The 53,110-nt window shown below is 71.5% G+C and carries 52 protein-coding genes (1 of these 52 cut by a window edge); 27 read left to right on the top strand and 25 right to left on the bottom strand.

What is annotated here, in order from left to right; all coding sequences use genetic code 11:
- Window positions 1-8: 8 nt before the first annotated feature.
- Complete coding sequence (locus tag AC1Q49_RS04330; protein WP_198553666.1) at window positions 9-1,040, bottom strand: ATP-binding cassette domain-containing protein; 1,032 nt, start codon at window positions 1,038-1,040, stop codon at window positions 9-11.
- A 102-nt stretch (window positions 1,041-1,142) separates the two neighbouring features.
- Here AC1Q49_RS04330 and AC1Q49_RS04325 point away from each other — a divergent pair, with 102 nt between their 5' ends.
- Entirely contained in the window at window positions 1,143-1,709 is a 567-nt protein-coding gene (locus tag AC1Q49_RS04325; protein WP_492491053.1) for an HhH-GPD-type base excision DNA repair protein, read from the top strand.
- Window positions 1,710-1,849: 140 nt separating this feature from the next.
- Here AC1Q49_RS04325 and AC1Q49_RS04320 read toward each other — a convergent pair whose 3' ends face one another.
- The 4 genes from AC1Q49_RS04320 to AC1Q49_RS04305 all read right to left on the bottom strand — a co-directional run bounded on the left by AC1Q49_RS04320 (window position 1,850) and on the right by AC1Q49_RS04305 (window position 6,116).
- On the bottom strand, window positions 1,850-2,575 hold the full coding sequence (locus AC1Q49_RS04320) for a GNAT family N-acetyltransferase (RefSeq protein WP_492491052.1): 726 nt from the start codon (window positions 2,573-2,575) through the stop codon (window positions 1,850-1,852).
- A 59-nt stretch (window positions 2,576-2,634) separates the two neighbouring features.
- A complete protein-coding gene (locus AC1Q49_RS04315; RefSeq protein ID WP_101305402.1) occupies window positions 2,635-4,023 on the bottom strand; it encodes a glycine--tRNA ligase in 1,389 nt (462 codons plus the stop codon).
- Window positions 4,024-4,247: 224 nt separating this feature from the next.
- Window positions 4,248-5,657, bottom strand: coding sequence for a sugar porter family MFS transporter (locus AC1Q49_RS04310; protein WP_375140958.1), 1,410 nt, complete (start codon window positions 5,655-5,657; stop codon window positions 4,248-4,250).
- 96 nt (window positions 5,658-5,753) lie between these two features.
- Window positions 5,754-6,116 (bottom strand): DUF4870 domain-containing protein, encoded by a 363-nt coding sequence (locus AC1Q49_RS04305; RefSeq protein ID WP_232783977.1) that lies wholly within the window; start codon window positions 6,114-6,116, stop codon window positions 5,754-5,756.
- 164 nt (window positions 6,117-6,280) lie between these two features.
- Between AC1Q49_RS04305 and AC1Q49_RS04300 the strand changes: the two genes are divergently transcribed.
- The gene (locus tag AC1Q49_RS04300; RefSeq protein ID WP_492491059.1) at window positions 6,281-7,645 is read left to right on the top strand and encodes an SPFH domain-containing protein; all 1,365 of its coding nucleotides are present in this window, start codon (window positions 6,281-6,283) and stop codon (window positions 7,643-7,645) included.
- A gap of 34 nt (window positions 7,646-7,679) precedes the next feature.
- On the opposite strand, the gene AC1Q49_RS04295 is transcribed toward AC1Q49_RS04300, so the two are convergent.
- The 6 genes from AC1Q49_RS04295 to AC1Q49_RS04270 all read right to left on the bottom strand — a co-directional run bounded on the left by AC1Q49_RS04295 (window position 7,680) and on the right by AC1Q49_RS04270 (window position 12,033).
- Entirely contained in the window at window positions 7,680-8,564 is an 885-nt protein-coding gene (locus tag AC1Q49_RS04295) for a hypothetical protein (RefSeq protein WP_492491051.1), read from the bottom strand.
- Window positions 8,561-9,709, bottom strand: coding sequence for an o-succinylbenzoate synthase (menC, locus tag AC1Q49_RS04290; RefSeq protein WP_492491050.1), 1,149 nt, complete (start codon window positions 9,707-9,709; stop codon window positions 8,561-8,563). Before menC ends, AC1Q49_RS04295 begins: the two co-directional genes overlap by 4 nt.
- Before the next feature lie 217 nt (window positions 9,710-9,926).
- Window positions 9,927-10,349 carry an organic hydroperoxide resistance protein gene (locus AC1Q49_RS04285; RefSeq protein WP_060959673.1) on the bottom strand — a complete coding sequence of 141 codons (423 nt, stop codon included), beginning with the start codon at window positions 10,347-10,349 and terminating at the stop codon, window positions 9,927-9,929.
- A gap of 36 nt (window positions 10,350-10,385) precedes the next feature.
- Complete coding sequence (locus AC1Q49_RS04280; RefSeq protein ID WP_061782214.1) at window positions 10,386-10,838, bottom strand: MarR family winged helix-turn-helix transcriptional regulator; 453 nt, start codon at window positions 10,836-10,838, stop codon at window positions 10,386-10,388.
- A gap of 53 nt (window positions 10,839-10,891) precedes the next feature.
- Complete coding sequence (locus tag AC1Q49_RS04275) at window positions 10,892-11,287, bottom strand: hypothetical protein (protein WP_060959675.1); 396 nt, start codon at window positions 11,285-11,287, stop codon at window positions 10,892-10,894.
- The gene (locus AC1Q49_RS04270) at window positions 11,284-12,033 is read right to left on the bottom strand and encodes a GNAT family N-acetyltransferase (RefSeq protein ID WP_492491049.1); all 750 of its coding nucleotides are present in this window, start codon (window positions 12,031-12,033) and stop codon (window positions 11,284-11,286) included. Before AC1Q49_RS04270 ends, AC1Q49_RS04275 begins: the two co-directional genes overlap by 4 nt.
- A gap of 101 nt (window positions 12,034-12,134) precedes the next feature.
- On the opposite strand from AC1Q49_RS04270, the gene AC1Q49_RS04265 reads away from it, so the two are divergent.
- The 5 genes from AC1Q49_RS04265 (at window position 12,135) to purU (ending at window position 17,826) form a co-directional block, all read left to right on the top strand.
- The gene (locus tag AC1Q49_RS04265) at window positions 12,135-13,535 is read left to right on the top strand and encodes an MFS transporter (protein ID WP_492491058.1); all 1,401 of its coding nucleotides are present in this window, start codon (window positions 12,135-12,137) and stop codon (window positions 13,533-13,535) included.
- Window positions 13,536-13,544: 9 nt separating this feature from the next.
- Window positions 13,545-15,026, top strand: a complete 1,482-nt coding sequence (locus AC1Q49_RS04260) for a peptide MFS transporter (RefSeq protein ID WP_191009441.1) — start codon at window positions 13,545-13,547, stop codon at window positions 15,024-15,026.
- A gap of 190 nt (window positions 15,027-15,216) precedes the next feature.
- Window positions 15,217-16,395 carry a cobalamin-independent methionine synthase II family protein gene (locus AC1Q49_RS04255; RefSeq protein WP_492491048.1) on the top strand — a complete coding sequence of 393 codons (1,179 nt, stop codon included), beginning with the start codon at window positions 15,217-15,219 and terminating at the stop codon, window positions 16,393-16,395.
- Window positions 16,314-16,760, top strand: coding sequence for a GntR family transcriptional regulator (locus AC1Q49_RS04250; protein WP_492491057.1), 447 nt, complete (start codon window positions 16,314-16,316; stop codon window positions 16,758-16,760). Before AC1Q49_RS04255 ends, AC1Q49_RS04250 begins: the two co-directional genes overlap by 82 nt.
- Window positions 16,761-16,944: 184 nt before the next feature.
- Window positions 16,945-17,826 (top strand): formyltetrahydrofolate deformylase, encoded by an 882-nt coding sequence (gene purU / locus AC1Q49_RS04245; RefSeq protein ID WP_101305393.1) that lies wholly within the window; start codon window positions 16,945-16,947, stop codon window positions 17,824-17,826.
- Between the two features lie 23 nt (window positions 17,827-17,849).
- On the opposite strand, the gene AC1Q49_RS04240 is transcribed toward purU, so the two are convergent.
- Genes AC1Q49_RS04240 through AC1Q49_RS04230 form a run of 3 tightly spaced genes read right to left on the bottom strand, consistent with a single transcriptional unit; the run spans window position 17,850 to window position 22,600 of the window.
- Window positions 17,850-18,749, bottom strand: coding sequence for a serine hydrolase (locus AC1Q49_RS04240; protein ID WP_223848803.1), 900 nt, complete (start codon window positions 18,747-18,749; stop codon window positions 17,850-17,852).
- Window positions 18,746-20,755 (bottom strand): M13 family metallopeptidase, encoded by a 2,010-nt coding sequence (locus AC1Q49_RS04235; RefSeq protein WP_492491047.1) that lies wholly within the window; start codon window positions 20,753-20,755, stop codon window positions 18,746-18,748. The genes AC1Q49_RS04240 and AC1Q49_RS04235 overlap by 4 nt, the downstream gene beginning before the upstream one ends.
- A 42-nt stretch (window positions 20,756-20,797) precedes the next feature.
- Complete coding sequence (locus AC1Q49_RS04230; RefSeq protein WP_101305391.1) at window positions 20,798-22,600, bottom strand: lipase family protein; 1,803 nt, start codon at window positions 22,598-22,600, stop codon at window positions 20,798-20,800.
- A gap of 67 nt (window positions 22,601-22,667) precedes the next feature.
- Here AC1Q49_RS04230 and AC1Q49_RS04225 point away from each other — a divergent pair, with 67 nt between their 5' ends.
- A complete protein-coding gene (locus tag AC1Q49_RS04225) occupies window positions 22,668-23,987 on the top strand; it encodes an MATE family efflux transporter (protein WP_101305390.1) in 1,320 nt (439 codons plus the stop codon).
- 13 nt (window positions 23,988-24,000) lie between these two features.
- Here AC1Q49_RS04225 and AC1Q49_RS04220 read toward each other — a convergent pair whose 3' ends face one another.
- Window positions 24,001-24,660 (bottom strand): TrmH family RNA methyltransferase, encoded by a 660-nt coding sequence (locus tag AC1Q49_RS04220; RefSeq protein ID WP_492491046.1) that lies wholly within the window; start codon window positions 24,658-24,660, stop codon window positions 24,001-24,003.
- Window positions 24,661-24,834: 174 nt separating this feature from the next.
- On the opposite strand from AC1Q49_RS04220, the gene AC1Q49_RS04215 reads away from it, so the two are divergent.
- A complete protein-coding gene (locus tag AC1Q49_RS04215) occupies window positions 24,835-26,139 on the top strand; it encodes an Nramp family divalent metal transporter (RefSeq protein WP_492491045.1) in 1,305 nt (434 codons plus the stop codon).
- 23 nt (window positions 26,140-26,162) lie between these two features.
- A complete protein-coding gene (locus AC1Q49_RS04210; RefSeq protein ID WP_060959696.1) occupies window positions 26,163-26,807 on the top strand; it encodes a metal-dependent transcriptional regulator in 645 nt (214 codons plus the stop codon).
- A gap of 176 nt (window positions 26,808-26,983) precedes the next feature.
- On the opposite strand, the gene AC1Q49_RS04205 is transcribed toward AC1Q49_RS04210, so the two are convergent.
- On the bottom strand, window positions 26,984-27,946 hold the full coding sequence (locus AC1Q49_RS04205; RefSeq protein WP_492491044.1) for an SDR family NAD(P)-dependent oxidoreductase: 963 nt from the start codon (window positions 27,944-27,946) through the stop codon (window positions 26,984-26,986).
- Window positions 27,947-27,987: 41 nt separating this feature from the next.
- On the opposite strand from AC1Q49_RS04205, the gene AC1Q49_RS04200 reads away from it, so the two are divergent.
- The 7 genes from AC1Q49_RS04200 (at window position 27,988) to AC1Q49_RS04170 (ending at window position 33,912) form a co-directional block, all read left to right on the top strand.
- Window positions 27,988-28,797, top strand: a complete 810-nt coding sequence (locus AC1Q49_RS04200; RefSeq protein ID WP_060959698.1) for an HAD-IIA family hydrolase — start codon at window positions 27,988-27,990, stop codon at window positions 28,795-28,797.
- Entirely contained in the window at window positions 28,794-29,855 is a 1,062-nt protein-coding gene (locus AC1Q49_RS04195; protein ID WP_061782204.1) for a LacI family DNA-binding transcriptional regulator, read from the top strand. Before AC1Q49_RS04200 ends, AC1Q49_RS04195 begins: the two co-directional genes overlap by 4 nt.
- Before the next feature lie 313 nt (window positions 29,856-30,168).
- Window positions 30,169-31,482, top strand: a complete 1,314-nt coding sequence (locus AC1Q49_RS04190; RefSeq protein ID WP_492491043.1) for an MFS transporter — start codon at window positions 30,169-30,171, stop codon at window positions 31,480-31,482.
- Between the two features lie 19 nt (window positions 31,483-31,501).
- A complete protein-coding gene (locus AC1Q49_RS04185) occupies window positions 31,502-32,305 on the top strand; it encodes an alpha/beta hydrolase (RefSeq protein WP_492491042.1) in 804 nt (267 codons plus the stop codon).
- A complete protein-coding gene (locus AC1Q49_RS04180; protein WP_492491041.1) occupies window positions 32,302-33,570 on the top strand; it encodes a GDSL-type esterase/lipase family protein in 1,269 nt (422 codons plus the stop codon). The genes AC1Q49_RS04185 and AC1Q49_RS04180 overlap by 4 nt, the downstream gene beginning before the upstream one ends.
- A gap of 34 nt (window positions 33,571-33,604) precedes the next feature.
- Entirely contained in the window at window positions 33,605-33,733 is a 129-nt protein-coding gene (locus AC1Q49_RS04175) for a hypothetical protein (protein WP_255266080.1), read from the top strand.
- Window positions 33,733-33,912, top strand: coding sequence for a hypothetical protein (locus tag AC1Q49_RS04170; protein WP_492491040.1), 180 nt, complete (start codon window positions 33,733-33,735; stop codon window positions 33,910-33,912). Before AC1Q49_RS04175 ends, AC1Q49_RS04170 begins: the two co-directional genes overlap by 1 nt.
- 120 nt (window positions 33,913-34,032) lie before the next feature.
- On the opposite strand, the gene pyrE is transcribed toward AC1Q49_RS04170, so the two are convergent.
- Complete coding sequence (gene pyrE, locus AC1Q49_RS04165; protein WP_060959703.1) at window positions 34,033-34,608, bottom strand: orotate phosphoribosyltransferase; 576 nt, start codon at window positions 34,606-34,608, stop codon at window positions 34,033-34,035.
- Window positions 34,609-34,758: 150 nt separating this feature from the next.
- Here pyrE and AC1Q49_RS04160 point away from each other — a divergent pair, with 150 nt between their 5' ends.
- The 3 genes from AC1Q49_RS04160 (at window position 34,759) to AC1Q49_RS04150 (ending at window position 38,703) form a co-directional block, all read left to right on the top strand.
- Window positions 34,759-36,315 carry a Re/Si-specific NAD(P)(+) transhydrogenase subunit alpha gene (locus AC1Q49_RS04160; RefSeq protein ID WP_492491039.1) on the top strand — a complete coding sequence of 519 codons (1,557 nt, stop codon included), beginning with the start codon at window positions 34,759-34,761 and terminating at the stop codon, window positions 36,313-36,315.
- Window positions 36,312-37,727, top strand: a complete 1,416-nt coding sequence (pntB, locus tag AC1Q49_RS04155) for a Re/Si-specific NAD(P)(+) transhydrogenase subunit beta (RefSeq protein WP_492491038.1) — start codon at window positions 36,312-36,314, stop codon at window positions 37,725-37,727. The genes AC1Q49_RS04160 and pntB overlap by 4 nt, the downstream gene beginning before the upstream one ends.
- A 136-nt stretch (window positions 37,728-37,863) precedes the next feature.
- Window positions 37,864-38,703 carry an exodeoxyribonuclease III gene (locus tag AC1Q49_RS04150; protein WP_060959706.1) on the top strand — a complete coding sequence of 280 codons (840 nt, stop codon included), beginning with the start codon at window positions 37,864-37,866 and terminating at the stop codon, window positions 38,701-38,703.
- Between the two features lie 7 nt (window positions 38,704-38,710).
- On the opposite strand, the gene AC1Q49_RS04145 is transcribed toward AC1Q49_RS04150, so the two are convergent.
- Window positions 38,711-39,337 carry a dihydrofolate reductase family protein gene (locus AC1Q49_RS04145; RefSeq protein ID WP_060959707.1) on the bottom strand — a complete coding sequence of 209 codons (627 nt, stop codon included), beginning with the start codon at window positions 39,335-39,337 and terminating at the stop codon, window positions 38,711-38,713.
- Window positions 39,337-39,786, bottom strand: a complete 450-nt coding sequence (locus AC1Q49_RS04140) for a VOC family protein (protein ID WP_492491037.1) — start codon at window positions 39,784-39,786, stop codon at window positions 39,337-39,339. Before AC1Q49_RS04140 ends, AC1Q49_RS04145 begins: the two co-directional genes overlap by 1 nt.
- 92 nt (window positions 39,787-39,878) lie before the next feature.
- Here AC1Q49_RS04140 and AC1Q49_RS04135 point away from each other — a divergent pair, with 92 nt between their 5' ends.
- Together AC1Q49_RS04135 and AC1Q49_RS04130 are read left to right on the top strand one after the other, a co-directional pair.
- Complete coding sequence (locus AC1Q49_RS04135; RefSeq protein ID WP_061782203.1) at window positions 39,879-41,132, top strand: sensor histidine kinase; 1,254 nt, start codon at window positions 39,879-39,881, stop codon at window positions 41,130-41,132.
- Entirely contained in the window at window positions 41,129-41,812 is a 684-nt protein-coding gene (locus tag AC1Q49_RS04130; RefSeq protein ID WP_492491036.1) for a response regulator, read from the top strand. The genes AC1Q49_RS04135 and AC1Q49_RS04130 overlap by 4 nt, the downstream gene beginning before the upstream one ends.
- A gap of 15 nt (window positions 41,813-41,827) precedes the next feature.
- On the opposite strand, the gene AC1Q49_RS04125 is transcribed toward AC1Q49_RS04130, so the two are convergent.
- Complete coding sequence (locus AC1Q49_RS04125; RefSeq protein ID WP_492491035.1) at window positions 41,828-43,198, bottom strand: hypothetical protein; 1,371 nt, start codon at window positions 43,196-43,198, stop codon at window positions 41,828-41,830.
- 259 nt (window positions 43,199-43,457) lie between these two features.
- Between AC1Q49_RS04125 and AC1Q49_RS04120 the strand changes: the two genes are divergently transcribed.
- Both AC1Q49_RS04120 and AC1Q49_RS04115 read left to right on the top strand, forming a co-directional pair.
- Window positions 43,458-44,342 (top strand): ABC transporter ATP-binding protein, encoded by an 885-nt coding sequence (locus AC1Q49_RS04120; RefSeq protein WP_060959711.1) that lies wholly within the window; start codon window positions 43,458-43,460, stop codon window positions 44,340-44,342.
- Window positions 44,339-45,427, top strand: a complete 1,089-nt coding sequence (locus tag AC1Q49_RS04115; protein WP_492491034.1) for an ABC transporter permease — start codon at window positions 44,339-44,341, stop codon at window positions 45,425-45,427. The genes AC1Q49_RS04120 and AC1Q49_RS04115 overlap by 4 nt, the downstream gene beginning before the upstream one ends.
- Before the next feature lie 10 nt (window positions 45,428-45,437).
- On the opposite strand, the gene AC1Q49_RS04110 is transcribed toward AC1Q49_RS04115, so the two are convergent.
- The 3 genes from AC1Q49_RS04110 to rraA form a co-directional block, all read right to left on the bottom strand.
- A complete protein-coding gene (locus tag AC1Q49_RS04110) occupies window positions 45,438-46,751 on the bottom strand; it encodes a cation:proton antiporter domain-containing protein (RefSeq protein ID WP_492491033.1) in 1,314 nt (437 codons plus the stop codon).
- Between the two features lie 66 nt (window positions 46,752-46,817).
- Window positions 46,818-47,198 carry a VOC family protein gene (locus AC1Q49_RS04105; RefSeq protein WP_205282065.1) on the bottom strand — a complete coding sequence of 127 codons (381 nt, stop codon included), beginning with the start codon at window positions 47,196-47,198 and terminating at the stop codon, window positions 46,818-46,820.
- A 68-nt stretch (window positions 47,199-47,266) separates the two neighbouring features.
- A complete protein-coding gene (gene rraA, locus AC1Q49_RS04100; protein WP_492491032.1) occupies window positions 47,267-47,734 on the bottom strand; it encodes a ribonuclease E activity regulator RraA in 468 nt (155 codons plus the stop codon).
- Window positions 47,735-47,923: 189 nt separating this feature from the next.
- Here rraA and AC1Q49_RS04095 point away from each other — a divergent pair, with 189 nt between their 5' ends.
- Window positions 47,924-48,505 carry a nitroreductase family protein gene (locus AC1Q49_RS04095; protein ID WP_061782202.1) on the top strand — a complete coding sequence of 194 codons (582 nt, stop codon included), beginning with the start codon at window positions 47,924-47,926 and terminating at the stop codon, window positions 48,503-48,505.
- Between the two features lie 114 nt (window positions 48,506-48,619).
- Here the strand turns inward: AC1Q49_RS04095 and AC1Q49_RS04090 are convergent, their stop codons facing one another.
- Window positions 48,620-49,117, bottom strand: coding sequence for an ArsR/SmtB family transcription factor (locus tag AC1Q49_RS04090; protein ID WP_223849544.1), 498 nt, complete (start codon window positions 49,115-49,117; stop codon window positions 48,620-48,622).
- A 56-nt stretch (window positions 49,118-49,173) separates the two neighbouring features.
- Between AC1Q49_RS04090 and AC1Q49_RS04085 the strand changes: the two genes are divergently transcribed.
- A complete protein-coding gene (locus AC1Q49_RS04085) occupies window positions 49,174-50,472 on the top strand; it encodes an MFS transporter (protein ID WP_492491030.1) in 1,299 nt (432 codons plus the stop codon).
- 20 nt (window positions 50,473-50,492) lie between these two features.
- Here the strand turns inward: AC1Q49_RS04085 and AC1Q49_RS04080 are convergent, their stop codons facing one another.
- Window positions 50,493-52,715 carry an ATP-dependent Clp protease ATP-binding subunit gene (locus AC1Q49_RS04080; RefSeq protein ID WP_082808061.1) on the bottom strand — a complete coding sequence of 741 codons (2,223 nt, stop codon included), beginning with the start codon at window positions 52,713-52,715 and terminating at the stop codon, window positions 50,493-50,495.
- A 153-nt stretch (window positions 52,716-52,868) separates the two neighbouring features.
- Here AC1Q49_RS04080 and AC1Q49_RS04075 point away from each other — a divergent pair, with 153 nt between their 5' ends.
- A protein-coding gene (locus AC1Q49_RS04075) for a hypothetical protein (RefSeq protein ID WP_191009419.1) crosses the window boundary here: on the top strand, window positions 52,869-53,110 show its 5' portion. The gene runs 52 nt beyond the window's last position; only the first 242 of its 294 coding nucleotides appear in the window; it begins with the start codon at window positions 52,869-52,871; the stop codon falls past the right edge of the window.

Genomic DNA, 53,110 nt, shown 5'->3' with positions numbered 1-53,110 from the left:
GATGGTGGTCATGCGCGGACCTCCGTGGTGGCGGCGTTGGCGGTGGGGGCGTCGGCGGACGCGGGGTCGGTGGCCGCGGCATCCGCCGGTCGGCCGGTGATGGTGAGGAACACCTCGTCGAGCGTCGGCTTCTGCACGCTCATCTCGGTGAGGTGGATGCCGGCCTCGCGCAGGGTGATGAGCAGGTCGGCGACCCGGTCGGGGTCGGCCATCGGCGCCGTGATGCGCGCGGCCTCCGGCGACAGCGCGCCGCGCACGCCGAGCACCTGCGCGATCGCGCGGAGGGCGTCGTCGGTGTCGGCGGCGTCGGCGAGCCGCAGGATCAGCGAGGAGGTGCCGACCGACGCCTTGAGGTCGTCGGCGGTGCCCTCGGCGACGACCCGGCCGTGATCGATCACGGCGATCCGGTCGGCCAGCTGGTCGGCCTCGTCGAGGTACTGCGTCGTGAGCACGACGGTGGAGCCCGTCGCGACCAGCTCGCGGATGGTGTCCCACATCTGTCCGCGCGTGCGCGGGTCGAGGCCCGTCGTCGGCTCGTCGAGGAAGATGAGCGGCGGCTGCGCGAGAAGGGATGCCGCGAGGTCGAGCCGGCGCCGCATGCCGCCGGAGAACTTCTTGAGCGGCCGGCGTGCGGCATCCGTCAGGGCGAAGCGCTCGAGCAGGTCGGCCGCCTTGCTCTTCGCCTCGGCGCGGGACAGGCCCAGCAGCCGACCGAAGATCATGAGGTTCTCGGTCGCCGACAGGGTCTCGTCGACCGAGGCGAACTGGCCGGTGACGCCGATGAGCTGGCGCACGACGTTCGGCTCGCGCATCACGTCGTGGCCGAAGATCTCGGCGCGGCCGCCGTCGGGACGCAGGAGCGTGGCGAGCATGTTGATGGTGGTGGTCTTGCCGGCGCCGTTGGGGCCGAGCACACCGTAGACCGTGCCGGCCTCGACCGTCAGGTCGACGCCGTCCACGGCCCGGTTGTCGCCGAAGACCTTCACGAGGCCTTCGGCGCGCACCGCGAGGGTGGGTGTGGAAGTGGAGGAAGTGGTCATGTCATCCACTGTGCGCCGGAGGCGCTGCCGCCCCGCTGTCACGAGCAGGATGCCGCTGTCACGGCGCTGTCACGGTGCGTCTGCGGGTGACACACTCGATGTATGAGCCTGCACATCACCGACGACCCGGCCGCCGACACCCTGCTCACCGACAACCCGCTCGCGCTGCTGATCGGCATGCTGCTCGACCAGCAGGTGGCGATGGAGACGGCGTTCAGCGGCCCGTTGAAGATCGAGGAGCGCATCGGCGCCGTGGATGCCGCCACCATCGCCGGCTACGACCCCGACGCGCTCGTCGCCGCCTTCCAGCAGTCGCCGGCGGTGCACCGCTACCCCGGGTCGATGGCGGGTCGGGTGCAGACCCTCTGCCGCACCCTCGAGCAGGACTGGGGCGGGGATGCCGCGGCGCTGTGGACCGAGGGCGACCCCGACGGCCCCACCGTGCTGAAGCGGCTGAAGGCGCTGCCGGGCTTCGGCGAGCAGAAGGCCAAGATCTTCCTCGCCCTGCTCGGCAAGCAGTACGGCTTCACGGGCGCCGGATGGCGCGAGGCGGCCGGAGCCTACGGCGAGGAGGGGTCGTACCGGTCGGTCGCGGACATCGTCTCGCCCGACTCGCTCGCCAAGGTCCGCGAGTTCAAGAAGGCGGCGAAGGCCGCGGCGAAGGGCTGAGGCGTCGCGGCCGGGAGGACGGACCCCCGGCCGTTGAGCGAGCGCAGCGAGTCGAAACGCCCCGACTCCCGACGTCAGCCCTGAAGGACCCCCGGCCGTTGAGCGAGCGCAGCGAGTCGAAACGCCCCCAGCGCGCCGGCTCAGCCCTGCACGAACAGGTATCCGCGGTCGTCGTCGAAACCGCCGATGACCAGGCCGCGGCTGTAGTGGCCGAGCATCTCGTCGCGCACGCGCAGTCGCCACGCGGCCGCCTCGGTCGGGTCGGTACGCCGCAGCGCCTCGATGTCATCGGGGATCTGCACCGTCGCCACGACGTCCGCGGCATCCGGCTCGCGCACCGGAGCGGAGGCGAGCGCCCACGCCACCAGCAGGCGGTCGCTGTCGACGCCCTGGCCGCGCTGGTCGAGCTCGGCGCCGTCGTAGGCCGAGCCGTACTGGTCGACGAGGTACTGCACGAACCGCACGCCGATCGTCTTGGCGTTGAAGTGGGCGTTGCGGCGCACGAGCGGGTCGAACGTCCAAGTGACGGTGCCGATGTCGCGGGCGATGGCCCACTGGCGCTGCTGCTGCTTGAGGAGGCGTCCGAACCCGCGGCGCTGGTACTCCGGCAGCACGCCGGTCACGTGCGAGTGCATCGCGTGCTGCTCGGGCGGCGAGAAGAACGCGACGGATGCCCCGACGATGCGATCACCGTCGTAGAGACCCACCACGTAGTTGCCCGAGTACTGCAGCGCCCGCATGAGCGGCGCCGGCAGCGGATCGCGCCCACCCCAGATCTCGACGAGGATGCGATGCGCGGCGAAGATCTCGTCGAGCGTGTCGAGATCGCGGATGCTGAGCGTGGACTCGGATGCGCCGGATGCCATGCCTCCACGGTAGCCGTTCGACGGCGACCGTCGCGGCGTCGATCGGTGGATGCCGCGACTCAGGCGCCGCGCAGGCGCTCGCCGAGGTAGCCCACGAGCGCGTCGAGGGCGATGCGCTCCTGCGCCATGGTGTCGCGATCGCGCACGGTGACGGCCTGGTCGTCGAGCGAGTCGAAGTCGACCGTCACGCAGAACGGCGTGCCGATCTCGTCCTGCCGGCGGTAGCGCCGACCGATGGCCCCGGCGTCGTCGAAGTCGACGTTCCAGCCCTGCGCGCGCAGGTCGTCGGCCACCTGGCGCGCCAGCGGCGAGAGACGCTCGTTGCGCGAGAGGGGCAGCACGGCGACCTTCACGGGAGCCAGGCGCGGGTCGAGCGCGAGCACCGTGCGGGTGTCGGTGCCGCCCTTGGCGTTGGGCACCTCCTCCTCGCGGTACGCGTCGACCAGGAACGCCATCATCGCGCGGGTGAGACCGAACGAGGGCTCGATGACGTAGGGCGTGTACTTCTCACCCGAGGCCTGGTCGAAGAAGGTGAGCGACTGGCCGGACGCCTCGGAGTGGCTCTTGAGGTCGTAGTCGGTGCGGTTGGCGACACCCATGAGCTCGCCCCACTCCTTGCCCGGGAAGCCGAAGCGGTACTCGACGTCGATGGTGCCGGCGGAGTAGTGCGCGCGGTCCTCCTCGGGCACGTCGAACCGCTTCATGTTGGCGGGGTCGACACCGAGGTCGACGAACCAGTTCCAGCACGCCTCCACCCAGTGCTCGAACCACTGGTGCGCCTCGGCGGGCGGCGTGAAGTACTCGATCTCCATCTGCTCGAACTCGCGCGTGCGGAAGATGAAGTTGCCGGGGGTGATCTCGTTGCGGAAGGCCTTACCGACCTGGCCCACGCCGAACGGCGGCTTGCGACGCGACGCCGTCAGCACGTTCGAGAAGTTGACGAAGATGCCCTGCGCCGTCTCGGGGCGCAGGAAGTACAGGCCCGACTCGTCGTCGACGACACCCAGGTAGGTCTTGACGAGGCCGGAGAACGCCTTCGGCTCGGTGTACTGGCCCTTGGTGCCGCAGTTGGGGCAGGGGATGTCGGCGAGACCGTTCTCGGCGGGGCGGCCCTTGCGCGCCTCGAAGTCCTCGATGAGGTTGTCGGCGCGGAAGCGCTTGTGGCAGTGGAGGCACTCGACCAGCGGGTCGGTGAACGTGGCGACGTGGCCGGAAGCCTCCCAGACGCGCTTGGGGAGGATGATGCTCGAGTCGAGCCCGACCATGTCGGCGCGGCCGCGCACGAACGTCTGCCACCACTGACGGCGGATGTTCTCCTTGAGCTCCGTGCCGAGCGGGCCGTAGTCCCACGCCGACCGCGATCCGCCGTAGATCTCGCCGGCCTGGAAGACGAAACCGCGATGACGGGCGAGGGCGATGACTTTGTCGAGGCGGGACTGCTCGGCCACAGGTGGCTCCAAATGGTCGTGTCGCGAATGCGAAAAGGGTGTGGATGCCGAGAGCTCCGGCATCCGTCGAGTCTAGTCTTCCGCCGCAGCGGCTTCCCGGCCCACCCGTCCAGACGGCTGCGGGCGCGGCACCGTCATGGATTCGGATCTCGCCGACGGATGCGGATGCCGCGCGCGGCGGCATCCGCATCCGTTCACAACTTCCGATTCTGTTGGTTCGGTCGCTACCGCTTCGGCTTGCGGACGAAGAGCGTCTCGCTCTGCTCGAGGGCCATGCCCTTCGTCTCCGGGATCTTCCAGAGGACGAAGACGAAGGACAGCGCCGCGAAGACCGCGTACATGCCGTACGTGAACGGGAGCGAGAACGCCGCGAGCTGCGGGAACGTCCACGAGACGAGGAAGTTGGCGATCCACTGCGCCCCGGCCGCGACGCCGAGCGCCTTCCCGCGGATGCGGCTGGGGAAGATCTCGCCGAGCAGCACCCACACGATCGGGCCCCAGGAGGCGCCGAATCCGACGACGAACAGGTTCGCCGCCACCAGGGCGATCGGCCCCCACGCCCCGGGCAGCGTGACCTCGCCGTCCACCGTCTGGGCGAACGCGAAGGCGAGCGCCATCGTGCCCAGGGAGAGCGCCATCAGGAGCGAGCCGGTCATCAGGATGGGCTTGCGGCCGATGCGGTCGACCAGGAAGATCGCGATCAGCGTGACGAGCACATTGGTCACGGACGTGAACACGCTGATTAGCAGCGAGTTGCTCTCATCGAAGCCGACGGCCCGCCAGAGCGTCGTCGAGTAGTAGAAGATCACGTTGATGCCGACCAGCTGCTGGAACGCCGACAGGATGATGCCGATCCACACGACGGGCTGAAGGCCGAGTGCCGAACCCCGGAGGGAGGCGGTCCGGTTCTTGCGATCGTCCTCGATGCCGCTGATCAGCTCGTTCATCGTCTTGTCGAGGTCGGCCGCCGGGACGAGACGCTCGAAGATCGCCCGTGCCTCGTCGTTGCGCCCCTTGGCGAGCAGGAAACGCGGAGACTCCGGCATCGTCAGGGAGAGGATGCCGTAGACCGCGGCCGGGATGACGCCGATGAGGAACATCCAGCGCCAGGCCTCCAGCCCCCACCAGAGCACGTTGTCGGCGCTGCCGGCGGCGCCGGCCAGCACCGCGTTGCTCAGCAGGGCGGTGAAGATTCCGAGCGTGATCGCGAGCTGCTGCAGCGAGGCGAGGCTGCCGCGCACCTGGCGCGGCGCGACCTCCGCGATGTAGGCGGGGGCGACGACCGAGGCGATGCCGATCCCGATGCCGCCGAGCACGCGCCAGACGATGAGATCGGGGACGCTGAAGGTCAAGGCCGACCCGATCGAGCTGGCGAGGAACATCGCCGAGCCGAGCAGCATGACCCGAAGGCGCCCCCAGCGGTCGGACAGCGCGCCGGCGATGACCGCTCCCAGCGCACAGCCGAGAAGGGCGACGGCGACGACGAATCCGGTGAGGAGCGCGTCCTTCGTGTACGTGGACTCGATGGAGGAGACGGCGCCGTTGATGACGGAGGAGTCGAAGCCGAAGAGGAACCCGCCGACCGCGGCGGCGACCGACAGCGCGGCGGCCCGTCGCCCGTAGGGGCTCCTCATCGAGAACGTTCCGGCGGGGAGGGAGTCGGTCGTGGTCACTCGGAAAACGATAGCTCCGCGCCGAGGGGTGCGGGCGGTCCTCCGCTCCGTCGGCGATCAGCTGAGGAAGGAGATGGCCACCGGGTAGGTGTACCACTCGCCCTTGTTCGCCTTCACGGCGGCGATGATCGAGAAGACGATGCGCACGACGTAGACGAGGGGGACGACGAGGAAGCCGATCAGCACGATCATCAGCACGTAGCCGACGACCTCGGCGATGAGCAGGGTGAGCTGGAAGTTGAGCGCCGTCGCGGTGTGCGCGCGCACGAACGGGCCGCGGTCTTTCAGCACGAGGTAGCCGATGAGCGCCGGAAGGAATCCGAAGAGGGCCCCGCCGACGTGTACGAGGGTCGCCCACATCTTCTCGTCGGACGGGTTCATCGGCTGCGGGCCGGGCTGCGGATACGGCGGAGTGGTCATGCGACCAGCGTAGAGGTCTGGACACGCCGGGCCCGAGGGGGTTATCCCGAGATCTGGGCGTTCCTCGGCATCCGGGGGCATCGTTCGATACGGTCGAAGGACATCGGCAACGCAAAGGAAAGTGGGTTCGTAACGTGGAGATTCTTGCCGCTGGGGGAACGCTCGTGATCGTCGGCATCGCCGTGGTCGCCGCGATCGTCCTCCTCATCTTCTTGCTCATCATGGTCCGCGCCTGGTACAAGGTCGCCAAGGCCGACCAGGCCCTGGTCATCGTCGGCAAGAACCAGAAGAACGCCAGCGGCGAGTCGTCGCGCATCTCGGTGATCACCGGGGGCGGCGCCCTCGTCAACCCGCTGACGCAGCGCGCCGAGATGATCTCGCTGCGCGCACGTCAGATCAAGATGGAGCCGACGGCGCAGGCCTCCAACGGTGTGACCGTCAACGTCTCGGGCGTCGCGCTGGTGAAGATCGGTTCGGATCCCGAGTTCGTCCGCCGTGCGGCCGAACGCTTCCTCTCGCAGGACGGCGCGATCGAGCAGTTCACCACCGAGCAGTTGGAGGGCGCGCTGCGCGGCGTCGTCGCGACCCTCACCGTCGAGCAGCTCATGAAGGACCGCCAGAAGCTCTCCGACCAGATCGCCGAGGGCATCAAGAGCGACCTGCTCGCCCAGGGGCTCATCCTCGACTCGTTCCAGATCCAGGGCGTCACCGACAAGAACGGCTACATCGACGCCCTCGGTGCCACCGAGGTCGAGCGCGTCCGCCGCGAGGCCGAGGTCGCCCGCATCAACGCCGCGCGGGAGGTGCGCGCCCGCCAGATCGCGACCGACGAGGCCAACCTCGTCGAGCAGACCGCGTTCGACAAGAACTCCGCCGCGGCGGCCGCCGAGGTCGGTCGGGCTCGCGCCGAGGCCGAGCAGGCCGAGGCCCTCGCCCGGGCCGAGCGCGAGCAGGCGGTGCTGCTGCAGGGTGCCGAGAACAAGCAGGCGCAGCTCGACGCCGACATCAAGAAGGTCGCCGATGCAGACCTCTACCAGCGCCAGCGCGCCGCGGATGCCGCGGCGTACGGCGAGGTGAAGGCCGCCGAGGCGCGTGCGCAGATCGCGGCGCAGGAGGCGGAGGCCACGCGCCTGCGCGCTCAGGCCGAGGCCGACGCGGTGCGCCTCGTCGGCGAGGCGCGGGCGTCCGCGATCGAGGCGGAGGCCGAGGCCCTCTCGAAGAACCAGGAGGCGTTGCTCGCACAGCGCGCCCTCGAGGCGCTCGTGCCGATGATGACGGAGTTCGCGCGCGGCTTCGACAAGGTCGGCTCGATCACGGTGCTCGGCGGCGAGGGCGCCTCCAGCCACATGGCGGCGGAGTCGGCCTCGAGCATGCGGGCGAGCTTCGACGCGATCCAGGCGGCCACCGGCATCGACCTGCGTCAGGTGATCCAGGGGCAGGCGACGGGTCGGGGGATGGCCCAGGGCCTGCGCGAGGAGCAGGCATCGCGCACGGATGCCGCGGCATCCGCCGAGATCCCCACCCCCTGATCGGAGATGCAGGCGTCGGCGCGGCGCCGGTCGTTCAGTGACCGGCGCCGTCGCCCTCGCCGCACCAGGCGGTGACCCACGCCAGCAGCTCCCCCTTGAGGGCAGGGCCGGCGGCGAGGGCGAACTGGCCGGGTTCGTCGTCGACCACGACGTCGACGACGAAGACGGTGCCGCGCTTGTCCTCCTGCACGGCGTGGGGGTCGCAGCGCGCCGGCACGAGCGGCAGCGCGATGGTCGTCGGGTCAGGATGGCCGTCGGCGAGATCGATGTCCAGCGCGTACACGCCTCCCGTGGCGGCGGGAAACGTCAGCAGGTTCGTCTCGCGGATGCCGGTGAGCTCGACGTGGGCGGTGCCGCCGCGCGGGACGATCGACACCGACAGCGTCGCGGGCGCTCCCGGGGTCGACGGGGCGAACGCGGTGAGGTCGACGTCGGCGACCTGGCGCACGTGCTGCTCGACGCAGTCGCGCCGGTGGAGCGCGGCGAGGAACGGGAACAGCTCCGGCGCCGGCGCGCTCGCCCGGCCCGCCCGTCCGTCGATCACGTAGTCGAACGTCACGGTGCTCGCGGCATCCTGCGGGGCGTCGCACACCGCGCCCGGCAACTGCACGCGGACGTCGACCGTCGACCCCGGACCCAACGGAGAGACCCTGTCGACGATGCGCGTGGCGGGCGCCGCGAACCGGGGATCGTCGAGTCGGACCGCACCCACCTCGATCGCGACGTCGCCGTGGTTCTCGATCCGCACCTCGGCCTGCCGGTCGGCGACATCGGACCGCTGCTGGGTGACGACCACCGCGACCCCCGCCGGTGGCGGCCCCGGGCTGACGGCCGGCTCCGCGTCGGCGGCGCACCCCGTGAGCAGCGCCGTCGCGATCACCGCCGCAGCGACGGCCGACCGGTGCCGCACGCGGCTCACCGCCGCAGCTCCACCCGCGCGACCGTCGCATCGTCGAGGGCGACGGGATCGATCTCCACGCCGATGCCCGGCGCGGTCGGCACGCGCACGTACCCGTCTTCCAGCACGATCGGGTCGCGCACGATGTCGCGCGCGTAGAAGCGGGATGATGCCGAGACGTCGCCCGGCAGGGTGAAACCGGGCAGCGCCGCGAGGGCCGCGTTCGCCGCACGGCCGATGCCGGTCTCGAGCATGCCGCCGCACCACACCGGGACGCCCGCCTCCCGACACAGGTCGTGGACGCGGACCGCTTCGAGGTAGCCGCCGACGCGTCCGGCCTTGATGTTGATGATGGCGGCGGCGCGCAGAGCGAGCGCGTCGCGCGCGGCCTTGGCCGACACGATCGACTCGTCCAGGCAGAGGGGCGTGCGCAGCCGTGCCGCCAGCGCGGCGTGGTCGACGATGTCGTCCTCCTGCAGCGGCTGTTCGATCAGCAGCAGGTCGAACCGGTCGAGCTCGGCGAGGGTGTCGGCATCGGCGAGCGTGTAGGCCGAGTTCGCATCCACCTGCAGCGCGATGGCGCCGAAGGCGTCCCGCACGGCGGCGGTGTCGGCGACGTCGCGGCCGGGCTTGATCTTGATCTTGATCCGTACGTAGCCCTCGTCGAGGTAGCCGGCCACGACATCGACGAGCGCGGCCGGGTCGCGCTGGATGCCGACCGACACCCCGCTCGGCACGCGGTCGACCGTGGCGCCGAGGTACTCGCCCAGCGGGCGCCCCTCGGCGCAGAGGGCCGCATCGAGGACGGCGAGCTCCAGGCCGGCCTTCACCATGCGGTGGCCGACGAAGGGCTCCAGCACGGCCGACACGTCCTCGGGCGAAAGGCCGCCGGAGGCGGAGGACCCGGCATCCAGCAGCGCCGGCACGAGGAAGCGCTGAGCCACGTCCCACGCGCCCTGCGTGTACTCGCTGGAGTACAGCGGCGCCTGCTGGGTGACGATCTCGCCCCACCCGTCGCTGCCGGCCGTGCGGGCGCGCACGACGATCGCCTCCCGCACGGTCTCGGTGCCGAACGACGTCGTGAAGGGCGAGACCAGCGGCAGGTGCACGACGCGCAGCTCGACGGCGTCGAGGCGCACGGGTGCGGCGGGGCGGGCGATCGGCATGCGCTCAGGCTACGCCGCGCGCGGGTGCGGCGGGCTCGTGCTCAGCGGTGGGCGCGCAGCACGGCGAAGCGCGGCGCGATGTAGGTGCTGCGACGCGGCGCCCGGGGCAGCAGGGCTCCGGTGATGGCGGTGATGAAAGTGCGCACGGCATCCGTCCTCTCGAGGTCTTCACTCAAGAGAGGGCGGATGCCGTGGCTTATGACGCGGGTTCGCGAAATCAGTCGTCGACGACGGTGACCGCGACCTCGATGTTGCCGCGCGTGGCGTTCGAGTACGGGCACACCTGGTGGGCGGCGTCGGCGAGCTGCTGCGCGACGGCGAGGTCGACGTCGGGGATGTTGACCTCGAGCGCGACGGCCAGCTGGAATCCACCCTGGCCGTTGGGGCCGATGCCGACGCGCGAGCCCACGCTGGAGCCCTCGATGCTCACCTTCTGGGCGCGAGCGACGCTCTGCAGGGCGCTGTGGAAGCAGGCCGCGTACCCGGCGGCGAACAGGAGCTCCGGGTTCGGGGCCTCACCGGCGCCGCCCATCTCCTTGGGGACGCGCACGTCGAAGTCGAGGATGCCGTCGGTGGTGCGGACGTGTCCGTTGCGGCCGCCGCCGGTGGCGAGGGCTTCTGCGGTGTAGAGGGTGTCCATGGTGGTTCCTTTCGTGGAGGTGGGAGGGCGCGCCGCTCAGGCGGCGGTGCGCAGGTCGGCGGCGAGCGCGCGCATGTTGGCGGTGATGGCGGCGAGCTGTTCGAGCAGCTCGCCGAGGCCGCGGCCGCTGTCGACGAACGCGGGCACGAGGCAGCCGGCAGCCGCCACGACGTCGGCGTGGACCTCGCGCCCGGCGGCGGTCAGCGCGACGCGCACGACGCGTTCGTCGGCGGCGTCACGGCGACGCAGGACCAGACCGCGGTCCTCCAGACGCCGCAGCAGCGGCGAGAGCGTGCCCGAGTCGAGGCCGAGTTCGTCGCCGAGTCCGCTCACGGTGCGCTCGCCCGCGGCCAGCACGATCAGCGCCAGGTACTGCGGATACGTGAGCTTCCACGGCTTCAGCACTTCGCGATAGGCCTGCGTCGTGGCGTGCGAGGCGGTGTACATCGCGAAGCAGACGAACTCGTCGAGCGTGGCGGGAGCGGACATGAGGAAAGCATTGCACACAATTCAGTTGTGCACAATTTGTCTCGGGAGGCGTGTCAGCGCGACAGCGTGAACCCGTCCGGATCGCCCTCCCGCGGCGGCCGCAGCTGCGGCGGCAGCGGCCACGGCAGGACGATCCCCTCGTGCGGCCGGCTCATGTCGCCGTAGTCGTCGACCTTGACGACGATCCGCGCCGGCGTCACCTCGACGAGCCGGACGCGCACCGGCTGCCCCTCACCGCGCTCGAGCATCCACGGCTCGGCCAGGAACGCGAGACCCCGCCGCTCGAGCGCGTCCTCGGCATCCAGCCAGTCGACGGATGCCGCGACCACCCGCCCCAGCACGTCGATCGCCGTCCAGGCGTCGCCGTCCGGCCGTATCCAGCCGAGACGTTCGCCGTCCTCCCGGCGGTGCGCCGTCCAATCCTCCGGAACGACCCCGCCGACGCTCACGCCGTCACCCCCTCACGGACGAACAGGTAGCCGCGGTCGTCGAATCCGGCGACCCTGAAGCCGTCCTCGGTGAGCCCGAGGAACGCCTCCCGCACGCGGTACCGCCAGTCCAGCGCCTCACCGGGTGCCTCGCGTCGCAGCCGTTCGATGTCGGCGGGCACCTCCACGGTGGTGACGATGTCCTGCTCGCGCGGCGGGGCGGCGGGCGCATCCAGATCCCAGACGGCGAAGATGCGGTCGGTCTCGTCGCCGCGGTTCACCCCGTCGTCCATGGCGCCGTAGTGGTCCACGAAGTACGCGCCCACGCGCGCGCCGAGAACGCGCAGGTTGAACGACGCGTTGCGGGCGACGAGCGGATCGAAGGTCCAGGTGATGTGGTGCACGTCGCGCCCGAGCGCCCACTCCCGCTGATGCTGCTTGAGCAGCCGCCCGAGTCCCCGCCCCCGATACCCGCCGACGATGCCGGTGATGTGCGAGTGCAGCGACCGGTCGTCGGGAGCGGCGAAGAACCCGACCGACGCGCCGATCATGCGCTCCGCCGCGGGATCGCCCTCCGTCGGGGCGGCATACAGCCCGACGGCGTAGTTGCCCACGTGCGCGAGCGCCCTCAGGAGGTTCGCGGGCATGCCCGTGCGATCGCCGCCCCACACCTCGCTGAGCACGGCGGACGCCGCCGTGATCTGGGCCATGGTCTGCAGGGGTCGGATGCGGAACCCGTCGGGGGTCCGGCTGTCGAGGTCCTCCATGCCGTCACCCTACGCCGGACCCCGACGGAGCCACCGCGCCGACCGGACGATAGCCTGAAACGATGGCTACCGACGACTCCGCGCGCAGACGGCTGGCGCGGATGCCGCCGCAGGGCGCCATCGTCGCCGTGCTGGCGCTGGCCGGCCTCGCCTCGTCGTTCATGTTCACGCTGGTCGTCCCGATCCAGACGCGCCTGCCCGACCTCCTGCACGCCGACCGCGACGACACGGCGTGGGTGGTCACCGCGACGCTCCTCGCGGCCGCCGTCATCACGCCGATCGCGGGGCGTCTGGGCGACATGTACGGCAAGCGCCGCATCGTGCTGGTGCTGCTGGCGACGCTCGTCGTCGGCTCCGTCATCGCGGCGCTGTCGACGGGGTTGGTCTGGCTGATCGTCGGCCGCGCCCTGCAGGGGGCCGTGACCGGCGTGATCCCCCTCGGCATCTCGATCCTGCGCGACGTGCTCCACGAAGACCGCGTCGACCCGGCCATCGCCCTCATCAGCGCGACCCTCGGCGTCGGCGGCGCGCTCGGACTCCCCGTGAGCGCACTCGTGACCGAGAACGCCGACTGGCACGCCCTCTTCTGGACGGCCGCCGCCCTCGGCGCGATCGTGTTCGTGCTCGTCCTGCTCGTCGTCCCCGTGAGCATCCTGCGCACGGCGGGCCGCTTCGACTACGTCGGCGCGCTCGGTCTCGCGGTGGGCCTGCTCGGCATCCTGCTCGCCATCTCGCGCGGCGACGCCTGGGGGTGGGCGTCACCGGCGACCCTCGGCTGCGGCCTCGGCGGTGTGGCCGTCCTCCTCGTCTGGGGGTGGTACGAACTGCGGATCGCCGAGCCTCTGCTCGACCTGCGCGTCGCCGCCCGGCGCCCCGTGCTGCTGACGAACCTCGCGTCGGTCGCGATGGGGTTCTCGCTGTTCTCGTCCAACGTGTCCTACCCGCAGCTGCTCGAGCTGCCCGCACCGACCGGCTTCGGGCTCACGCTGCTGGCGGCGAGCCTGGTGATCATGCCGTCCGGCCTGGTCATGATGGTGCTCTCCCCGTTCTCCGGGCGCCTCGCGAGCACCGTCGGGCCGCGACGGCTGCTCATCCTCGGCGCGATCGCGCTGATCGCCGCCTACGGCTTCAGCCTGCTGTTCGCGTCGGCCATCTGGCACATCCTCATCGCGAACCTCCTCATCGGCGTCGGCATCGGGTTCGGCTACGCCGCGATGCCCATGCTCATCATGCGCTCGGTGCCGCAGACCGAGACCGGAGCCTCCAACGGCCTCAACGCCCTCTTCCGCTCGCTGGGGACGAGCTCGGCCGCGGCGGTCGTCGGGGCGGTGCTCGCCGGCATGTCGACGGTGCAGGACGGACGCGCCGTGCCCACGGCATCCGCCTTCCAGGTGTCGTTCTGGCTCGGGCTCGCCGCCGCGGTCATCGCGCTCACGGTCGCGGCCTTCATCCCGCTGCGCCCCGCCGACGAGCACCACCCCGCGTTGCCGGCGGACCACTAGCCTCGCACCATGAGTCCGCGCCAGCCCGTCCTGCCCGCGCCCGCGTCCTCCGGAGACCGCGACACCCGGTTCTTCGGCCAGCCCTGGGCACTCGCCCACGTGTTCGGTGTGGAGATGTGGGAGCGGTTCAGCTTCTACGGCATGCAGGGCATCCTGCTCATCTACCTGTACTACTCGGTGAGCGAGGGCGGCCTCGGCGTCGATCAGGGCGTGGCCGCCGGCATCGTCGGAGCCTACGGCGGCGCCGTCTACCTCTCCACGATCCTCGGCGCCTGGATCGCCGACCGGATCCTCGGAGCGGAGCGCGTGCTGTTCCTCAGCGCGATCGTCATCATGGCCGGCCACATCGCCCTCGCGCTGCTGCCGGGCTTCGTCGGCGTGGGCGTGGGCCTCGTGCTCGTCGCGATCGGCTCCGGCGGGCTGAAGGCCACCGCGACCAGCGTCGTGGGCACCCTCTACGGCCCGGACGACACCCGCCGCGACGGCGGATTCTCGCTGTTCTACCTCGGCATCAACCTGGGCGCGTTCGCCGGGCCGCTGCTGACCGGCCTCCTCCAGTCGAGCCTCGGCTTCCACTGGGGCTTCGGCCTCGCCGCCGTCGGGATGGCCCTGGGGCTCGTGCAGTATTCGTTCGGCCGCCGTCAGCTGCCCGCCGCGGCACGCGCGGTGCCCAACCCGCTGCCGCGCGAGCGCTACCCGCTGATGATCGGCATCGCGGTCGCCGGGGTCGTCCTCATCGTCATCCTGGTGCTGCTCGGCGTCATCCGCGCCGACAACCTCGCCCTGATCGTGATCGTCACCGTGATCGGGGCGGCGATCGCCTACTTCGCGGTCATCCTGTCCAGCCGCCGGGTGGATGCCGAGGAGCGCAGCCGCGTGTGGGGATTCGTGCCGCTGTTCCTCACCTCGGTCGCCTTCTGGTCGCTGTACCAGCAGCAGTTCACGGTGCTGACGGTGTACTCCGACAAGCGGCTGAACCGCGACCTGTTCGGCTGGGAGATGCCGGTGTCGTGGGTGAACTCCATCAACCCGGTGTTCATCATCGTGCTCTCCGGCGTCTTCGCCGCGGTGTGGACGAAGCTCGGCGCACGCCAACCCGCCACGCCGGTGAAGTTCGGCGTCGCCGCCATCGTGATGGGCGCGGCGTTCCTGCTGTTCCTGCCCTTCGCGGGCGGCGGCGAGAACTCGACGCCGCTGCTGGCCATCGTCGGCATCCTGTTCGTGTTCACCGTGGCGGAGCTGCTGCTCTCGCCGGTGGGCCTGTCGGTGACGACCAAGCTGGCCCCCGACGCCTTCCACACCCAGATGGTGGCGCTGTTCTTCCTGTCGGTGGCGCTCGGCACCGCGATCGCCGGCCAGCTCGCGACCCTCTACGACCCCGACGACGAGGTGCCCTACTTCTCCGTGCTGGGCCTCATCGCGATCGGCGTCGGCGTGCTGCTGCTGCTCTTCGCGAAGCCGGTCCTCCGGCTCATGCGCGGCGTGCGCTGAGGCGGCATCCGCCCACCGGACGCGGGTGTCACCCGACGTCACACGTCCGCGCAGACGGCGCCGGTCGCCGTATCCTGGCGGTGGCTCGAAAACCGGAAGCCTCCGCCTTGAGCAGCCTGCGCCCCTCGCCGCTGCAAGAGCCTTCTGACACTCGCCCGCCCCGCGGGCCATCGTCCTCAGGAGGAGACCCATGTCCGTCGCCACCACGACCTCCGGCAGCCTGCCCCGCACCGCCGCCCTCATCGAGGCGAACGCCTCGCGCACCCTCGCCGACGACGGCTTCACGCTGCAGTCGACGCCCGCGTTCGAGTCGTTGACCGCCCAGGCCGTCGCGGACGTCGTGGAGCGTCAGCGCGCCGCCGGCATCACCCTCGTCGGCGACGGCGAGTTCGGCAAGGCCATGTCGAACGCGGTCGACTACGGCGCCTGGTGGTCGTACTCATTCCAGCGGGTGAGCGGCCTGTCGCTCACCGAGGTCAACGCGTTCAACGAGCCGCCGGTGCGCTCCGCGCCCGGCGAGATCCGCCTCACGAGCTTCCTCGACCGCCGCGATCGGCAGCTGTTCCCGGCCGTCTACGCCGAGGCCGTCGAGGCGGGGCGCACCGCCACCGCGTTCCCCACGACGACCGGACCGCTCGCGTACCGGGGTCACGATGCCGTGGCATCCGACATCCGTCACCTCACCGGCGCCCTCCGGGACGGCGAGCGGGGCTTCCTCACGGCCATCGCGCCCGGGTCTGCGGCGCGCGTGCGCAACGAGTACTACGCCGGCGACGAGGAGCACATCTTCGCGTGGGCCGACGCCCTGCGCGAGGAGTACCGCGCGATCGTCGACGCCGGGCTCATCCTGCAGCTGGACGACCCGTCGCTCGCCGAGAACTTCGACCAGATCAACCCGGAACCCTCGATCGCCGACTACCAGGCCTTCACGAAGATCCGCATCGACGCGATCAACCACGCCATCGCCGGGCTCCCCAAGGAGCAGGTGCGCCTGCACCTGTGCTGGGGGTCGTGGCACGGGCCGCACATCACCGACATCGAGCTGAAGGACATCCTGCCCGTCGTGCTGCAGGCGAACGTCGGCTCGATCTCGTTCGAGGCCGGCAACGTCCGCCACGAGCACGAGTTCGGTGCGTGGGCGGATGCCGCCGTGCCCGACGACCTGGTGCTCGTGCCCGGCGTCGTCAGCCACGCGACCAACGTCGTGGAGCACCCGGAGCTCGTCGCGCAGCGCATCCGCCGGTTCACCGACATCGTGGGCGCCGACCGCGTCATCGCCTCGACCGACTGCGGGCTCGGTGGACGCCTCCACCCCGACATCGCCTGGGCGAAGCTCGAGACGCTCGGCGAGGGCGCCCGCCGCGCCTGAGGGCACTCCGGCGCGTCCCCCGGGACGTTTCATGCCGGAATATCGGCTGCGCTCCGGCGAGGCGGGACAGAATCGAATCGGAAGCAGGTCGGGTCCGCGTCGACACCGTCGACGGCCCGCGAGTACGGCGCAGCGGGGGGATCAGCACCCTGCGCGATCGCGAGCTTGCGCAGCGACTCCACGTCTCTCGCACACCCGTCCGCGAAGCACTGATGCGCCTGGAGCGGATCGGCCTGGTCGAGATCGAACCCAGCCGTTTCACCCGCGTGACAGCGGTCGATGAGGCAATGGTCCGTCACCACCGCGAGCTCGCCGGCTACATGGCCGGGGTCGCCGCGCACATGGCCATGCCGCGATCGCGTTGACGCGGGTGCGGGGACGCGGACCGTTGCGCCGCGTCGCCACCGAGGTGCAGCATGTCGAGTGCGCCGAGCTGCGCACCGCGATCGTGACGCGCGACGTGGAGCGGGTCGAGCGGCTGATCCGCGTGCTGCACGGCATCCCGTGAGCGCGCACGAGACACGGGCGCCGATCCGGCAGAATCGATCCATGGCTCCCGTGCACGATCCCCACCTTCCCGCCGACCACGCGTGCCTCATCGTGCACGGTAGCGACAAGCCCGGCATCGTCGCGGCCGTATCGGCGATGATCACCCGCATCGGCGGCAACATCGTCGCCTTCGACCAGTTCTCCGACGACCACCGCGGCGGCGCGTACTTCCAGCGGGTCGTGTTCCACCGCCCCGACTTCGCCCTCGAGCGCCCCGCGATCGAGGCGGACATCGCTCAGACCCTCGCGGGCTTCGAGCTGGAGTGGTCGCTGACCGATCAGTCGGTACCCAAGCGCATGGCCATCCTCGCCTCGAAGCAGGACCACTGCCTGCTCGACCTGCTGTGGCGCCACCGCCGCGGCGACCTGCCGGTCACCATCCCCATGGTGATCTCGAACCACACGACGACGGCCGAGGACGTCCGCAGCTTCGGCGTGCCGTTCTTCCACGTGCCGTCGGTCGCGGGCCCCGACAAGTCGGCGGCGGAGGAGGAGATCCTGAAGCTTCTCGTCGGCAACGTCGACTTCGTCGTGCTGGCGCGCTACATGCAGATCCTCTCGCCCGAGTTCCTCGAACGCCTCGGCGTGCCCGTGATCAACATCCACCACTCGTTCCTGCCCGCCTTCATCGGCGCCGAGCCCTACAAGAAGGCCAAGGAGCGCGGCGTCAAGCTCATCGGCGCCACCTCGCATTATGTGACGGGCGATCTCGACGAGGGACCCATCATCGAGCAGGACACCGTGCGGGTCACCCACGCCGAGTCATCGGCGGAGCTCGCTCGGCGCGGTGCGGACGTCGAGCGTCAGGTGCTCTCACGTGCCGTGCTGTGGCACGCCGAGGACCGGGTCATCCGCCACGGCAACCACACGATCGTCTTCTGAGCGGCGGCCCGGCCCGGCGGGCGTCAGTACACGTACTCCATGAGGTCGAGCCCGAGGGCGCGGAACGCCTCGTGCGCGCGCAGCCGGTGCGCGACCGACAGATCGTCGAAGCACACGATGAGGGCGTAGGCGGCGCCGGCGCGCGGCCCGGCGATGACTCCGGCCTCGGCGCGGATGCCGTCGCCCCGGCCGGTCTTGTTGACGAAGAGCAGACCGTGGCGGTCGTCGTCGTGCGCGAAGGGGTCGAGCGCCGTGCTCGCGGCGACGAGCGCCAGATCCTGGTTGAGGCTCAGCCACTCCGACACCTGTGCGCTCACCGCCGGCGAGACGACCTGGGCGTTCACGAGGCCCGCGAAGAGGGTGACGAGCTCTCCCGTCGAGGCGAGGCCGACGTGCGGGGCGTCGTCGAGGCCGCGCTGATCGCGGAAGCCGTCGATCAGGGCCGTCTTGACGAGACCGATCTGCTCGACGCGCGCACGGACGGCGTCGAGCCCAACGCGCTCGAGCAGGGCGTTCGCGGCGGCCGCGTCCGACGCCGCCGCCGCCAGCACGGCGAGGTCGCGCACCGGCAGGGCGGGCGCCGCCAGCCGGTGCCAGAGGCCGCCGACCGTGACCGGCGGCACCGACGTGCGCTCGATGATCTCGAGGGGATCGAGCGTGCCGGCATCCATCTGCGCGGCCACCTCGATGAGCAGCGGCACGACGCCGATGCCCGCCACGGGGAGCACGAGGTGGGCGTCGCCGGCGAGCACCGTCTCGCCCGAGTCGAGGTCGGTCACGCACACCGAGACCTGCGCACCGGCGGCCGCCACGGCGTCGAGCGCGGCGAGCGCCGTCGAGAACGATCGCGCCCGCCCGCCGGATCGCCGCGGCGAGCGGCGGGATGCGGGGCGCTCCCCCCGCCGCGGCGATGCGGTGGTCACCAGATCGTGACGCGCTGGTCGGCGTCCAGCCACAGCGCGTCGGTCTCGGCGACGTCGAACGCCCGGTAGAACTCGTCGACGTTGCGGACGATCTGGTTGCAGCGGAACTCGTTGGGCGAGTGCGGGTCGATCGTCAGCAGACGGATCGTCTCGGCGTCGCGCCCCTTCTGCTGCCAGATCTGCGCCCAGCTCAGCAGCAGCCGCTGGATGCCGGTGAAGCCGTCGATCACCGGCCCGTCGGCGTTCTCGTCCGTGACGTCGGCGCCGCTGTCCAGACCCAGCGAGAGCCGGTACGCCTTGATGGCGATGCCGAGCCCGCCGAGATCGCCGATGTTCTCGCCGATCGTGAGCGCCCCGTTGACGTGGTGCTCGGCGGCGAGACCCTGCGGCACGAGCTCGTCGTACTGGGCGATCAGGGCCGCCGTGCGCTGCTGGAACGCCGCGCGATCCTCGTCGGTCCACCAGTCGCGGAGCGCGCCGGTGCCGTCGAAGGCCGACCCCTGATCGTCGAAGCCGTGGCCGATCTCGTGGCCGATCACGGCGCCGATGCCGCCGTAGTTGGCCGCGGCATCCCGATCGAGCTCGAAGAACGGGTACTGCAGGATCGCCGCGGGGAAGACGATCTCGTTCATCAGCGGGTTGTAGTACGCGTTGACCGTCTGCGGGGTCATGTACCACTCGTCGCGGTCGATGGGTGCTCCGAGCTTCGCGATCTGCCGCTCGTGCTCCCACGCGTTGGTGCGGCGGACGTTGCCGATGAGGTCGGCGGCGTCGACCTCCAGAGCGGTGTAGTCCTTCCACTTCTGCGGGTAGCCCACCTTGGGGGTGAAGGCGGCGAGCTTCTCCAGCGCACGGCCGCGGGTCTCGGGCGTCATCCACTCCAGCGTCGCGATCGACGCGCGATAGGCCTCGATGAGGTTCGCCACCAGCTCGTCCATCGCCTCCTTGGCCGCCGGCGGGAAGTGGCGATCGACGTACACCTTGCCGACCGCTTCGCCCATGGCCGCCTCGACGAAGCCGACACCGCGCTTCCAGCGTTCGCGGTTGACCGGGACGCCGGTGAGCTCGGTGCCGTAGAAGGCGAAGTTGGCCTCGACGAACGCAGCGGACAGGAACGCCGCCGACGCGCGCACGACGTGCAGTCGCAGCCAGGCCTTCCAGTCGTCGAGGCGGTCCTCGACGAGCAGGCCGCCGAGGCCGGAGAAGTAGCTCGGCTCGTTCACGTTGATCTCGGCGAACCCGTCACGGCGCCCCGGCGCGACGGCGTCGAGCCAGGGATCGAGGTCGACGCCGACGAGCCCCTGCACCTCATCCCAGGTCATGAGGTTGTAGGTGGCGACCGCGTCGCGGGTGCGCACGTTGTCCCAGTGGTGCGTCGCCAGCTCGGTCTCGAGCGCGAGCACCCGGTCGGCCTGGCGCCCGGCATCCTCGCCCGCGGCGTCGACGCCGGCGAGCGCGAGCATCGTCTGCACGTAGTCGCGGAACGCGACACGGGTCTTGTCGAAGTTCTCCAGCCGGTAGTAGGTCTCATCGGGCAGCGAGAGCCCGGACTGGACGAAGAAGGAGACGTAGCGCTCGGGGTTGCCCGGGTCGGGCTCGATGTACACGCCGATCATGCCGCCGACGCCCTCGCGCTCGAGCTCGCCGACCGTGCGCAGCAGCGCGGGGACGGAGTCGATCGCGTCGACCCGGGCGAGCTGGTCGCGCAGGGGCTCGGCGCCGCGCTGCTCGATCCGCTCCGTGTCCATGAAGCTCGTGAACAGGTCGCCGATCTTGCGCGCCTCGGTCCCCGGCTCCGCCGCCGTCGACTCCTCGATGATCGCGCGGACGTCCTTCTCGGCCTGCTCCGCGATGAGGTGGAACGAGCCCCACCGCGCCTTGTCGTCGGGGATCTCGGTGCGTTCCAACCAGGCTCCGTTGACGTGGCGGAAGAGGTCGTCCTGAGGACGGATGCCGGGGCTCAACGCGGACAGCTCGATACCCGAGCGCAGGGAGGGATCGGTCATGCCGTACAGGATACGCGCCGGTTCTGACCGCGCGATCCGTGTTCACCCGTCGTTCGTCGTACATCCGTCGGGCACCGGCTCGCTCTCGAACCGGGCCCGCGTCCACGCCAGCAGATCGGCGGTCGTCGGGGCGTAGCCCTCCATGATCTGGGCGTGCTCGTATCCGTCGTAGCGACGGTAGTCGACGCGCTGGCCGGCGTCGCACATGCGCGCGACGGCGTCGTCCTGCGCCCCCACCGAGATGATCGTGTCGGCGCGCCCCTGACCGACGAACACGGGGGGACCGATGAGCGCGGGGGCGGTGCTCTGGCGCAGCCGGGCGCCGAGCGGACCCGTCGTGGGGTCGTCCGCGAAGATGTCGCGGTCTTCGCTGAGTCCGACGACCGCCAGCACCGACAGCGCCATCGTGGGCTCGTTCAGACAGCGTTGGGACATGGCCCGGACGACCGTCTGCGCGCCCGGGCGGATGTACCGGTCGTAGGTCACCTCGGGATCGATCGCCTCGTAGGCGGCGAAGGCGTAGGAGGCGAAGATCGTCCCGCCCGCCACCTGCGAGACGTCGCGCACGAGCCGCAGCGGATCGACGGCGGGAGCGAGGGCCGCCACGCCGCGCACCCACAGGCCGGGGGCGTAGGAGCGGGCGAGCGCGCCCGACCAGAGCGCGGCACCGCCGCCCTGGGAGTGGCCCCAGATCACGGTGTTGCGGCTGAGGTGCGCGTCCTCGAGCTCCCACGCGGCGCGCACGGCGTCGAGCGAGGCCCACGCGCTCGCCTCGCCGAACAGGTACGGATGCGGCCCCGTGGTGCCCAGCCCGCTGTAGTCGGTCGCGACCATCGCCCACCCCTCGGCGACGACTTTGCGCGGGTAGTACATCGCGCCGACCCAGAACGGGCGCTGCTGCAGGGTGGGAGCGCAGTGCTGGGCGAACCCCGTCGTGCCGTGGTTCCACTGCACGACCGGCCAGCGTGTGCCCTCCGCGCGGTCGCGCGGCACCATGACCATCCCGCTCGCGACGCGGAGCCGTCCGTCGACGCCGGTCGTCGTGTAGAGGATGCGCCAGGCCCGCGCCTTCGCGGGGACCTCGTTCGTGAACTCCTCCGCACGGATCAGCCGGCCCGGCTCGGACGGCACGTCGCGCGGAGCGGCGTAGAACTCGTCGACGACCGTGGAGCCGTCGCGCAGCGGCGTCGTCACGATGGCGACGGTCACCGCGAGGGCCACGGAGCCGAGGGCCATGGCGGTGCGCCCCCAGCGGCGCTGCGGCGCGGGGCGCCGGGGGTCACGGCGCTCGTCGCGGCGCCGGCGGAGCGCCGCCCACAGGTCGACGCTGCCGCGGATGATGAGCGAGGCCCCGAACACGACGGCGACGACGAGCAGCGTGATGTCGGGCCAGACGAGCGCCAGGACGCCGAAGATCAGGCCGGTCGCGCCGAAGGCGGCATCCGAGATCCGCTCATCCCAGCCGCGGCCCGCCCGGAACGCGGACAGCACCCCGATCCCGCCGTTGACGAGCAGCAGGATGCCGGTGATGTCGGCGACGGCCCGCACCGTGAGCCCGGGCCACACGAGCACGAACAGCCCGAGGGCGAACCAGCCGATCGCGACCGGCCACCGCCACCAGCGGCCGCCGCGCTCCTCGGCACGGCCGTTCGCCTCCAGCACGCCGGTGAGCACCATGCCGCCGCCGAGGAGGAGGGCCAGCACGTCGAGCGCGGTCGTCGGGCGCCAGACGATCACGGCGCCCAGCGCCACGGTCGCGATCGCGAGCGCGATCCGCAGCCCTTCCGGCATCCGCGCGTGCAGCCGCCACAGCGGGAGGTCCTGCAGGATGCCGTGCCGCGCCATCGATCCAGGCTAGAGGAGTCGCGCTCGCCCTCCGGACGGGGTCGGCAGCGGCCCCTAGGCTCGGAGTATGGCCACCCCCACCCTCAACCGCGAGATCCTGCGGCTGGCGGTTCCGGCCCTGGGCGCGCTCGTCGCCGAACCGCTCTTCCTCATCGTCGACGCGGCCCTGGTCGGCCACCTCGGGGTCGTGCCGCTGGCCGGTCTCGGCATCGCCTCGGCGGTGCTGCAGACGATCGTCGGCCTCATGGTGTTCCTCGCCTACTCGACGACACCCGCCGTCGCGCGGCGATTCGGCGCCGGCGACCAGACCAACGCCGTCCGCGCCGGCATCGACGGCCTCTGGCTCGCGCTCGGCCTGGGCGCCGTGCTCGCCGTCGCCGGATCGCTGCTGACCCCCTGGCTCGTCTCGCTGTTCGGCGCGGGCGCCGACGTCGCCGCGCAGGCCGTGATCTACCTGCAGCTGTCGATGTGGGGCCTGCCGGCGATGCTCATCGTGTTCGCCGCGACGGGACTGCTGCGCGGCATGCAGAACACCGTGACGCCGCTGTGGATCGCCGGGCTCGGGTTCGGCTTGAACGCGCTGCTCAACGCCGTCTTCATCTACGGGTTCGGGTGGGGCATCGCCGGCTCCGCGGCGGGCACCGTGGCCGCGCAGTGGGCCATGGTCGGCGCGTACGCCGTCGTCGTGGGCCGGCTGGCCCAGCGCCACGCGGCATCCCTGCGCCCCCAGCGCGACGGACTGCGCGGATCGGCGCGGGCGGGTGGCTGGCTGTTCCTGCGCACCGTCTCGCTGCGCGCCGCGTTCCTGGCCACGGTGTTCGCGGCGACGGCCCTCGGCACCGACGAACTGGCCGGCTGGCAGGTCGCCTTCACGATCTTCTCCACCGCCGCCTTCGCGCTCGACGCGCTCGCGATCGCGGCGCAGGCCCTCATCGGGCGCGGGCTCGGGGCGGGAGACGAGACGTTCGTGCGCCGCGTCCTCGGCCGCACCGTGGCGTGGGGCGTGTGGTTCGGCGTGCTCGTGGGCGGCGCCATCGGCGCCCTGTCGGGGGTGATCGGTCTCGTCTTCACCGGCTCGCCCGACGTCGCCGCGCTGGTGCAGCCGGCACTCGTGGCGCTGGCGGTCGCGCAGCCCGTCTGCGGCGTCGTCTTCGTCCTCGACGGCGTGCTCATGGGCGCGGGCGACGTGCGCTACCTGGCGCTGGCCGGAGCGGTGAACCTCGTCCCCTACATCCCCGCGCTCGCGGTGCTGTGGATCGTGCATCCCACGGGCGCCTCGGGCCTGATGTGGCTCGCGATCTGCTTCTTCGGCGTGTACATGCTGGCGCGGCTGGCGACCCTCGGCTGGCGGGTGCGGCGGCCGGAATGGACCACCGCGGGCGCCTGAGCACGACGGCGGCTCACGCCCAGCGGCGACACCACTCGTACATGACGACCGCCGCGGCGGCGCTCGCGTTGATCGAGCGGGTCGATCCGTACTGCGTGATCTCGACGACGGCGGATGCCGCCGCCACCGCCTCGGCCGACAGTCCGGGGCCCTCCTGCCCGAACAGCAGCACGCACCGCTCGGGCAGCTCGGCCCGGTCGACCGGCAGCGACCCGTCGACGTTATCGACCGCGATCACGGGGATCGCGACCTCCCGGGCCCACGCGGTGAAGGCGGCGACGTCCTCGTGGTGGCGGACGTGCTGGTAGCGGTCGGTGACCATGGCGCCGCGGCGGTTCCACCGGCGCCGGCCGATGATGTGCACCTCGGCCGCGCCGAACGCGTTGGCGCTGCGGACGATCGAGCCGATGTTCATGTCGTGCTGCCAGTTCTCGATGGCGACGTGGAACGGATGCCGGTGCTCGTCGAGGTCGGCGACGATCGCGGCCATGGTCCAGTAGCGGTACCGGTCGACGACGTTGCGGCGATCGCCGTCGGCGAGCAGGTCACGGTCGTACCGGGGGTCGTCGGGCCAGGCGTCCGCTCCCCCGGGCCACGGCCCGACGCCGACGGGCAGCTGCGGCTCGCCGTCCGCGTCGGGCGCGGCTTCCGGCGATCGCGCGGGGTCGGTCATCGCTCCAGGCTACCGATCCGGCCGGTCACGGCCCTCCGGCCTGCACAACTCCGCCCGAGCCGGGCTCGCGGCCTGTTACACCCCCACCTGTCCTCGCTCGGGCGGAGTCACGCAGACGCCGCATCCCCGACGTGCCAGATTTCGGCGCACCGAAATCTCTGCTAATTTTTCGGCATGCCGAAAAATCCTCCCTCGACGCTGGAGACGGGTAGCCGTGCGACCCGGCCTGCGCGGCCCGCAGCCGTACCGGCGAGGACGCGGCGCGCGGCGTGGTTGCTCGGGCCGGCGCTCGTCGCGGGGGTCGCCTATCTCGACCCGGGCAACGTCGCGAGCAACATGACCGCCGGCGCGCGCTTCGGCTACCTGCTGGTCTGGGTGGTCCTCCTGGGCAACACGATGGCGTGGCTCATCCAGTACCTGTCGGCCAAGCTGGGCATCGTCACGGGCCAGAGCCTCGCCGAGACCCTCGGCACCCGCCTGCGCACCCCCTGGGCCCGCCGCCTGTACTGGCTGCAGGCCGAGCTCGTCGCCATGGCGACCGACGTCGCCGAGGTGATCGGCGGCGCCGTCGCCCTCTGGCTGCTGTTCGGGGTACCGCTCCCCGTCGGCGGGCTCATCACCGGGGCGGTGTCGATCGCCCTCCTGCTCGTTCAGCAGCGCCGCGGCGCCCGCAGCTTCGAGTTCGTCGTGATCGGCCTGCTCGTCGTGATCTCCATCGGCTTCACCTACGGGGTGTTCGTCGCCCCACCGGATGCCGCGGGCGTCGCCGCCGGCATGGTCCCCCGGTTCGAGGGTTCCGAGTCGGTGCTGCTCGCGGCATCCATCCTGGGTGCGACGATCATGCCGCACGCGATCTACGCGCACAGCGCGCTGGCGCGCGACCGCTTCTCCGCGCCGGGCGCGCGGGCGGAGGACCGCGCGCAGTCGACCCCGACCCTGCTGCGCGCGACCCGGTGGGACGTGACGATCGCGCTCGTCGTGGCGGGCACCGTCAACCTCGCGATCCTGCTGCTGGCGGCGGCGAACCTCGCCGGGGTGGCCGGGACCGACAGCCTCGAGGGTGCGTACGCCGCCCTCTCCGCCGGCCTCGGCGGGGTCGTCGCGACGATGTTTGCCGTCGGCCTCCTCGCGAGCGGGCTGGCCAGCACGGCGGTCGGCGCGTATGCGGGGGCCGAGATCATGCACGGACTGCTGCGCATCCGCGTGCCGCTGATCGCGCGGCGGCTCGTCACCCTCGTGCCGGCCATCGCGATCCTGGCGCTCGGGGTCGACCCGACCTGGGCGCTGATCCTCAGCCAGGTGGTGCTGAGCTTCGGCATCCCGTTCGCGCTCATCCCCCTCGTCGCACTGACGGCGCGGCGCGACGTGCTCGGCGCGCACCGCAACCGCTGGTGGACGACCGTCGCGGGCGCGCTGGCCTCGGCGTTCCTGGTGGCGCTGAACGCCGTGCTGCTGTGGCTCGTGCTGTCGGGCGGATAGTCCCGGCCCGCTAGCCTGAAGACGTGGCTGCGAACTCCGTCGCGATCGACGACTACCTGAAGACGATCTACCACCACACCGAGTGGCAGACCACGCCGATCACGTCGTCGCAGCTGGCGTCCGAGCTGAAGCTCGCCCCCTCGACGGTGACCGAGATGGTGCAGAAGCTCGTCGGCCTGGGCCTGGTCGACCACCGCCCGTACGGTCCGGTGTCCCTCACCGAGGCGGGTCGGCTCCGGGCGGCATCCATCATCCGCCGGCATCGCCTCATCGAGACGTGGCTCGTGCAGGAGTTCGGCTACGCCTGGGACGAGGTGCACGACGAGGCGGAGGTGCTCGAGCACACGATCAGCGACCGGCTGCTCGCGGGCATCGACGAGCGACTGGGTCACCCGCGGTTCGACCCCCACGGCGATGCGATCCCGGATGCCGCGGGCAACGTCCACCGCCTCCCGTTCGTGCTCCTGGCCGCCGCCGACCTGGGCCACACCGGCGAGGTGCTCCGCGTCAGCGACCGCGATCCCGAGCTGCTTCGGGCGCTGGAGGGAGCGGGCATCGATGTGGGGCACCGCCTCGTGGTCGCGGGAGCCGACGTCGTCCGCGTCGACGACGGCGCGACCGTGACGCTTCCCGCCGGCGCGGCCGGTGCGGTCTGGCTGACCGCCTGACCCGGGTGGCGCCCGCCCGCCGCCCCGACAGGGATGGTCCCGACAGGGATGTCCCACAAGAGGTCCCCTGCGGGCCCTCCGCACCGCACAATCTGGGACGCACCCCGCTACAAGTGGGACACGGTCGGGGCGAGGGGGGCATCGCGACCGGGACCGCGGAGGAGCTGGCGGCGGGCTCAGCGCCGCCAGGGGCGGCGGGTGCGACTGGCCTTCAGGTACGGCCAGGTGATCCCCGTGGCGTGCTCGCAGTAGGCCCACAGCCGCGCGGCGATGTCCTCGTCGCGCGTGAGCTTGCTGGCGGTGCCGAGTGCCGGCGGCCCGGCGACGAGGCGCGACGGGCCCCAGAACTGACCGCCCGTCGCCTCGGGGTCGACGAGCGCCCGCACGAGCGGCCAGGCCCCGTGCTCCTTCGACTGGGTGATCGGAGCCTGCAGGTTGTCGACGAAGCGCGTCATCCGCGACGGCTCGTTGACCCCGAGGATGCCGCGGGTGCGGCCGCTGATGGCGTAGCCCGGGTGCGCGACGACACTGTCGATGGGCACGTTCGCGGCGCGCAGCCGCCGGTCGGCCTCGAAGCCGAGAGCGGTCGTCGCGACCTTCGACTGCACGTACGCGCGCCACGGCGAGTAGTTCGTCTCCAGCTCGGGGTCGACGGGGTCGTAGTTGCCCATGGCGGTGGACATCGACCCGACCCACACCATGCGTCCGCGCCCCGCGGCGAGGGGCAGCAGCAGTTCGCCGGCGAGCGCATAGTGGCCGAGCGCGTTGGTCGCGAAGACGACCTCGTGCCCATCGGCGGTGGTCTCGCGACGGCGCGGCGGGTGCACGATCCCGGCGTTGAGCAGCAGGCCGTGCAGGCCGGCGCGGCCACGGACGGTCGCGGCCGCCGCGCGCACCGACCCGAGGTTGCTCGTGTCGAGCAGGAGCGTCGCGATCTCGGCATCCGGCACCTGACGACGCACCGCCGCGCGCGCGACGGCGAGCTTGTTCGGATTGCGGCCGGTCATGATGACGTGCGCGCCGGCACCGGCCAGCTGCAGCGAGGAGAAGAAGCCCAGGCCCGCCGTCGACCCCGTGACGAGGTACCGCTTCCCGGACAGGTCGGGGAGCGTCGTCGGGTCCCAGTCATCGCGTGCCACGCGTCGAGACTACGACCGGACGGCCCCGCTAGGCTGGCCCCATGCGGACACGCGCCGATATCGAATGCTGGCTGACGGACATGGACGGCGTCCTCGTCCACGAGAACAAGCCCATCCCCGGCGCCGCCGAGCTGCTCGCGCAGTGGCGCGACGCGGGCACGCCGTTCCTCGTGCTGACGAACAACCCGTTCTACACGCCGCGCGATCTGAGCGCGCGGCTGCGCATCTCGGGCCTCGAGGTGCCCGAAGACCGCATCTGGACGTCGGCGCTCGCGACGGCGGACTTCCTGCGTTCGCAGCAGCCGGGCGGCACGGCGTTCGTGATCGGCGAGGCGGGGCTGACGACCGCTCTGCACGAGGCGGGGTACGTCCAGACGGAGACGCAGCCCGACTACGTCGTCATCGGCGAGACCCGCAACTACTCGTTCGACCGCATCACGCAGGCGATCCGCTTCATCAACGCCGGCGCGCGCTTCATCATCACCAACCCCGATGCGACCGGTCCGACCCCGACGGGCGTCGTGCCGGCGACCGGCTCGTTCGCGGCGCTCATCACGCACGCGACCGGCAAGGAGCCCTACGTCGTCGGCAAGCCGAACCCGATGATGTTCCGCTCGGCGATGAACCGCATCGGCGCGCACTCCGAGAACACCGGGATGATCGGCGACCGCATGGACACCGACGTGGTGGCCGGCATCGAGGCGGGCCTGCACACGATCCTCGTGCGCACCGGCATCTCCGACGACGCCGAGATCGAGCGCTACCCCTTCCGCCCCGACGAGATCGTGGACTCGGTCGCCGACCTGCTGGCCGCCGAGCCGGCGGAGTCCGAGATGCCCGAGGGTCTGTGACGGAGCGCAGCTCCGGTCGACGGGTCACCCTCACCGAGGTCGCGGAGCGGGCGGGCGTCTCCCGCTCGGCCGCATCGTTCGCCCTGAACGGCCGCCTCGACCAGCGCCTGTCCGAAGAGACGATGGCGCGCGTGCGCAAAGCCGCCGACGATCTCGGCTACCGCGCCAATGTCACGGCCAAGACGCTGCGCACGGGCCGGTCGGGCACCGTCGCCCTGGTCTCGGACTTCGTCAGCTCGACGTCGTTCGCCAACTCGATGGTGCGCGGGGCGCTGGAGCGCCTGCGCGAGGCGGGGCTGCTCCTGTTCACCGTCGACACGCAGGGGGATGCCGAGATGGAGCGCCGCTTCCTCGACGACCTCGTCGCCCGCGACATCGACGGCATCCTGTACGCCTCGATGTTCACGCGGCGCGTGACACCCCCGGCATCCGCCCGGCACACGCCCCTCGTGCTCATGAACTGCGAGGCCGACGCGCCCGCGATCAGCTCGGTCGTACCCGACGAGCGCGCCGCCGGAGCGGCGGCCGCCCGCGCGCTGCTGGACGCCGGCCACGACCGTGACATCTGGTTCGTCGGCACGCTGGCTCCGGGCCGCACGGGCGGCTCCGCCTGGCACGAGTGGGGCCCGGTCGCGCTGCCGCGGCGCCTCGAGGGCATCCGCGAGACGCTCGCGGGGGCGGGCATCGGGCTCGCCGGCGACGTGGCGGTGGACGACGACTGGACCGTGCACGACGGCCGGGATGCCGCGGAGCGCCTGCTCGCGACGGGGGCGCGCCCGCGGGCGATCATCTGCGTCAACGACGCCGTCGGCGTGGGGGTCTTCCAGGCCCTGCGCCGTGCGGGACTGCGGGTGCCCGACGACGTCTCGCTCGTGTCGTTCGACGGCGGCGTGCTCGCCGAGGCGACCGACCCGCAGCTCGTCTCACTGCGCCTGCCCCAGGCCGAGATCGGCCGCCGGGCGGCGGATCTGCTGCTGTCCCCGGGCGACGGCGTGCGTCACGAGCTGGTCGAGATGCCGGTCAGCGCCGGCGGCTCCATCGCCGCACCCCGGGCGTGAGCGCCGGGGTCGAGACCCGAGTCCGATCCGCGGCGTGACGATCGCCGGAGAATCCGCGTGCTGTGGGCCGAACCGGGCCGACCGCGGGGGCATCGAGCACAGGAATCCGACGTTGGTCACGGCCGACGTCCGCCACGTCGAGGATGCCGCCCCGGCCGCTCCGATTCCTCCGGCCCGTACGGCGACATTCACGCTTGCATCGCGGTGCTATATCGGTATAGCTTGTCTCTCGACGGCGTCGGAGCCCGGAGTTCGGACACGCATGCGGATGCCGCCAGCCACCTCCATCCCGCACGTACAAAGGAGTATGACCATGAGCGCACTCACCGCTCGCACCGCCCCCAACCCCTGGTGGGTGGGCTTCGTCTGCGGGATGGCGACGTTCGTCGACGCCGCCGCAACCACCGGCATCGGTGTCGCTCTCGTCCTCTTCCAGTCGTTCACCCCCGGCACCCCCGGACTCACCGCGGACCAGGTGGGCCTGCTGACCGGCGTGCTGACCGCCGGGGTCGCCGTCGGCTCGCTGGTCGGCGGCCGCCTGGCCGACCGGTTCGGCCGCCGCCGCGTCTTCCTCGTGACGATGACGCTCATCGTCCTCGGCGCCATCACGCCGTTCCTGGGCGTCTCGTTCGGCATCCTGCTGCCGGGCATCGCGTTGATCGGCCTGGGCGTCGGCGCCGACCTGCCGGCGGCGCTCGCGTCGATCTCGGAGGCCGCCGACGACCGCAACCGCGGCAAGATCCTCGTGTTCTCGAACCTCCTGGGCGGCTTCGGCATCCTGCTGGCCGTGCTCATCGGCATCTTCTTCGGCGCGCTCGGCGAGACCGGCGGCCGCATCATGTTCGCCGCCTTCGGCGGCGTGGGGCTCGTGGTGCTCGCGCTGCGACTGACGATCCCGGAGTCGGCGACCTGGCTCGCCGCCCAGCAGGAGCGCCGCACCGGCGTGCAGACCGTCCGCGCCGAACGCGGGCGCCTGCGCGACTTCGGCCGCCCGCAGTACCGCCGCCCGTTCGTCACGCTGCTGATCTACTACACGCTCGCATCCATCGCGATCAGCGTCGCCGGCAGCTTCGGCACCTTCGTCGCCGTGAACGTCGCCGGCATCCCGGTGAACGAGTACCAGACGTGGACGCTGCTGGCGATGCCTGCCGCCATCCTCGGCGCGGTCTGGTTCATGGCCGTCGCCGACACGACGTTCCGCATGAGCTACTACGTGGCGGGCGCGATCGCGGTCGTCGTCGCGAACCTCGTGCCCGTGGTGTTCGGCTTCACCCTGCCCGCCCTCGTCGTCTCGGTCGTCGTGACGACGTTCGCCGGCGCGTTCTGCTTCGAGACGATCATGAAGGTGTGGACCCAGGAGTCGTTCCCCACCATGCTGCGCTCCACGGCGCAGGGCACCGTCTACGCCGTCGCCCGCTTCGCGACGGCCGGGTTCAACGTCGTCACACCGGCTCTTCTCGCCCTCAACCCGAGCGGTGTCTATGTGGGTGTGTCGGTCGTCGCCGCCGCCGGCTTCCTCATCGGCTGGATCGGCTTCCGCCGCGGCGTGACGAACGCGTTCGACGTGGAGTCGGAGACGGTCACGGCATCCACCGACTTCCCCCGCTCTGCGACGCTCGCCCGCTGACCCCGACGAAAGAACTCCCATGCGACTCGTTCCCTTCGAGACCACCGTCCGCGCACGGACGCTGCGCGGCACGCACTACCTGCCGGATGCCGCGGCGGGCGCGGCCCGGGAGCCGCGACCGACCGTCGTGCTGCTGCACGGCTTCGGCGGATCGCGGGTGGAGACCACCGGCGTCTTCGTGACGCTCGCCCGCGCGCTGGTCGCGGCCGGGTTCGGCGTGCTGGCGTTCGACCGCGCCGGCCACGGCGAGAGCGACGGGGAGTTCTTCGACACGACGGCATCCGGCGACATCGCCGACACGGCGGCCGTGCTGGCGGCGGTGCGGCAGAGGCCCGAGGTGGATGCCGAGAACCTCCACCTCGTCGGCATGAGCCTGGGCTCGGTCATCGCCGCGGTCGCGGCAGCGGAAGACGGCGACATCCGGTCGCTGACGATGTGGTCGACGGCGGCGGTGTTCGTCGACGACATCCGCTCGGGGCAGATCCAGGGGCGTTCGCTGGCCGCGCTCGACGGCCCGGACGGGTTCTTCGACTTCCTCGGCATGCGGATGGGACCGGCCATGCGCGACGACGCCCTCGCGTTCGACCCGTACGCGCGGGCCGCCGGGTACGGCGGGCCGGCGCTCCTGTTGCACGGCACGGCGGACTTCGTGCCCGTCTCCTATGCCGAGCGCTACGCCGCGGCGGATGTGTTCGGCGAGCGCGCCGAGGTGGTCGTCGTCGAGGGGGCCGATCACGGGTGGGCCGAGCTCCCCCAGCGCGACGAGCTGATCTCCCGCACCGTCTCCTTCATCCAGATCCACTCCGAGAGGACCGCATCGTGAGCACGTCCGTCATCTCCACCCGCGCCACCGACACGACCGGGATCGGCGAGGTCGTACGCCTCGGCGACGCTCAGGTGCTGCTGGAGGGGCACCTCGACGTCGACGAGAGCCGCGGCATCCGCCCCCTGCGCCTGCCACGCAGCACGTGGGCGCAGTTCCCGCCGAACGGCGAGATCCTGCGGGCGATCACGGCGAACGCCAGCGGCGTGCGGCTGCGGTTCACGACCGCCGCGACGCGGCTGTCGCTGACGCTGCGGTGCACGCAGCTGTACTTCGCCGAGCTCGCCGGGCCGGTCAACGATGTGGTCGTCGAGGTCGACGGCCGGCCGGTGCACACGGCGCGCGCCCCCATCACCGACCTGCGGCGGCTGTCGTGGACCGGGGATGCCGCGGCCGACGAGCCCGTCACCGAGCCCGCGACGCTGGAGATCGCCCTGGGCGACACGGGCGGCACGGGCGACTCGGGCGGTGCGGCGACCGAGAAGGCCGTGACCGTGTGGCTGCCGCAGGGGATGATCGTCGATCTGCTCGACCTCCGGGCCGACGCCCCGGTGACTGCCGCGGAGCCGTCGCGCGCACCGGTGTGGATCCACCACGGCAGCTCGATCAGCCACTGCGTCGAGACGCCGTCGCCGACCGGGGTGTGGCCCGTGATCGCGGCGCGGGCGAGCGATCTCTCGCTGATCAACCTGGGTTTCGGCGGACAGTGCATGCTCGATCCGTTCGTCGCCGACACCATCGCCGCCACGCCCGCCGACGTGATCACGCTGAAGGTGGGCATCAACATCGTGGGGGCGCGGTCGTTCGATCAGCGCACGTTCACGCCCGCGGTGCACGGCTTCCTCGATCGGGTGCGCGCCGGGCATCCCGACACCCCCATCGTGCTGGCGTCGTCGATCCTCTGGCCGGGAAGCGAGGACACCCCCGGACCGTCGGACGTGGAGTTCTTCGACGACGGTCACGTCCGCTGCTATGCCGCCGGGGAGGCCGCCGACGTCGCCCGCGGCGCGCTGAACATGACCGAGTCGCGGCGGCAGCTGGCCGAGGTGGTGCGGGTGCGCGCGGCATCCGGGGAGCGGATCGCGTACCTCGACGGCCTGAGTCTCTACGGCCCCGACGATCAGGCGCGCTACACGCTGCCCGACAGCCTGCACCCCGACACGGAGCTGTATGCCGAGATCGCGGCGCGGTTCGCCGCCGCGGTGTTCGGCGCGGGCGGGCTCGTTCCGCGGACCGGGCTCGCCCCGCGGACGCGGCTAGGCTGAGACTGCCCGCCTCCACGCGGGCGGAGGAGACACCGTGAACGCGACCGAGCAGACCCTGCTGTTCGCCTCGACCGCCCTCGTGCTGGCCGGGACGCTCGTCGTGTTCGTCATGCAGGTGATCCGCGGCCGCCGGCGCGACCGCGGCGACGGGAGCGACCAGTGATGGCCATCGTGTTCGTCGTCACGGCGTTGATCCTGCTGATCGTCGCGCTCGTGCTGTTCGTGCGCGGCCGCCGCGACGCCCCGCAGGGAACCCCGCTGCCCAACGGCCGCGGCATCCTGCTGCTGACGCTCGCGGGCCTCGTGTTCGCACTGGCGTCGCAGCTGCCCATCTTCCGCTGAGCGCACCGGCGTTCCCAGAATCGGATGCCGAGAACGGATTCGGATCTGCCGGCCGACGGCATCCGAATCCGTTGCTGATCTCCGAATCCGGTGCGGCGCGGGACGCGCGAGCCGCGGCCCTTACTGGGCCTGCAGGCCCAGGTCGTCGAGATCGATGATCGACCGCCACTCGTAGCCGGCGGCCTCGACGGCGGCCTGGGCGCCGGTCTTGCGGTCGACGACCGTGACCACCGCGACGATCTCCGCACCCGCGGCCGCGGCGACCTCGGCGGCCTTCAGGGGGGAGCCGCCCGTGGTGGAGGTGTCCTCGACGATCACGACACGCTTGCCGGCCACCTCGGCGCCCTCGATCTGGCGACCGCGGCCGTGGTCCTTCGGCTCCTTGCGCACGACGAACGCGTCCACGGGGGTACCGGCGGCGACCGACGCGTGCATGACGGCGTTCGCGATCGGGTCGGCCCCCAGGGTGAGGCCGCCCACGGCATCCACGTTCAGGTCGCGCACCGCGTCGAGCACGAGCCGGCCGATCGCGGGAGCCGCGCGGTGGTCGAGCGTGAGCTTGCGCATGTCGACGTAGTACGTCGCCTTCTTGCCGCTGGAGAGCGTGAAGTCGCCGTGGAAGACGGCTTCGGCGGCGATGAGGTCGACGAGGGCGCGGCGCTCGGACTCGAGCTCGGGCGTGGAGGCGGCGGTCATGCACACGAGTCTACGGAAGCGAAGAACCGGGATTATTTCCGCGTCATCACCCGCCGCGGCGTCCGCCCCGCCCCCTAGAGTCGGGAACGTCACCCGGCGCGGTGCCCGGGCGATCCCGGACGCTCCGCCCGACCCGATCGAAGGAGCACCATGGCCCGTATCGGCATCGTCCGCGAGCGCGACGGCGAGACCCGCGTCGCCGCCTCCCCCACCACCGTCGGCAAGATCCGCGCGCTCGGCTACGACGTGAGCGTCGAGGCGGGCGCGGGCGCGGCATCGTCGTTCCCGGATGCCGCCTACACCGCCGCCGGTGCGACCATCGCCACCCGCGACGAGGCCTGGGGCGCCGACGTCGTCCTGTCGGTCGCGGCCCCGACGGATGCCGAGATCGCGCTGCTGCAGCCGGGGGCGACGCTCATCGGCATCCTGAGCCCCGCGCTCGACCCCGACCTGCTCGCCGCCCTCGCCGCCCGCGGCGTGACGGCCCTCGCCATGGACGCCGTGCCGCGCATCTCGCGTGCGCAGTCGATGGACGTGCTCAGCTCCATGGCCAACATCGCGGGCTACCGCGCCGTCGTCGAGGCCGCGAACGAGTTCGGCCGCTTCTTCACCGGGCAGGTCACCGCCGCCGGCAAGGTCCCGCCCGCCAAGGTGCTCGTCGCCGGCGCGGGCGTCGCCGGACTCGCCGCGATCGGCGCCGCCTCGAGCCTCGGCGCGATCGTCCGCGCCACCGACCCGCGCCCCGAGGTCGCCGACCAGGTCGCCTCGATCGGCGGCACCTACCTCGAGGTCGTCGTGCCCGACGAGCAGAAGGAGGTCTCGGCCGACGGCTACGCCAAGGCCACCAGCGCCGCCTACGACGCCGCGGCCGCGAAGCTGTACAGCGACCAGGCCGCCGACGTCGACATCGTCATCACGACGGCGCTCATCCCGGGTCGCGCGGCCCCGCGACTGATCACCGCCGCCGACGTCGCCGCGATGAAGCCCGGCAGCGTCATCGTCGACATGGCCGCGGGCCAGGGCGGCAACGTCGAGGGCTCCGTCGCCGGCGAGCGCGTCGTCACGGCGAACGGCGTCATCGTCCTCGGCTACACCGACCTCGCCGGACGCCTCCCCCAGCAGGCGTCGCAGCTCTACGGCACCAACCTGCTGAACCTGCTCGCCCTCCTCACCCCCGGCAAGGACGGGCAGCTCGTCATCGACGACACCGACGTCGTGCAGCGCGCCGTCACCGTCACGCGCGGCGGCGCCGTCACCTGGCCGCCGCCGCCCGTGCAGGTCTCGGCCGCGCCCGCGACGCCGGGGGCGGATGCCGCGGCATCCACCCCCGCGCCGGCCCCCAAGAAGGGGCTCTCGGCGGGAGCGAAGACCGGTCTGATCGTCGCCGGCATCGCCGCGCTGTTCCTCGTGTGCGCCGTCGCGCCCGCGCCCCTGCCGCAGCACATCCTCGTTCTCACCCTGTCGGTCGTGATCGGCTTCTACGTCATCGGCAAGGTCGCCCACGCCCTGCACACACCGCTGATGAGCGTCACCAACGCGATCAGCGGCATCATCGTCGTCGGCGCCATGAGCCAGATCGTCGTGCCGAACCCCGTGGTGCAGGTGCTCGCGGCGATCGCGGTGCTCCTGGCATCCATCAACATCTTCGGAGGCTTCGCGGTGACCCGTCGCATGCTCGCCATGTTCCAGAAGGGCGACCAGAAGTGACCGCGCTCGCCCAGTCCGTCTCGACCGCCGCGTACATCGTCGCGGCGCTGCTGTTCATCCTCGCCCTCGCCGGCCTCAGCAAACAGGAGACCGCCCGTCGCGGCGTCGTCTACGGCATCACCGGCATGGCGATCGCCCTGCTCGCCACGCTCGTACTCGTCTTCGCGAGCGGCACCCTCCTGCCCGACGGCGCGACCGCCGCGCTCGGGGTCGGGCTGCTCGTGGCCGCGGTCGTGGTCGGCGGCGCCATCGGCCTGTGGCGGGCGCGCGTGGTCGAGATGACCGGCATGCCCGAGCTCATCGCCCTGCTGCACTCCTTCGTGGGCCTCGCGGCCGTGCTCGTCGGCTGGAACGGCCACCTGTACGCCGACGGGATCGCGCCCGAGCTCGTCGGCATCCACCACGCGGAGGTGTTCATCGGGGTGTTCATCGGCGCCGTGACCTTCACGGGCTCGATCGTCGCCTTCCTGAAGCTCTCGGGGCGCATGTCGTCGAAGCCGCTCATGCTGCCCGGCAAGAACGCCCTCAACGTCGGCGCGCTCGTGCTGTTCCTCGCCCTGACCGTCTGGTACGTCGCGACCCCGTCGATCTGGCTGCTCGTCGCCGTGACCGTGCTCGCCCTCGCTCTCGGCTGGCACCTGGTGGCCTCGATCGGCGGCGGCGACATGCCGGTCGTCGTCTCGATGCTCAACAGCTACTCCGGCTGGGCGGCGGCCGCGGCGGGCTTCCTCCTGAACAACGACCTGCTGATCGTCACGGGCGCCCTCGTGGGCTCGTCGGGTGCGTACCTCTCGTACATCATGTGCAAGGCGATGAACCGGTCGTTCCTGTCGGTGATCGCCGGCGGGTTCGGCATCGAGGCTCCCCGCAGCGCCGACGCCGAGGAGGGCGAGCACCACGAGACGGATGCCGCGGCGGTCGCCGAACTCCTCCGCGACGCCCGGTCGGTCATCATCACCCCCGGCTACGGCATGGCCGTCGCCCAGGCGCAGTACCCGGTCGCCGACCTCACGAAGCGGCTGCGCGAGCGGGGCGTCGAGGTGCGCTTCGGCATCCATCCCGTCGCCGGGCGTCTGCCGGGCCACATGAACGTGCTGCTGGCCGAGGCCAAGGTCCCGTACGACATCGTGCTGGAGCTCGATGAGATCAACGACGACTTCGCCGACACCGACGTGGTGCTCGTGATCGGGGCGAACGACACGGTCAACCCGGCCGCGGCCGAAGACCCGGGCTCGCCCATCGCCGGCATGCCGGTGCTGCACGTGTGGGAGGCGCGGAACGTCATCGTGTTCAAGCGGTCGATGGCCTCGGGCTACGCCGGCGTGCAGAACCCGCTGTTCTTCCGCGACAACACGCAGATGCTGTTCGGCGACGCCAAGCAGCGGGTGGAGGACATCCTGCGGGCGCTGTGACCCGAGGGTGCCTGCACAACTCCGCCGGAAGCGCGCGGCGCGGGTACCGAGGCAGCACTGCCGCCGACTGGGGAGGAGTTGTGCAGGCGGGCGCCGGGTGACCGGCGCGTCGGCGGTGGCCAATACGCTGGATGCCATGCGCATCGCCACCTGGAACGTCAACTCGATCCGCGCCCGCGTCGTCCGCACCGTCGACTTCGCCGTCCGCGAGGGCATCGACGTGCTGGCGATGCAGGAGATCAAGTGCAAGCCCGAGCAGTTCCCGTACGAGGCGTTCGAAGAGGCGGGCTACACCGTCGAGGCGCACGGGCTCAACCAGTGGAACGGCGTCGCGATCGCCAGCCGTGAGCCGATCGAGGACCTGCAGGTCGGGTTCCCCGGCATGCCCGGCTTCGCGAAGGGCCACGACGGTCCCGGCGCTCCTCTCGAAGCCCGCGCGCTCGGTGCCACGATCGGCGGCGTCGAGGTCTGGAGCCTCTATGTGCCCAACGGGCGCGGACTCGACGACCCGCACTACCGCTACAAGCTCGACTGGCTGGAGGCGCTCCGCGGCTACACCGCCGACACGCTCGCCGCCGACCCCGACCGGGCGCTGGCGCTCACCGGCGACTTCAACATCGCCCCGACGGATGCCGACAACGGCGACCCCACCGTCGTCGAGGGCGTGACCACCCACGTCTCCCCGCCCGAGCGCGCCGCGTTCCAGGCGCTCCTCGACGCCGGACTGGCCGACACCGTCCGTCCGCTCGTTCCCACGGGCTACACCTACTGGGACTACAAGCAGCTGCGCTTCCCGCGCAACGAGGGTCTGCGCATCGATTTCATCCTCGGTTCGCACGCCTTCGCCGACGCGGTGACCGCGGCCGCCATCCACCGCGACGAGCGCAAGGGCGAGATCCCCAGCGATCACGTTCCGGTGGTCGTCGACCTCGACCTCGAGGGCCCGGACGACGACGACCGGCCGATGATCTGGTGACCGGGGGTCAGGTCATGTCGCCGGTCGTGACGTCGCCGTCGGGCGCGTAGCGCAGCAGCAGCGTGCCGGTGGGGCCCGACACGGCCGGGGCGATCAACCGCAGCCGCGCCGGTGCGGCGCCGTCCGGGAACACCTTCTTGCCCTGTCCGAGCACCACCGGATGCACCCACAGCTTCAGCTCGTCGTAGACGCGGGCGCGCAGCAGGGTCTGAGCGAAGTCGACGCTGCCGATCACGTGCACCTCCGCGTGGCGGTCGCGCAGCGCGTCGACGGCCGCGACGACCTCGGCATCCGGGCCCGTCAGCACACTCGTGCCCGCCCACCCCGGTTCGAGGCCGGCCCGGGTCGCCACATACTTCGGGATCGCATCGAAGTGCCGACCGATGAACCCCTCGGGCCCGTCGGTGTGGTGCGGCCAGTACCCGGCGAAGATGTCGTAGGTGCGTCGTCCCAGCAGGAGGGCGTCCATCCGTCGGATGCCGCTGCCGACGTCCTCGCCGATGACGGCGTCCTCGAACGGCGCCTGCCATCCGCCGAACGGGAACCCGCCGCTGGTGTCCTCCTCGGGGCCGCCCGGCGCCTGGGCGACGCCGTCGAGCGTCGTGAACAGGTCGATGACGATCCGCCCGCGCATCACGCGCCGCCCGCGTCGCCGCCCGACGCGTCGGCGTCCGCCGGCGGTCCCTGCTCGGCGGCGACGGGATCCATGTACAGGAAGCCGAGGCTGTTGCCGTCGGGATCGTCGAGGTCGCGGCTGTACATGAAGCCGTAGTCCTGGGCGGGGCGCGGCTCGGTGCCGCCGGCGGCGACGCCGGCCTCGACGATCGCGTCGACGTCCTCCCGCGAGTCGCGCGAGAACGACAACGACGTCTGGGCCCATTCCTTCGGCTCGCCCACCGGCTTGTCGGTGAAGGTCGCGAAGTACTCGCGGCGCAGCACCATGAAGTAGATGTCGCCCGACCAGACGACGCACGCGGCGTTCTCGTCGGTGAAGTTCGGGTTGATGTCGCAGCCGAGGGCCCGGTAGAAGGCCATGCTGCGCTCGAGGTCGCTCGTCGGGATGTTCACGAAGATGCTCGTCATACAGCGAGCATGCACCGCGCCGCCCGCCGCGTCGAGACCCTCTCCGTCGCACGGGGGATGCCGCGGCATCCGCCTCGCCCTAGCGTGGAGGGATGAGCTCGACCGACCTCGACCGCACGACGACGCCCGCCCAGCGGCGCAACGACGTCTGGCTCGCGCTGGCGCTGCTCGTCAGTGCGGTGATCAGCGCCTGGCTCGGGAAGGTCGCGGGGTTCTACGGCGAGGACACGCCCGCCTTCGGATGGGCCCTGGTGTACGTCGCCGCCCTCACGCTCCCGCTCGCGCTGCGTCGTCGCTTCCCGGAGATCACGCTGATCGTGGTGGCACTCGCCTTCTTCGTGGGCGTCTCGGCCCGCATCCCCGAGGTGTACGTCAGTAACGTCGCGGTGTTCATCGCGATGTACACCGTGGGCGCCTGGGTGAGCGACCGTCGACGCGCGACCGTCGTGCGGCTGGCCGTCGTGGTCGGGATGTTCCTCTGGCTGCTCGTGACGACGTTCCAGGCGGCGATCGACCCGGACGGCGCCGGCCCGTCGCGCGCCGGACTGTTCTCCCCGTTCGCGGCGTGGATGATCATCCAGTTCCTCGTGAACGTGGCGTTCTTCGGCGGCGCGTTCTTCTTCGGGGAGCGGGCCTGGGCCGACGCGCGCTCGCGCGCCGTGCTGGAGGAGCGCACGCGAGAGCTCGAACGCGAACGCGAGCTGACCGCCGCGCAGGCCGTCGCGCTCGATCGGGTGCGCATCGCGCGGGAGCTGCACGACGTCGTCGCCCACCACGTCTCGGCCATGGGGGTGCAGGCCGGCGCCGCCCGCACCGTGCTCGATCACGACGCCGACGCCGCCCGCGAGGCGCTCGTGACGGTCGAGGCGTCCGCCCGCGAGGCCCTGAGCGAGTTGCGTCAGCTGCTCGAGACGCTGCGCACGCCCGACGCAGACACCCCCGCGGCGTCGACGGTGCGCCTCGCGTCGATCCCCGAGCTGGTCGCGCACGCCAACGACAACGGGATGCCGACGACCTTCGCCGTCGTCGGCGACGCCGTCGAGCCGCCCGAGCTCGTGCAGGTGAACCTCTACCGCATCGCGCAGGAGGCGCTCACCAATGCCCGTCGCCACGGCGGGCCGGATGCCGCGGCCGATGTCCGCCTGCGCTTCGCCGACGACCACGTCGAGCTCGAGGTCGCCAACAGCGGCCGCGAGCACGTCGCCGGGCGCGCGGGGCTGGGCATCGTCGGCATGCGCGAGCGCGCGGCCGCGTCGGGCGGCACCCTCGAGGCCGGTCCACGCCCGCGCGGCGGGTTCCTCGTCCGGGTGCGCGTGCCGGCGCGGGCGAAGGAGGCGCGGTCGTGAGCGCCCCCGTGCGCGTGCTGCTCGTCGACGACCACGCCGTGATGCGTGCGGGGTTCCGCATGATCCTCGAGGCGCAGGGCGACATCGTCGTCGTCGGGGAGGCGGGATCGGGCGCCGATGCGCTGACCGCGGCATCCGCCCTGCGACCCGACGTCATCTGCATGGACGTGCAGATGCCCGACATGGACGGCCTCGAGGCGACCCGCCGGATCGTCTCCGATCCCGACGTCGACGCGGTCGTGGTCATCGTGACCACCTTCGACCGCGACGACTACCTCTTCCAGGCGCTGCACGCCGGCGCGAGCGGCTTCCTCCTGAAGAACGCCGGCCCCGAAGAGCTCGTCACCGCCGTGCGTGTCGCGGCAGCCGGCGACGCGCTGCTCGCGCCCGCCGTGACGCGCCGCGTGATCGAGCGCTTCGCGGCATCCCCCGCGTACGCGGCCCCGTCGGCGGCGCCCGCGGCGCAGAAGCCGCGCGCCGCGCTGGTCGCCGAGCTGACCGATCGCGAGGCGGAGGTGCTGCGGTTGCTCGCCGACGCGCGCAGCAACGCCGAGATCGCGACGGCGCTGTTCATCGGAGAGGCGACGGTGAAGACGCACGTCTCGAACGTGCTGCAGAAGCTCGGCGCCCGTGACCGGGTCGCCGCGGTGGTCTACGCCCACCGGCACGGTCTGGTCTGACCGGCGCCGGGTGCGTCAGCCGCGGATGGCGACGGGGATCGAACCGGTCGTCGCCGTGGTGGCGGCCCGCGAGAGACGCTCGCGCAGCGACACCAGGGTGGCGTCGGGGCGCCACAGCGCCACGAGGCTCCAGCCGAACAGACCGACCAGCAGGACGTTGCGCGCGAGCAGCACGCCCGCGGCGAACGGGTGCGCATCGATCAGCGGCAGGTAGAGCACCGGGAACACGAGCGTCGTCAGGAAGCAGGTGACGGCCAGCCAGACGGCGACCGAGGTCCAGGCCTTGCGATCGATCAGCAGCCCGGCCGCGACGATGGGCGCCAGCCACAGCATGTACTGCGGCGAGCCCACCTTGTTGAAGACGATCAGCGCCGACGTGAGCGCGAACGCCCCGCGGAGGATGAGGTGCTGCTCGCCGATGAGCGACAGCGCGCCCTCCTGCACCGCACGGCGACGCGCGCGCCACAGGAGCACGACGATGACGGCGAACGCGATCGGCATCGCGTAGCCGACGAGCACGCCGGCGGCGGCCGCGCCGGGGCCGGCGACCTCACGGGTGGCCAGCACGTAGTTCTGGTGGATCTGCGCGCCCGGCAGACCCAGCACCGTCGCCCACACCCACGGGGTGGCGACGGGGGCCTCGAGCTGGAGGGCGCGGTCGCCCTGGATGGTCGCGAAGCTGAAGAGGTTCGCGCCGCCGCCGAGGGCGACGACGATGCCGGCGATGGCGGCGCTCAGCGCCAGGCCGCCGGCGATGATCCGCATCCGCATCGACGACACGCTGACGGCGTCCGCGGGGGGGGGGGGGGGGGCCACCTTGATCCACGTCGCGGCGGCGATGAGCACGCCCGCGACGAACGGACGACGCACGAGCCAGACGAGACCGGCGATGGCCAGCGGCGCGGCGAAGCCCTCGAGGCGCAGCATCGACACGGGCGCCAGCAGCACCTGGATCGCGAGCCAGTACCAGGCGGCGACGTAGCCCTTGCGGTTGCGGAGGTTGTCGGTGAGGGCCAGGACGGCGACGAAGTTCGCCCCGACCATCATGAGCAGCCAGACGAGCTGGTAGTTCCACGGCCCGGCGACGATGGCCGCCATGATGGGCGCGAGAGCCCCGGCCGGGTAGACCCAGGGCATGTCGATGACGGGCCAGTGGCCGTGCATGGCCTGCTCGGCCCACAGACGGTACAGCGGGAGGTCGCCCTCTGTGCCGCCGAAGATCATGACCTTCAGCAGCGCCAGGAAGAAGAGCGCGTGCACGACGGCGAAGCCGATGAGCAGGCCGCGACGCGTGAACGCGAAATGGAGGGCCCGGGGCCACCATTCCCGAGCACGGTCGGATACACGGGCGCCGAGGGCGCGGGTCACCTCAGGAGCGCTCGTCACCCGACAGAGTGTAGAAGAGATCACCTGGGGGAATGGTGGACGCGGTGTTACCTGTTCCTGACAATTCGCCGAGTGCACCGCGGTTCTGCGCCGTGAGAACTCCCCCGCGCGACGGATGCCGCGGCCTCCCCGGCAGCGGAGGCGAGCCGGATCCCCACCGTGCGGGGGAGGTCTGCGGCATCCGTTCTCCCTAGCGTGGAGACGACGGCGACGGCGCGGGACGACCCCCTCCCCGACAGCGCCGCGTGAAGAGGAGAACATGCTCGAACTGACCGGCATCACCAAGAGCTACGGCACCACGCGTGTGCTCGACGACGTGAGCTTCCGGGTGCCCTCGGGCCGTCTGACGGGATTCGTCGGCGGCAACGGCGCGGGAAAGACCACGACGATGCGCATCGTGCTCGGCGTGCTCGGCCGCGACGGCGGCGAGGTCGCCCTCGACGGCGCCCCCGTCACGGCAGCCGACCGGCGCCGGTTCGGCTACATGCCCGAGGAACGCGGCCTGTACCCGAAGATGCGCGTGCTCGAGCACATCGTCTACCTGGCCCGGCTGCACGGGTTCGACAAGGCCGAGGCGACGGCGCGCGCCGAGGCGCTCCTGGTCGAGCTGGGACTCGGCGAGCGCCTGCGCGACAACGTCGAGACGCTCTCGCTCGGCAACCAGCAGCGCGCCCAGATCGCGGCCGCGCTCGTGCACGATCCGCAGGTGCTCATCCTCGACGAGCCGTTCTCGGGCCTCGATCCGATGGCCGTCGACGTCGTGGCCGGTGTGCTCCAGGCGCGCGCCGCCGAGGGCGCCGCCGTGCTCTTCTCCTCGCACCAGCTCGACGTCGTCGAGCGCCTCTGCGACGACCTCGTGATCATCGCGGGCGGCACGATCCGCGCGGCCGGCACACGCGACGCGCTGCGCGCGGAGCACGCCCAGCATCGCTACGAGCTCGTCTCGGCGGGAGACCTGGGGTGGCTGCGCGATGAGCCCGGCGTCGACGTGCTCTCGTTCGACGGCGGCTACGCCCTCTTCGACGTCGACGACGACGCCGCCGCCCAGCGCGTGCTGCACCGTGCCGTCGCCGCGGGCGCCGTCGCGAGCTTCGCCCCGAAGCAGCCCTCTCTCGCCCAGATCTTCAAGGAGGTCATCCAGTGAACACCAGCGCTCCGTCCTTCGCCCAGAGCACGTGGCTCGTCGCCGAGCGCGAGGTCGGCTCGAAGCTCCGCAGCAAGGCATACCTCATCTCCACCGGCATCCTCTTCGTGCTCGCGCTCGTCGGCGTGCTCTGGGGAGGGTTCTCCGCGCAGTCCGACAATCGCACGCCGATCGCGGTGACCGCCGAGACCGCGGCGTCGGTCGCCGACAACCCCGCCCTGAACCCGACGGAGGTCGCGGATGCCGCGGCCGCCCGCGCCCTCGTGCAGGACGGCACCGTCGAGGCGGCGCTGATTCCCGGCGGCGCGGCACCGTTCGACTACACCGTGGTCGCCAAGGATGCGGCTCCGACGTCGCTGCTGCAGGTGCTCAGCCTGACGCCGCAGGTGGAGCTGATCGACCCGTCGGGCACGAACCCGGCGCTGCGCTACCTGGTCGCCCTCGGGTTCGGGATCATCTTCTTCATGGCCGCCCTCACCTTCGGCTCGACGATCGCGCAGTCGGTGGTGGAGGAGAAGCAGACGCGTGTCGTCGAGCTGCTGATCTCGGCGGTGCCCGTGCGGGCGCTGCTGGCCGGCAAGGTGATCGGCAACACGATCCTCGCGATGGGTCAGATCATCGGCCTCGCCGCGATCGCGATCGTGGGGCTCACCGTCACGGGGCAGAGCGATCTGCTGGCGGGGCTCGGTGCCCCGCTCGCCTGGTTCACGGTGTTCTTCCTGTTCGGCTTCGTCCTGCTGGCGGCACTGTTCGCCGCCGCCGCCGCGATGGTCTCGCGGATGGAGGACATCGGCTCGACCACCACCCCGCTGACCATGCTCGTGATGGCGCCGTACTTCCTCGTCATCTTCTTCAACGACAACCCGCTGGTGATGACGATCATGTCGTACGTGCCGTTCTCCGCCCCCGTCGGGATGCCGGTGCGCATCTTCCTCGGCGATGCGCAGTGGTGGGAGCCGGTGCTCTCGCTCGCGATCATGCTCGTCACGTGCGCCGCGGCGATCTGGGTGGCCGCGAAGATCTACCAGAACTCGCTGCTGCGGATGGGCGCGCGCGTGAAGCTCTCGGAGGCCCTCGCGGGCTGACCGCGCAGGATCAGTGCTCGGCGGATGCCGGTGGCTGCGCGGACGACGCGAGCACCGGCATCCGCCGATTCACGACCTGCGGGATGACGATCCCGTGCAGGAGGATGCTGCCGACGACGGTGAGGACCATCACCGCGAGGACGTCGTAGGCCTCGGTGTCGGGGAGCTTGTTGAAGGCGAGCAGGCCGAAGACGATCGTCGCCGTGCCGCGCGGACCGACGAAGCCGACGAACGTGCGCGAGCCCCACGACAGCGACGAGCCGAGCAGCGCCGCGTACACGGGGACGACGCGGAACAGCGTCAGGGCGAGCACGACGATCACCAGCAGACGCGCGTCGAAGCCGTTGAACACGACGACCGTCGTCATGGCGCCGAGGACGAACCACACGATGTTGGCGGCGAGGGTGCCCGCCTCTTCGACCAACAGCACCTCCTGGTGCGGGATCGTGCGCTCGTCGGTCCGCCGCGTGCGGGCCAGCCGGTACACGATGCCCGCGACGAAGGCCGCGACGAACCCGTTCGCCGCGACGGCGCTGAGCGTGGCGACGCCGAACGTGATCAGCGGCACGAGCAGCATGACGTAGCGGATGCCGGGCGCATCCGCCCAACCGCGACGCGACGCCCAACGGACGCACAACCCGAACACCCCGCCGATCACGGCGCCGACGACGATCGCGAACAGGGTGGCGGGCACCGCCCCGAAGAAGGCCTCGAAGAACTCACCCATGCGCTCCTCGAGCTGCGCCTCGTTCTCCGCGGACAGCGTGTCGGAGTTCACGGCCGCCAGGATCGTGGGCCACGCGATGGCCGCGGCCAGCCCCATGCCGAAGATCGGCGAGACGAGACCGTCGTTGTAGCCGCTCTCGACGTTGAGGATCTGCCGGATCCGCGCCGGGATCCGCGGCGAGCGCAGCAGCGTCGCGGCGGGGGCGAAATCGGTGGGCATGATCACGCAGGCGATGACGATGAGCACGAAGACGCTGAGCTGCGGCAGCAGGAAGACGCCGCTGAGCACGACGGCGAGCAGCGACAGCGGCAACGCGATGAGGACGAGGCGCGCGATGATGCGGCCCTCGCCGCCGAAGACGCCGCCGCTCACCTCGCAGGCGTCGACGAACAGCAGCACGGCGAGGATCAGCTCGACCACGTGCTCGGCGGAGTCGCTGCCCACGGCATCGGCGAAGCCCGTCACGTCGATCAGCACGAGCGCAGCCCCCGCGACCGCGAGGACGGCCGGTCCGGCGACGCCGGTGCGCTCGAAGCGATGGGCGACGACCGACCAGAGCCCGATCACGACGAAGCCCAGCAGGAAGATCAGCGGCACCGTTCACCCTCTCGTCGCGCGGGGTGAGCACGCCCCGGTTCGGGGATCAGTCTGCCAGTCGTCGCCTCAGTCGGTGACGATCACCGAGAGCACGTTTCCCGCGGGGTCGCGGAACCACGCGATGTCGGGGCCGCGTCCGCGCGAGACGCCGCGCTCATCGGTGCCGAAATCCGGGTCGGTGTAGATCTTGGTCACCACGCCCGCCGCGTTCAGCGCGTCGACCGCAGCGTCGATGTCGTCGACCACGAGGTTGAGGACGGTGAACGCAGCCGGTCGGTGATCGGGCTTCGGGTAGGCGATGACCCGGCCTCCTCCGGGGAGGTCGATGTCCAGGATTCCCATCGCGTTGCGATGCACGGCGAGGCCGAGCACGTCACGGTAGAACCCCTCCGCGGCATCGATGTCGTCGACGGAGAACCCGGAGAAGGCGGAGGCGAACGCGATCATCTGACACTCCCGAAGTGGATGCGGCGGCGCTCTCAGCATCGACCTCCGGCGAGGACCGCGCAAGACCCTCAGCGCTCGACGAGGATCCCATCGGCATCCGCCCACACGTGCGCGCCGGGGCGGAACACGACGCCGGCGATCTCCACCGGCACATCGAGCTCGCCGATGCCCGCCTTGGCGCTCTTGCGGGGGTTCGAGCCGAGGGCCTTGACACCGAGATCGAGCGTGCCGATCGCGACCCGGTCGCGGATCGCACCGTGCACGATGAGGCCGGCCCAGCCGTTCTCGACCGCGGATGCCGCGATCAGGTCGCCCACGAGCGCCGACTCCAGCGAGCCGCCGCCGTCGATCACGAGCACGGCGCCGTCGCCGGGGGTCGCGAGCGTCGCCTTGACGAGGGCGTTGTCACGGTGGCAGCGGATCGTGCGGATCGGGCCGTCGAACGCCGCCCGTCCGCCGATGTCGTGCAGCTGCAGGGCGAGGGAGTCCAGCGCGTCGCCGCGCTCGTCGTACAGGTCGGCCGTCGCGATGGTCATGGGGCCACCGTAGCGACCGGCACAGGCCCCGGTGCCCTCGGCATCCGAGGAAGATCCGCGGTCCTTCCGCGGACGGCAAAAGCCGGCGCCTTCTCGGCGGGAACAGATCGCGTGTGCATACGGTTGCATCGACCGGGCCGATGGCGTCCCACCGACAAACCGTCCTTCATCCTTCTTCAGGAGACGACCATGAGCACCATCGCCGCACACCCCGCCGACACCGACGCGCCGATTCTCGACGTCCTCGCCGAGCGCTGGAGCACCCGCATCTTCGACCCCGCGACGCCCATCGACGAGGACGCGCTCGCCAGCGCGCTCGAGGCCGCCCGCTGGGCGCCGTCCGCCAACAACACGCAGCCGTGGCGCTTCGTGGTCGCCCGCCGCGGCTCGGCCGCGCACGCGCAGATCGTGGACGCCCTGATGGGCTTCAACCAGTCGTGGGCCACGGATGCCGCTGCCCTCGTCGTGTTCGCCTCGTCGGCCGCCCTCGACGGCAAGCCGCTGCCGTGGGCCGCGTACGACACCGGCCAGGCCGCCGCGCACTTCACGGTGCAGGCGCACGCGTCGGGCCTGCACACGCACCAGATGGGCGGCTTCGACCGCGACGCGATCGCCGCGGCGTTCGGCTTCGGCGACGACATCGTCGCCGTGACCGTGATGGCCGTCGGCGCCCTGGGCGACATCGACGCCGCCCCCGAGGCGCTGCGCGAGCGCGAGCTGGCCCCGCGCGTGCGCCGTCCGATCGCCGAGTCGCTGATCGCCAACGACTGACGCGCGGCGTGCGGCCTCCGCCGCGCCCGCTCCGCGAGAAACCACTCCCCGCACGAGAAACACGTGCAGGAGTGGTTTTTCGCATCTGCAGGTGTGTCTCACCCGCGCGGGTGATCAGCGCGGCGGCGGGTTGAGGTCGGGATGCGTGATCACGACGAGCGAGTAGGGCTCGCCGTCGACGTCCGGCGGGCGATCCTTGTACTCGTCGAGCAGCGCCGTGACGCGGCGGTCGAGCTCGTCCTTCGCCTCCGCGTTCAGGCGCAGGCCCAGCCACGCGAGCTGCACCGTCTCGGGATCGGCGAGCGCGACCTGCTGCCGCACGGTCTCCATCATGATCGGCACCCCGTCGTCCATGGCGGCGTCCCAGGATCGGCCGGTCGCCAGGTACGGGACCTCCCGCGCCCCCTGCGCGCCGGCGCGAGCGGGCTGAGGCTGCAGGAAGCCGGCGTCGACCAGAGTGCGGACGTGATGCAGCATCGTGCCGGGATTGGCCTCGAGCAGGTCGGCGAGCTCCTTGTTGGTGCGCGCGTCGAATCGGCACAGTCGCAGGATGCGCATCCGCAGCGGGGAGCTGAGTGCTCGCGCGGCCGCGCGGCCGGAGACGTCGTCCATGCGCCTCATCCTAGCCACTGATTGACTTTCCCAATCAGTGGCCCATACTGATTGACATGTCCCAATCGGATGCCGCGGCGCCGGAGACGATCCCCGCGCCGACCCCCGCCGGTCACGGCGGTTCGCTGTGGCGCGACCGCAACTTCCTCACGATGTGGTCGGGGCAGGCGCTCAGCCAGTTCGGCGCGCAGGTCGTCGAGCTGGCGATCCCCGTCCTCGCCGTGCTCCTGCTGCACGCGACCGATGCCCAGGTCGGCTATCTCACTGCGGCGGCGACGGCTGCCTTCCTCGTCGTGGGGCTCCCGGCCGGCGCGTGGATCGACCGCATGCGCAAGCGTCGCGTCATGATCGTGGCCGACGGCGTCCGGGCGCTCGCCCTCGCCGTCATCCCGCTGCTGCATCTGAACGGACGTCTCGAGATGTGGCACCTCTACGCCGTGGCCCTGACCGTCGGGGTCGCGACCGTGTTCTTCGACGTGTCCTACCAGAGCATCGTCCCCTCGCTCGTGCGCGGGGACCAGATCGCCGAGGCCAACGGCAAGCTGGAGTCGACCAATCAGCTCGCCGGACTCGCGGGCCCTGCGGCGGGCGGGTGGCTCGTCGGCATCCTCTCGGCGCCGTTCGCGATCGCGGCGACCTCGCTCACGTACGTGCTCTCCCTCGCCTCCCTGGCCTTCACGCGGGACCATGAGGTGCTCCGCTCCCCGGTCGACCGCGCGCCGCTGCACCGCGAGATCGGGGAGGGTCTGCGATGGGTGCTGGGACACGGACTGCTCCGGCGGATCGTGGCGACGACGGCGATCTCGAACCTCTTCTCGACGATCGTCTTCACTCTCGTGCCGATCTACGTCCTGCGCGTGCTCGGGTTCTCGCCCGCGGCGATGGGCCTGCTGTTCTCGCTCGGCGCGGTCGGGGGGCTGCTCGGGGCCGCCCTCTCCGGCCGCATCGCCGCGCGCGTCGGCGAGGCACGCGCCATCCCGCTGAGCGCCATCGGGTTCTCGCTGGCGACGATCCCGCTGCCGCTCGCGGCGCTGCTGCCCTCGGGTCCCGCCTTCGTGCTGCTCGCCGCGCAGTGGGCGGCCATGAGCTTCGCCGTCGTGCTCTACAACATCACGCAGGTCACGTTCCGCCAGCGCATCACCCCGCGGCGCCTGCTGGGGCGGATGAACGCCTCGATCCGCTTCTGCGTCTGGGGGGTGATGCCGCTGGCCGCACTGGCCGCCGGGGCTCTCGGCACCGCCATCGGCACCGTCCCCACGATCTGGATCGGCGCTCTCGGCGCGCTGCTGTCGGCACTGCCCGTCGTCATCGGCCCGTTCTGGCGGATGCGGACCCTCCCCGCGGACGCCGCCTGAGTCGGCGGACCCGGGCGTCGTCAGTCGTCGAGCAGCTCGGCCTCGATCACGTCGTCGTCGGATGCCGCGGCATCCGTGCCCTCGTCGGGCGCCGCTCCCGCGCTGGTGAGCACGAGGCTCGCACCGTCGGCCGCGACGTCCACCCGCACCAGGTCGCCGTCGCGCACACCGCCCGAGAGCAGCGCCATCGCGAGACGGTCCTGGATCTCGGACTGGATGAGCCGGCGCAGCGGCCGCGCACCGAAGATCGGGTCGTAGCCGCGCTCGGCGAGCCACGCGCGGGCGTCGGGCGTGACCGCCAGCGTCAGCCGGCGATCGCGCAGGCGCCGCTGCAGCGCGTCGACCGACAGCTCCACGATCTGAGCCAGGTCGTCCTGGCTCAGCGCCTGGAACATGACGATGTCGTCGAGGCGGTTGAGGAACTCGGGGCGGAACGCCGTCCGCACGAGGGCCATCACCTGCTCGCGCTTCTGCGCGACCGACAGCGTCGGGTCGATGAGGATCGGCGAGCCGAGGTTCGACGTCAGGATCAGGATCGTGTTCGTGAAGTCGACCGTGCGCCCCTGCCCGTCGGTGAGGCGGCCGTCGTCCAGCACCTGCAGCAGGATGTCGAACACCTCGGGATGCGCCTTCTCGACCTCATCCAGCAGCACCACCGAGTACGGACGGCGCCGGACGGCCTCGGTGAGCTGACCGCCCTGCTCGTAGCCGATGTATCCCGGAGGGGCACCGACGAGCCGCGCGACCGAGTGCTTCTCGCCGTACTCGCTCATGTCGATGCGCACCATGGCGCGCTCGTCGTCGAACAGGAACTCTGCGAGCGCCTTGGCGAGCTCGGTCTTGCCGACGCCGGTCGGGCCGAGGAACAGGAACGAACCGGTCGGCCGGTTCGGGTCGCTGATGCCGGCGCGCGAGCGGCGCACCGCGTCGGACACCGCCTTCACGGCGTCCTTCTGCCCGATCAGGCGCTTGCCGAGCTCGGCCTCGAGGTGCACGAGCTTCTCGCTCTCGCCCTGCAGCAGGCGCCCGACGGGGATGCCGGTCCACGCCGCGATGACGGCGGCGATGTCGGCATCCGTGACCTGGTCGCCGACCATCCGCTCGCCGCCCTCGGCGGCCTCCGCGTTCTCGGCCTGCGCCACCTGGCGCTCCAGCGCCGGGATCTCCGCGTAGTACAGCCGCGACGCCTTCTCGAGGTTGCCCTCGCGCTGCGCCCGCTCGGCCTCGACACGCGCCTGGTCGAGGCGCGTCTTGAGGTCGCCGACCGCGTTGAGGGAGGCGCGCTCGCGCTCCCACCGCGCCTGCAGCTCGTCGAGGCGCGCCTGCTCGACCTTCAGGGTCTCGCGGAGCGTGGCCAGCCGCTCCTTCGACGCGGCATCCTTCTCGCGCTTGAGCGCCAGCTCCTCCAGCTTGAGCCGGTCGACGTGGCGGCGCAGCTCGTCGATCTCCAGCGGTGCGGAGTCGATCTCCATGCGCAGCCGCGACGCGGCCTCGTCGATCAGGTCGATGGCCTTGTCGGGGAGCTGACGGCTCGGGATGTAGCGGTTCGACAGGGATGCCGCGGCCACGAGCGCCCCGTCGGCGATCGCGACCTTGTGGTGCGCCTCGTAGCGCTCCTTCAGGCCGCGGAGGATCGCGATCGTGTCCTCCACGCTGGGCTCACCGACGTACACCTGCTGGAAGCGGCGCTCGAGCGCGGCATCCTTCTCGATGAACTCGCGGTACTCGTCGAGCGTCGTGGCGCCGATCAGGCGCAGCTCGCCGCGGGCGAGCATCGGCTTGAGCATGTTGGACGCCGCGACCGACCCCTCGCCGCCGCCCGCGCCCATGAGCACGTGCAGCTCGTCGATGAAGGTGATGATGCGACCCTCGGACTCGGTGATCTCCTTGAGGACGCTCTTGAGGCGCTCCTCGAACTGCCCGCGGTACATCGCGCCGGCGACGAGCGCGGAGATGTCGAGGGAGACGAGCTCCTTGTCCTTCAGCGACTCCGCGACGTCGCCCGCCACGATGCGCTGGGCGAGGCCCTCGACGACGGCGGTCTTGCCGACGCCGGGCTCGCCGATGAGGACGGGGTTGTTCTTCGTGCGGCGGGTGAGCACCTGGCTGACGCGGCGGATCTCGCTGTCGCGTCCGATCACCGGGTCGAGCTTTCCCTGCCGCGCGCGGTCGGTGAGGTTGATCCCGAACTGCTCGAGGGCGCTCTGCTGCTCCTCCTGCCCGGGCTGGGGCTGTGCGTTCATCGTTTCTCCTTGAAACTCGTGAGGAAATCTGCGAGGCTCAAACTTGAGCCATCTAGACTCAACTTTATCAAAACGTGATGCGGGCGGCAAGGGGGCGGCAGATGGGGACTCCTCCCCATCGCGATGCCGTGCGGGGCCGCTTAAAGTGACGACGTGGCCGATCTCGTCGTCAACACGGAGAACCTCCGAAACCTCGCCAACCAGCTCGCGACCGTCCACGGCACCCTCACCGCCGCGGACGGCGACGCGCGCGACCTGGCGGGCATGATCCCGCACGCCGGGCTCGCTTCCGCCGTCGACTCCTTCACCTCCGGGTGGGACCGGCGCCGCAAGGACCTCGCCGATCGCGTGGACCAGCTCCAGCAGCGCGCCGACGGCGCGGCGGAGGCGTTCGA

Source organism: Microbacterium sp. MPR-TSA4, from assembly GCF_058792815.1.
Note: the sequence above shows the minus strand (reverse complement) of the source record. Positions and strands in the feature narration are given on the sequence as shown.

What these genes read in the sequence shown, in the direction of transcription:
- AC1Q49_RS04330 (WP_198553666.1), bottom strand. Translation starts at nt 1,040, where the DNA reads ATGACCACTTCCTCCACTTCCACACCCACCCTCGCGGTGCGCGCCGAA.
- AC1Q49_RS04325 (WP_492491053.1), top strand. Translation starts at nt 1,143, where the DNA reads ATGAGCCTGCACATCACCGACGACCCGGCCGCCGACACCCTGCTCACC.
- AC1Q49_RS04320 (WP_492491052.1), bottom strand. Translation starts at nt 2,575, where the DNA reads ATGGCATCCGGCGCATCCGAGTCCACGCTCAGCATCCGCGATCTCGAC.
- AC1Q49_RS04310 (WP_375140958.1), bottom strand. Translation starts at nt 5,657, where the DNA reads ATGAGGAGCCCCTACGGGCGACGGGCCGCCGCGCTGTCGGTCGCCGCC.
- AC1Q49_RS04305 (WP_232783977.1), bottom strand. Translation starts at nt 6,116, where the DNA reads ATGACCACTCCGCCGTATCCGCAGCCCGGCCCGCAGCCGATGAACCCG.
- menC (WP_492491050.1), bottom strand. Translation starts at nt 9,709, where the DNA reads ATGCCGATCGCCCGCCCCGCCGCACCCGTGCGCCTCGACGCCGTCGAG.
- AC1Q49_RS04285 (WP_060959673.1), bottom strand. Translation starts at nt 10,349, where the DNA reads ATGGACACCCTCTACACCGCAGAAGCCCTCGCCACCGGCGGCGGCCGC.
- AC1Q49_RS04280 (WP_061782214.1), bottom strand. Translation starts at nt 10,838, where the DNA reads ATGTCCGCTCCCGCCACGCTCGACGAGTTCGTCTGCTTCGCGATGTAC.
- AC1Q49_RS04270 (WP_492491049.1), bottom strand. Translation starts at nt 12,033, where the DNA reads ATGGAGGACCTCGACAGCCGGACCCCCGACGGGTTCCGCATCCGACCC.
- AC1Q49_RS04265 (WP_492491058.1), top strand. Translation starts at nt 12,135, where the DNA reads ATGCCGCCGCAGGGCGCCATCGTCGCCGTGCTGGCGCTGGCCGGCCTC.
- AC1Q49_RS04260 (WP_191009441.1), top strand. Translation starts at nt 13,545, where the DNA reads ATGAGTCCGCGCCAGCCCGTCCTGCCCGCGCCCGCGTCCTCCGGAGAC.
- AC1Q49_RS04255 (WP_492491048.1), top strand. Translation starts at nt 15,217, where the DNA reads ATGTCCGTCGCCACCACGACCTCCGGCAGCCTGCCCCGCACCGCCGCC.
- purU (WP_101305393.1), top strand. Translation starts at nt 16,945, where the DNA reads ATGGCTCCCGTGCACGATCCCCACCTTCCCGCCGACCACGCGTGCCTC.
- AC1Q49_RS04235 (WP_492491047.1), bottom strand. Translation starts at nt 20,755, where the DNA reads ATGACCGATCCCTCCCTGCGCTCGGGTATCGAGCTGTCCGCGTTGAGC.
- AC1Q49_RS04230 (WP_101305391.1), bottom strand. Translation starts at nt 22,600, where the DNA reads ATGGCGCGGCACGGCATCCTGCAGGACCTCCCGCTGTGGCGGCTGCAC.
- AC1Q49_RS04225 (WP_101305390.1), top strand. Translation starts at nt 22,668, where the DNA reads ATGGCCACCCCCACCCTCAACCGCGAGATCCTGCGGCTGGCGGTTCCG.
- AC1Q49_RS04220 (WP_492491046.1), bottom strand. Translation starts at nt 24,660, where the DNA reads ATGACCGACCCCGCGCGATCGCCGGAAGCCGCGCCCGACGCGGACGGC.
- AC1Q49_RS04215 (WP_492491045.1), top strand. Translation starts at nt 24,835, where the DNA reads ATGCCGAAAAATCCTCCCTCGACGCTGGAGACGGGTAGCCGTGCGACC.
- AC1Q49_RS04200 (WP_060959698.1), top strand. Translation starts at nt 27,988, where the DNA reads ATGCGGACACGCGCCGATATCGAATGCTGGCTGACGGACATGGACGGC.
- AC1Q49_RS04190 (WP_492491043.1), top strand. Translation starts at nt 30,169, where the DNA reads ATGAGCGCACTCACCGCTCGCACCGCCCCCAACCCCTGGTGGGTGGGC.
- AC1Q49_RS04185 (WP_492491042.1), top strand. Translation starts at nt 31,502, where the DNA reads ATGCGACTCGTTCCCTTCGAGACCACCGTCCGCGCACGGACGCTGCGC.
- AC1Q49_RS04170 (WP_492491040.1), top strand. Translation starts at nt 33,733, where the DNA reads ATGGCCATCGTGTTCGTCGTCACGGCGTTGATCCTGCTGATCGTCGCG.
- pyrE (WP_060959703.1), bottom strand. Translation starts at nt 34,608, where the DNA reads ATGACCGCCGCCTCCACGCCCGAGCTCGAGTCCGAGCGCCGCGCCCTC.
- AC1Q49_RS04160 (WP_492491039.1), top strand. Translation starts at nt 34,759, where the DNA reads ATGGCCCGTATCGGCATCGTCCGCGAGCGCGACGGCGAGACCCGCGTC.
- AC1Q49_RS04150 (WP_060959706.1), top strand. Translation starts at nt 37,864, where the DNA reads ATGCGCATCGCCACCTGGAACGTCAACTCGATCCGCGCCCGCGTCGTC.
- AC1Q49_RS04145 (WP_060959707.1), bottom strand. Translation starts at nt 39,337, where the DNA reads ATGCGCGGGCGGATCGTCATCGACCTGTTCACGACGCTCGACGGCGTC.
- AC1Q49_RS04140 (WP_492491037.1), bottom strand. Translation starts at nt 39,786, where the DNA reads ATGACGAGCATCTTCGTGAACATCCCGACGAGCGACCTCGAGCGCAGC.
- AC1Q49_RS04135 (WP_061782203.1), top strand. Translation starts at nt 39,879, where the DNA reads ATGAGCTCGACCGACCTCGACCGCACGACGACGCCCGCCCAGCGGCGC.
- AC1Q49_RS04120 (WP_060959711.1), top strand. Translation starts at nt 43,458, where the DNA reads ATGCTCGAACTGACCGGCATCACCAAGAGCTACGGCACCACGCGTGTG.
- AC1Q49_RS04105 (WP_205282065.1), bottom strand. Translation starts at nt 47,198, where the DNA reads ATGATCGCGTTCGCCTCCGCCTTCTCCGGGTTCTCCGTCGACGACATC.
- rraA (WP_492491032.1), bottom strand. Translation starts at nt 47,734, where the DNA reads ATGACCATCGCGACGGCCGACCTGTACGACGAGCGCGGCGACGCGCTG.
- AC1Q49_RS04095 (WP_061782202.1), top strand. Translation starts at nt 47,924, where the DNA reads ATGAGCACCATCGCCGCACACCCCGCCGACACCGACGCGCCGATTCTC.
- AC1Q49_RS04090 (WP_223849544.1), bottom strand. Translation starts at nt 49,117, where the DNA reads ATGGACGACGTCTCCGGCCGCGCGGCCGCGCGAGCACTCAGCTCCCCG.
- AC1Q49_RS04085 (WP_492491030.1), top strand. Translation starts at nt 49,174, where the DNA reads ATGTCCCAATCGGATGCCGCGGCGCCGGAGACGATCCCCGCGCCGACC.
- AC1Q49_RS04080 (WP_082808061.1), bottom strand. Translation starts at nt 52,715, where the DNA reads ATGAACGCACAGCCCCAGCCCGGGCAGGAGGAGCAGCAGAGCGCCCTC.